This is a genomic window from Thermostichus sp. OS-CIW-30 (assembly GCF_054060215.1).
In genome coordinates, this window is sequence record NZ_JBSSCZ010000028.1 from 1 (window position 1) to 47772 (window position 47772).

Here is a 47772-nt window from a genome sequence, read left to right on the forward strand (position 1 = left end):
AGGACTTGGGTCATGGTTCTATCATAACTTCCGCATTCCTCCCGACACTGACCCTACGGGTACAGTGCGGGGCTCCTGCGATTTCTAGCTGAAAACAGGTGTTCGTAGATGTCCGTTGACAAGGGATCTCCTCTCGTAAAATGGGATCACCTCGAGATAACCCCTCTTTAGCTGGGCTAGACCTATGGACATCATCACCCTTGGCTGGATTGCCGTCCCCACCTTCTTCGTTCTTTCCATTGCCCTGGTGGTCTGGGGGCGCAACGGCATGTAGTTTGTCATGCCTGGATTGAGCCTCACATCCATCTTGCATTCATCTTGTTGTTCCTGCCGCCGATATTGACGGGGTTACCCCCGCTCACACCATGGAAACCGATCTTCCCTTGGTCGCCCGCATCGCCTACGGAAGCATCTTTTTGCTGTTGACAGCCGTAACCCTGGGCGTTGGCTACATTACCTTCATCGACTGGCGGGATCGGCGGCGACGCAACGAAGTTGAGCGCAAAGCCCGTCGCTCCAAGCGCTAGCGCCGCTGTTGGGCCTGCTCAGGTCAGTCTTCAACCCAACTCAGGGTGGGGATGGCCAGGTAAGGCAGGGGATCCTGGGGTTGCAGTTGAGAAAGATGCCGCAGGATGCCCTGGTTAGCCTGCCACAGGGCTTGCACATCCCATCCGGCGTAGGTGGGCAGAAAGTCCGCCAGCTTGCGGTTAGCTTCCCCCAGCAGGATCATGCAGCCGCGGCGGTTGCCGTTTTGCAGGTGATAGTAGGCCACGGCGGTTTGCAAAAGCCCCTGGTAGAAGCGCCGCTCTGGATCCACTGCCTCCATCCACAGGGCCTCTAGGGTGTCGTGGCAGGCGTAAAATTCCCCCCGGTTAAACTGCTCGGCGGCCAAACGCAACGCTTCTGAGTGGGCATTGCTCATGTGGCTAGGCACAGTTGTGGGCTAGGGGTGAGGTCTGCACAGGCAGGGATCCCTGCGGCAGCACCAGGGTAAAGCAGGTTTTGCCTTGAGAACTCTCCACCGAGACGCTGCCCCCCAGCCGCTGCATCCACTGCTTGACCAAAGCCAGGCCCAGGCCGGTGCCGCCCCGCTTCCAGGGATCCCCGCTGGGAATGCGGTAAAACTTCTCGAAGATGCGCTCCCACTCGCTGTGGGGAATTTCTACTCCCTCGTTGATCACCCGAATTTCCACCTGCTGCGGGCCAGAGCGCTGCGCTGTTACCCAGATGTTGCACCTTGGGGGAGTATACTTGCAGGCGTTGTTGACCAGCTCCTGCACCACCCGCTCCAGGCCGCCCCGATCGGTGAGCACCTTGCCCACATTTGGCGCAATCTGCCACTGCAACCGTTGCTGGTTGGCCTGGGCCCGCTGTAGAAACGGCTCCAGCACGCTGGGCAGCCAGGTTGCCAGCGGCACTTCTTCCAGATGGAGCGTTTTGGATCCCTGCTCCAGCCTCTGCAGATCCAAGAGATCGTTGACCAATTCCGCCTCCCGCTCACACTCCTGCTCCAAAATCTTGAGATATTGCTCTCGTTTTTGGGGGGCGCGGGCGGTTTTCAGCAGTTGGATGGCCATCTTCATGTTGGTGATGGGGGTGCGCAGCTCGTGGGAGACGGTGCTCAAAAAATCATCTTTGAGGCGGTTGAGGCGCTCCAGCTCACCAATTTGCTGCACAGAAGCCTGGTAGAGGCGGGCCTGGCGGATGGCAATGGCGCAGTGATCCGCCACCTGCTGCACCACCTGCACCTCCAGTTCATCAAAGCACTTGGCTGCCGGCTTCGCCAGCCAGAGATCCCCCAGCACCCCTTGGTCATCCCGCAGCGGGCACACCAGCAGGGTCAGCCCTTCCCGACGGGGGATCCAGCCCTGCCCAGGCAAGTGGCAGAATTGCACCGCTTGACCCCCTTGCAGGTGCCGGTAAAGATCGGGGTAGTCGGCCAAGGTCAGGGTGATCCCACCGGCAGGTGGTAGAGCAGAGGTGTATTCATAGCGCACCGTCGCCTGGCCAGATGCCCAATCGTAGAGACAGAGATCGCAACCTTGAATGGGCAACCCCAGAGCCAATTCTTGCACCACTGCCCGCAGGATCTGGGCTTCCTCCAAACTGCTGCGCACCTGGTCGGTGACCCGCTGCAAGAGGGCATCCATAGCCAGAGATCGCTGCAGGGCCGCCGTCCGCTCCTGCACCTCCTGCTCCAGACGGGCGTTGAGGGTTTGCAACTGCCGGTAGAGCTGATTTTGCGTAATGGACAGGGCCAAATGTACCCCGACCCGACTCATCAGCTCTTGCTCTGCAGCTGACCAAGCCTTAGGCTCGTCAATTTTCAGCTCCCGCCAGGCAGCAAAAGAGATCAAAGGCAGTTCTTGTCTGGGATCCCCCTGGGTAAACCAACGGTAGCCCGCCCAGTGGGTTTCTTGGTAAACGGCCCCGCGAAACACGCTCAGCCAGCCCACCGGCTGGTCATTCCAGGCGAGCTGGGCCACCAGCAGGCCACGAATGGGTGTCTGCTTCATCTGCTCTTGCAGCTCCGGCCATTTCTCCAAGTGGGAGAGCGACCACATCTTGACCCAGCCCCCCGCTCCTCCGGCCCTTCCGAGCTGCTCCTGTAGCCAGGTGTCGTAGCTGGCCGGGGGTTGCACGCCATGACAACAGAGGGTGTCTGCGCCCATAAAGTGGATCCGCAGCCGTGCCCCGATCCCCTGCAAACCGGCAGCAAGCTGCTCCAGCACCGTGGTCAAGGTCGTCTCCGGGTGTAGGGGCGAATAAACCAGGGCAGCAATTTGGTTGATTAGGCGTTCCTGCTGCGCCTTTTGCCGCGCTTGCTCCAGCAATTCCGCCTGAGCAATGGCAATGGAAACTTGATCCGCCAGCAACTGCACCACCTGCAGCTCTTCTTGGGAGTAGGGACGAGGCTCAGCATGATGGGAGACCAACAGCCCCCATAGCTCCTGGTGATGCATCAGGGGAACCACCAAGGAAGAGGCCACCCCCATGGATTTCAAATAGTGAACATGGCAGGGATCCACGGGCCGCTGCAGCGGCTCGCCCAGAGGAACCCTAGCAGACAACCCCCAAGACTCCGGCTGGCTGATGGAACGGCTCTGCGCCTCTACATCCACAATCACCCGCACCTGAGCTAGGCGAAACAACCGCCGCGCCTCCTCGGGAATGTCCCCTGCCGGAAAAGTCAGCCCCAAGAGCGAGGGCAGCCGCTCCCCGCCTCGTGCTTCCGCCACCACCGTCCCATGCCCTTCCGGGTCGAAGCGGTACACCTTCACCCGATCCGTACCCAAAAAGGCGCGCACCTCCTCCACCGTCGCCCTCAGGATCTGATCCAGCTCCAGGGATTGCCGAATCTGGTGGGTGATGCGGTTGATGAGGGCATCTCGGCTGGGTCGAGCTGCGGCAGCCCACGTTTCAGTATCCATAGTTGCAAGCCCCTAGCCCCTGGAATTAGCGGAAAGTACCTAAAAATACATCCCTTTTTTCCAGCATAGGATGCCCTTGAGAAGAGCAGTCGGAGTTCAAAAGAAAAGTTAAAGAAAAAGTTAAAAACGGTAACTCAGGGTTTCCCGGGTTGGAATCGCCTGAGATCTGGAGCCGGGAATGGCCTACGGCTCACCCGCGCCCTCGGAAAGCAGAGCTAGGGGAGAGGCAACCGAAACAGGCGAGCAGCGTTCTGGCTGGTTTCTTCTGCCAGTTTTTCCGGTGGGATCCCAAGCAGCTCCGCCAAGGTTTGGGCCACCCGCTGCACATAGGCCGGCTCATTGCGTTTGCCGCGGAAGGGGGTGGGAGCCAGAAAAGGGCAATCGGTTTCCACCAAAAGCTGGGATAGGGGCACCTCCAAGGCCGACCGGCGGACAGTCTCGGCATTTTTGAAAGTAACAATGCCGCTGAAGCTAATGAAGCAGCCCAGCTCGACAAACAGCCGCGTCTCCTCCGGGGATCCGCTCCAGCAATGCATCACCGCCCGCACTGGCCCCCCCGTGGCCATGGCCTCCTTGAGGATGGCGTAGGTGGCTGCTGCCGCCTCGCGGCAATGGACGATCAACGCCAGATCCTGCGCTTGGGCAATGGCAATCTGGGCCCAGAAGGATTCTTTTTGCCGCTCGATATCCGCCGGGTTGGACTTGTAGAAATCCAGGCCCGTCTCCCCGATAGCCACCACTCGCTCGTCGCTGGCGGCCAGGTGGGCGATCTTTTCGGCCAAATCGGGCTGCCACTGGCCCGCCTCCAAAGGGTGCAGCCCCACCGACAAAAATACTTCCGGATACTGGTCGGCAATGGCCTGCAACTGGGGGAATTCTGCCGGTGTTACACAAGAATGCACCAAACGCCGGATCCCCGTCTGACGCCAGCGCTCGGCCACTTGGGGCAGATCCGCGGCAAAATCGGGGTAGTTGAGGTGGACGTGAGTATCCACCAAAGGAGCAGCAGGTAAGACGGCGGTGCTCAAGGCTCAGCTCCCCAACAATCTTGTTGCCAACCTTATCCAATTGTAAAAGCTGTCCCCGGCCTGCTTGGGATCCCTTCCGGCGCTCCCGTTTGCCGGCAAGATCCCCTTGCGACGGCTCCTGTGGGAGCATGCCTCTAACCCCCAAAACCCTGAACTTTGCTGAATTTACTGAGCTTTAGGCGGTTTGGCAAAAGTCATTGAGAGGGATATAGTAGACCAAGTTTCCCCCTGATCCTTGAGTCCACCGCAACGGTTGCCGGGAAGTGAAGGGGGAAAGCGCTCGGGGGGTATTCCTCAGGGCTTTGCGGGATACCGCCTTCCTGCTCAGAGATAGGCAGGATGCGATCGCTTCTTTCCTGAACCATGTTCAGGAGAGTTCAGCGTGAATGTATCAGCAGGATGATCCACAATGATTGAGGAAACCTTACGCCGGAGGTTTGTTATGGCCCGTACCCCCTCAACCATGCTGCCTTTGGGCACCCCAGCCCCTGACTTCAGCCTGCCGGATGTGGTGAGCGGCCAAACCATCTCCCTCTCCACCTTTGCCGACAAGCCGGCCCTGCTGGTGATGTTCATCTGCCAGCACTGTCCCTATGTGAAGCACGTGCAAGAGGAGCTGGCCCGCCTTGGCAGAGATTACAAGGATCGCGGCGTTGGCATTGTAGCCATCAGCGCCAACGATGTGGAGAAATACCCGGATGACAGCCCAGAGAACTTGAAGAAGATGGCCGAGACCTTGGGCTTTACCTTCCCCTTCTGCTACGACGAAACCCAAGAGGTGGCCAAAGCCTTCACCGCCGCCTGCACCCCCGACTTTTTCTTGTTCGACGCGGATCGCAAGTTGGTCTATCGGGGTCAACTGGACGACAGCCGTCCCAGCCTGACCGATGTGCCGGTGACGGGCAAAGATTTGCGGGCGGCGCTGGATAACCTTCTGGCCGGCAAGCCCATCGATCCCGACCAAAAGCCCAGCCTGGGCTGCAACATCAAGTGGAAACCTGGCAATGAGCCTGCTTATTTCGCTGGGTAGATCCCGCTTTTTTGAATCGCGGCCAGGGCCTGTCGATGCAAGCTGGGGTTGGCTGCCGCCAACACTTCTCCCGTGGAGGTGCGGGTTAAGGGATCCCCTCGCCAATCGGTAATCACGCCACCGGATCCCTCAATCACCGGCACAAGGGCAGCAAAATCGTAGAGGGCAAGGCCACACTCCATCACCAGATCCACACAGCCGCTGGCCAGCAGGCCGTACTGGTAGCCATCGCCCCCATAGGAGGTAATGTGAACTGCTTGGCTGAGCCCCTGGAAGCACCGTTGTTGGTCGGGTTGGGTGAACAAATCAGGGGTGGTACAGCTCAAGTAGGCGCGGCTGAGGTCGGTATTGGCCTTGGTTTGAGCAGCCTGTCGGTGAGAGGGGGTCATCCATTGGGTGGGTTGTCCCCGCACCCCCAGCCAGCGTTCGCGCAACACCGGCTGATCGATGATGCCCAAAATGGGGCGGTCTTCTTCCAAGAGGGCAATCAGAGTAGCAAAGGTGGGCTTGCCGGTGGAAAAGGCGATGGTGCCATCCAAGGGATCCAAAACCCAAGTGTAGAGGGATCCCGTCTGGTGAAAACCAAACTCTTCGCCAAGGATGCTGTGTTCTGGCACTTGGGCCATCAGCAAAGCCCGCATAGCTCGCTCTGCCTCCCGGTCGGCCACCGTCACAATTGGGGAGCGGGCCTCTTTGTATTCGGCTTGCAGTTCTCCGCGAAACAGGGGGCGAATCACCGCTCCGGCAGCATCGGCCAGGGCCTGGGCCAGTTCAATCCACTCTGCCTTGACCACCTTTTGCCCACCCCATCTGCCCCTTCCCTTTCTTAGCATAGGGAAAAATTTCCTCTCGGTTTATGCGGTCTGGCTTGCTCTTAACTCCTCTGGAATGGCTTTGGACGGCGATTGGGGTCCTCCTGACCATTTTGGGCACCCTAACCCATTTGAGTTTTCCGCCCGGGCTGCCTGGGTTGGGGGGATACAGCTTCTCGCTGCAAATTGGGGGCGTGTTGCTGACGGCTTGTTTGGCGGGGCCGGTGGCGGCGGTGTGCGCCCAGATCGTCTACCTAGGGTTGGGGCTGGCAGGGCTACAGGTGTTTGCCCAAGGGGGAGGGTGGCAGTACCTATACCAGCCTGCCTTTGGCTACTTGCTGGGGTTTCTGCCAGGAGCCTGGGCCTGCGGGACAATTGCTTTTCCGCAACGGGATCCCTACCCTTCTCCCCCGGCCCGCCAACGCGCTGCCGATGCCAAGCGGTGGGCAGGAGGGATCCCTGACTCCCCGGTGGGCCTCCAAGAGTTGGGATCCGGCAGCTTGGTGGCTTTGGCCTTGGTTCACCTGACCGGGATTCTCTACCTTTTGGCCACACAACCCTGGAATGGGGAGTTGCTGAGGTTGATAGGGCTTTACTCCGGCTATACTCTGCCGGGACAGCTCATCGTGGCCAGCTTTGTTGCGGTGATAGCGTTGCTGTTGCGGCGCTTGCTGCTGCTCTGAAGCAAGGGAATCAACTGTGCGCAAAGGCCCATGCAGATTTGGGTCGGGGCGCCTCCTTTCTCAGGCTGCGGCGGCAGAAAGTAACTTAGAGCTGTGCCGCTCAAGCGGTGGTACAGATTCTGGTCAAGTCTTGCCAGGATGGATGGGTTTGCGTGAGGAACTGCGGGATGCAACGGACTGCTCTCACCCTTTTGGCCACTGGCCTTTTGGCCACTGGGCTGGCTGCTTGTGGAGATGGCGGCAGCTCAGGGGGCTCGATCCTGCCCCCACCCCAAGGCCCAACGGTTTCGTTTATCAATGCGCCCACCTCGGTGCGGGTGGGCACCTCCACGCCGGCCTTCACGGTGCAGGTGAGTGTGCCCGGCGGTGCTCGTCCAACGCAGTTCATCGAGCTGGAAACTTTCAACCCCAGTGGCGTGCGCGTGCAAAGGGAATTCTTCAGCCCACAGCAGGCCGGCTGTAACCCTGGGGCCACCTTTTGTAGCTTCAGTACCGATTTCCGCGTTGCCCTCGGGGATCCCATCGGCGTTTGGCAGTTCCGGATTACCGCGTTTGACCAACAGAATCGCTCCGGATCCCAGACATTGCTGATTACCGCCTTCCAGTGAGCCAGCCGAGTTGCCAGCTTTGAGGCGAGGCCATTCACTCCAGAGGGGAATGGCCGCCACAGGTCGTGCCAGCGGGACGGAGTTGCAACAAGACTGAATCTCGCTCACCGCTGCTGCAACCCATGACCAGCAGCAACTTTGTCGCTACCCCGCCAGCAGGAGCTCCCTGGGCATCCGTTCTCCCATAGCTAGGGCAACCAGCAAGTTTCGGCAAAAACAGGGCCAGAGGCATGCTCCCTCAAGCGATGAGCCAGTTATCACTGGAGTTCGCAAGCTGCCCAAGGCGGGATCCCCTACTCCAGGTCTCGACGGTTGGGGTTGCGGGAGGGGTCGTTGCTCAAAAAACCAAACACAAAAAGCCCCACAAAAAAGATGACAACCGCGTAAACAGAGATTTTCAGTAACAGCATAGTTTCAGCAACCCGTTTCCGACTGAGTGAACTGATGAAGCGATAAGGCAATCGTAAAACAAGGGTGAACCACCCCAGAGAGGGGATCCCGTTCAACCTGAGACCCCGCAAAACTTCTTCACAACATCATACCTCTCAGAGGGCCTTTTTCCCGCAAATGGCCCCAGTCTCCCCCCGAGAGATCCTTTCATCCCATCCTCAGAAAAGGCTGCAAAGCCCGGCATGTCGGGGATCCCCGGCAAGAGCAGAGATTGTTAAGAAATATGCTGGGCTGGAAACAAAGATTGCAACTCATCAGCGGCGGCAGCGCTCGCGGGCGACTGGGACATAGGAAGATAGGATTTGTGGCTTTGCCGGGTCTTGCCGGACGTGTGTTGGATTTGCCCATGCCTTTTGATCGGTTAGGCCACTTAGAGGTTCTGGATGGGCGGTCGGGAGCTCAGCCGCAACCTTCGTCGGGGATCTATCGGCCCCAGGAGTTGCTGCTTTCCGATGGGATCCCGGCTTTTCTGCACCACTGGCCCCAGGGATCCCCTTGTGGAAGGGTGTTGCTTTTGCACGGCAAAGGGGATCACGGCGGCGGGTTTTGCCCTTTGGCCGGCGAGTTGGCTGCTCAAGGGTGGGAGGTTTTGGCTCCCGACATGCGGGGATTTGGTCGCTCCGGCGGGATCCGCTGCTGGATCGACCGCTTCAGCCAATATCAAGCGGATCTGGAGAGGATCGCCCAGCAGGTCTGGCCGCAGAAAGGGATCCCGCAGATCTGGTGTGGGTATAGCGCGGGGGCCAACTGGGTTACGGAATATGCCCTTGCCCATCCCGGCCAGGTGCAGGGCCTGATCCTCATCTCTCCCGCTTTTCGCATCGACCACTATTTCACCCCTTTTACCCACGCCCTTCTGCAAGTTTTGGACAGGGTTGCTCCCCAGCTGGCCTTAACTGGCCTCTACGAGCCGGCGCGGGTGACTTCCCTACCCGAGCAGCAAGCCGCCTTTGCGGCGGATCCCTACATGTGCGGTGTAACGCGGGCCAGATTCACAGCCGAACTGGTGCGCAGTGGACAGCGCTGCCTCGACCAAGCCCATCGGCTCCGCCTGCCGGTTTTGCTGCTTTACACCTCTGCCGATATCGTCGTCAATCCTGCCGGAGCTGTGGATTTTGCCCGTCGGCTGCCCCAGGGAGAAATCCACGATTTTCCCCAGTCCCGCCACGATCTTTTACACGACTGCCAAGCGGAAGCGGTAAAAGAGACCCTTCGCCGCTGGCTGGCTCGGCATTTCCCCTCTGCCCCGGATGTCGCCTCTCGCCGGACGACCAGCTCAGCCCCTACCGACCTCATGGCAAAATAGAAACGCCCTCTTTCCTGCTGCTCCCATGAGCCAAGACCTGATCTACCGTCCCCGTCGGCTGCGGCGCACAGAGGCCTTCCGCCAGATGGTGCAGGAAACCCACCTGCGGGTGCAGGATCTGATCTATCCCCTGTTTGTCATGGAGGGGGAGAACCAGCGGCAGGAAGTGGAGTCGATGCCCGGCTGCTACCGCTACACCCTAGACCTGCTGCTAAAGGAGGTGGAAGAAGCCGCTCAACTGGGGATCCCGGCGGTGGCCCTGTTCCCGGTGGTGCCGGAAGAGAAAAAGGATCCCACCGGGCGGGAGTGCTTCAACCCGGAAGGCTTGATCCAGCGGGCGGTGCGGCGGATTAAACAGGAAATTCCCGAGATTTTGGTGGTAACCGATGTGGCCTTGGATCCTTACAACAGCGACGGCCACGACGGCATTGTGCGGGATGGGGTGATCCTCAACGACGAGACGGTGGAAGTTTTGGTCAAGCAAGCCCTCTCCCAAGCAGAGGCGGGAACCGACATTGTGGCCCCCTCGGACATGATGGATGGTCGCGTCGGCGCCATTCGGGAGGCCCTGGACGACCAAGGCTATACCGATGTGGCGATCCTGGCCTACTCTGCCAAATATGCCTCTGCCTTCTACGGTCCCTTCCGCGATGCCCTGGGATCCGCACCCAAATCGGGAGACAAGAAAAGCTATCAAATGGATCCCGCCAATGCTCGGGAAGCCATCAAGGAAGTGGAGCTGGACGAAGCCGAGGGGGCGGACATGGTGATGGTGAAGCCGGCCCTGGCCTACCTGGACATCATCTACCGAGTCAAGGAATCAACGGATCTGCCCGTGGCCGCTTACAACGTCAGCGGCGAGTACGCCATGATCAAAGCCGCCGAACAAAAGGGCTGGATCGACGGCAAAAAAGTGATGTTGGAATCCCTGCTGGCCATGAAGCGGGCTGGCGCCGATATCATCCTCACCTACTTTGCCAAAGAGGTGGCCCTGCTTCTCAAACAATCCTAGCTACGGCCTGGCAGGCGACTGGGTGGACTGCCCGATCCAGGAAGGGGGGCGTCCTTCTCATCGTCCGCCACCAGAGTACTGGGATCCACCAAACGCACCTGAATTTGATTGGGCGGCACCCGATTCAGCCGTTCCTTGATCAGGGCCTCTTGTTGCAAGGGATCCATACCCCGATCCACCCCCTCCTGCAGCCGAGAAATCCGAGTGGACAAGACCTCGATATGCCGCTCCAGAACCTGGAGCCGGTGATGCTGGGCCAACTGCACCGGCAAGAGGCGATACAAACCACTGAGGGCAGCCACCGTAAACAAGACATTCACCCCGATGTGACAGGCCATCTCCCAGACTTGAGGCTCGTGGCCAGGTTCTTGCCGTCCGCGCCGGCGGGAGCGCTGGACAGGGATCGTCCGCCGACTGGAAATTGGGGGAGAAGACGGAGATCCTTGCCTAGGGGGAAGGTTTGCTCGCACCAGGGATCCCTGCCCTTGGGAGCGATGCACTCGTGGAGCAACAGAGATGTCCAGCCGCGGCCCAGCAACCTGCTCTGCACGCATAGACACGTGGCGAGCCGGGGTACGGGAAGAAGACTTGGGTGTCACGGGTGAAGGGAAGAAAATAGGGGGACGATGAACCACCTCTGCTGCCAAGAAGCGCAGCTAGGGCCTATTGAAGCCGATTTTTCCAGGTGTGTCAGCTTACTAGCGCAGGAGCCCCGCACTGTACCCGTAGGGTCAGTGTCGGGAGGAATGCGCTTTGATGAAGTACAATGAACTTATGAGCCAAGTCCTGACCATCTCCTGCAAGCTCAAGGTGTCCCAGTCGCAAGCCGCTAAATTGGACGCGACGATGGATGTCTTTGTGCAGGCATTGAACTGGGTCAACCAGAACACGCCGGAGAAGATCGTCAACGCGGTCAAGTTGCAATCCCTTTGCTACTACGAGATTCGAGCTCGGTTCGGCTTGTCCAGTAATCTGGCCCAGCAGGTCTGCAGACGGGTGGCGGGCGCTCGCAAAGTGGCGAGACAGCGCAACCGTCCGGTTAAAGAGTTCAAGCGTAGGTTCGTTACCTACGATGCACGTATCTTCTCATTTCGCGAGAAAGACTGGACGGTGTCGCTGACCACGGTGGAAGGGCGAGAGCGCTTTGAACTAGCCATTGGCAACTACCAGCGTGGAATACTGGCTGGTTCCAACCCCAAAGCCGCCACCCTGGTCAAGCGGGAGGACGGCTCCTATTACATCCAGATTTGCGTAGAGGAGAAGCCACCCAAGCAACAAGATGCCGACAAGGTGATCGGGGTGGACTTTGGAAGGACGGATATCGCTCATACCTCAGAAGGGGACAACTGGAATGGACAGCAGTTGAGCCGAGTTCGAGACCACTACTCCCGATTGAGGGCGGCACTCCAACGTAAAGCCAGTAAGGGCACACGCAGTTCGCGGCGCAGATGCCGTCAACTGTTGCAACGGCTGTCTGGCAAGGAGAGACGCTTCCAAACGTGGGTCAATCATCGCATCTCCAAAGCTATTGTCTCTAGGGCAAAAGCTACCAACAGCGCTATTGCTCTGGAAGACCTGACAGGGATCCGTGAAAGAGTCAATCAACAGCCACGCAGCAAGACAGAGCGTAGGCAGGCCAACAGTTGGGCGTTCTACCAACTGAGGCAGTTTCTGGAATACAAGGCGAGAGTTGCGGGGGTGACTGTGGTGCTGGTGCCGCCCGCCTACACCAGCCAGACCTGCCACAAGTGCCTGCACATCCATCCCGACCCTGCGCAATCCTACCGCAGTGGTAAGTCGTTCAAGTGTGGACACTGTGGATGGGAAGGGGATGCGGACTTTAATGGTGCGAATGTGATTGCGCTTTTGGGGGCTGTCGTAAACCAGCCTAGAGGTTCGGGCCTGTTTTGTTCTCTGGTAGAGCAAAGCAGGCTCAGGGCTGCTGAAAGCCCGCTCCGTACCGCTTAGCGGTCGGAGTCGGGTAGTTTACGCTTTGCCGCAAAACATTTTTATTCTTGGGCTTTCTTGGGCTCTGCCACTTCGCCAAGCTCAGCAAACGGATGGCGGGATCCCAGGCAATGGCCAACGCGGGGCAGGAAACGCGCTAGGCTAGAGGTTCGAATAGCGGAAAGGCTCTGCACCGTTCAAAGGACAAGGGCGGCACAGGGCTTGTGCAGATGCAAGTCGGATCCACATCATGCGCATTGCCATCACGGGGGGGAGTGGTTTTATCGGGCGTCGCTTGGTGGCCCGTTTGCTGGAGCAAGGGGATCAGGTTTTGGTCTTGACCCGCCGCCTGGAGCAGGCCCGCCGCATTTTGGGGGAATCCCCCAACCTCAAGCTGCTGCCCTACGATCCCCACCAACCGCAAGCCTGGGCAGCCGCCCTGGAAGGGTACGAGGGGATTGTCAACTTGGCCGGAGAGCCTTTGGCTTCTTCTCGCTGGACAGAGACCAAGAAAAAAGAAATCCGTCGTAGCCGTGTGGAAACCACCCAGGCCCTTGTCCAAGCCCTCGCCTCCCTCAACCAAAAGCCCCAGGTGATGATCAGCAGCTCGGCGGTGGGTTACTACGGATCCCATCCGGCAGGAGAACCCTTAACAGAGACGGATCCCCCGGCCCAAGATTTTCTGGCAGAAGTCTGTCAAGCTTGGGAAGCTGCCGCCCGGCCGGTTGAGGAATTGGGGATCCGTTTGGCCATCGTGCGCACAGGGATTGTGTTGGGGCCGGATGGAGGAGCGCTGGGGCAGATGCTGGCCCCCTTTCAGTTCTTTATCGGCGGAACGATCGGCTCCGGCAAACAATGGCTGTCTTGGATCCACCGCGAGGATTGGGTGAGCTTGGTCTGCTTCCTGCTGGGGCAGGGATCCGGAGTGTTCAACGCCACCGCTCCCAACCCGGTGCAGATGGAAGAGTTTTGCCGAACCTTAGGCCAGGTCTTGGGTCGCCCCTCTTGGTTGCCTGTGCCGGAGCTGGCGTTGGAACTGCTGTTGGGCGAGGCAGCTCAAGTGGTTTTGACGGGGCAGAAAGTGATCCCGCAAGCGGCTTTGCAGATGGGCTTTACCTTCCAGTACCCACAACTGAAAGAGGCATTACGACAGATCCTCCTGATACATTTACGCTGAACACTGCTGAACATCACTGTTCAACTATGCAGCGATAGCATTCTGTTTGTTTCCAACCAGAATGGCGGTATCCCGCAAAGCTTTGAGTAGAATACCCAAAGCGCAGTTTCCGTGTCGTCTTACTACCAATTTTCTGCTTTGCTTTGGCTACCATGTTGGCAGACTCGAAAGTAAACAGAAAGATCAACTGGTAGTAATCCGTACTGAACATATTATACATTATTTTCAGTATAGTTGAGCTTATCATTGACTAGAGTCATGCTCCCCCGCTGACTTCTCTCTACGCCAATTATTCTTCCGTGAAATCGGCTTCCATCACCCCTGAAGCAGAGCTGGGATCAGGGCTGGCAGCCGCAGTGGGTGCCGGAGCCGGTCGCGCCGCCTGGGGCACTTGCACAATCTGGGGCGTAAAGATGAATAGGTTGTACACCGTGTTGCGGCGGATGTTGTCCATCATCTCCAGGAACAGCTCGTAGCCCTCGTTCTTGTACTCGATCAGGGGATCCTTCTGACCGTAGCCTCGCAGGCCCACAGCTTCCCGCAGCGCCTCCATCTGCTGCAGGTGTTCCCGCCAGAGGGTGTCCACCTGTTGCAACAGGAAAAAGCGCTCTGCCTTGCGCATCAAACCGGGCTCAAAGGTATCCAGAAAAGCCTCTTTGGCCTCATAGGCCAGTTCTGCCTGCTTGATCAGGTAGTCCAAGATCTGCTCGTAGGAGAGATCCCGCAGATCCTCAACCTTGAGGTTCTGCTTCAGGAGCGGCACAAACTCCTGCATCTTGGCAGTCAGCTTGTCGATTTCCCACTCTTCCGGGGGCAGCTCTGGGTTGACATGCGCTCGCACGATCTCGCCAACGGTTTTGCGCACATAGTCAAGGATCTTGGTCTTGAGGTTTTCCCCCTCCAAGATGCGCCGCCGCTCTGAGTAGATGGCCCGCCGCTGGTTGTTCATCACCTCGTCATACTCGAACACCTGCTTGCGCATGTCGAAGTAGTACACTTCCACTTTTCTCTGCGCGTTCTCCAGGATGCTGCTGGGCAGCTCGATGGGCATATCCTCCTCCACCCGGAACGTGTCCATGAGCTTGGCTACCCGCTCGCCACCGAAAATCTTGAGCAGGTTGTCTTCCAAGCTGAGGAAAAACCGCGAGGAGCCGGGATCCCCTTGTCGCCCGGCGCGGCCCCGCAGCTGGTTGTCGATACGGCGGGATTCATGGCGCTCCGTACCGATCACATGCAGGCCCCCCAGCCTCACCACCTCTTCGTGCTCAGCCTCAGTAATTTTTTCGTACTCGGCTTTGATGCTGTTGTAAACCTCCCGCAGTTGCAAAATTAGCGGATCCTGCACCGGCGCTTTCTCGGAAGCTACTGCGATGAGATCCTCCACCACCAGCTCTGGCAGACGGTTCAGCCCATACTTGGTCACGGCTGCTGCCACCACTTCGTCTAAAGCTTGGTTGGTGCGGGCCGACAGCTCACAGGGGTAAAAATTGGGGGAGACCACCGTCCAGGATTTTTTCGGCTTGGGTGCTGTCCCACCAAATCCCTGGCCACCCCCCCGTCCCACCATCTGAACGGATCCCAAGGGGTTGTCGGCGTCCAATTGAGCCAGCTTGGGCATCAGCCGTTCCCGCAGCTTGAGGCGGGCCATGTACTCCGCATTGCCTCCCAAGATGATGTCCGTGCCTCGACCGGCCATGTTGGTAGCAATGGTTACAGCGCCTTTTCGCCCCGCCTGGGCAATGATCTCCGCCTCCCGCTCCACGTTTTCTGGCTTGGCGTTGAGGAGGTTGTGGGGGATCCCCATTTCCTTGAGCATGGCCGAGAGGCGTTCGGATTTTTCCACGCTGGTGGTGCCCACAAGGACGGGGCGCCCCTGGGCGTGCATGTGGGCAATTTCCTCGGCAACCGCCTGCCACTTGCCCCTTTCGGTCTTGTACACCAAGTCGGGGGCATCTTTGCGGCGGATGGGTCGGTTGGTGGGGATCACCGTAACTTCCAGGTTGTAGGTTTTGCCGAACTCGGCCTCCTCAGTGCGAGCCGTGCCCGTCATGCCGGAAAGCTTGGGATAGAGCAGAAAAAGGTTTTGGTAGGTGATGGTGGCCAGGGTTTGGCTCTCGCTTTGAATCGGCACCCCCTCTTTGGCCTCCACCGCCTGGTGCAGCCCATCAGACCAGCGGCGGCCGGGGAGCACCCGCCCGGTGAACTCGTCCACGATCACCACCTCTTGATTGCGGACGATGTAGTGGACATCCTTGATGAAGAGCTCTTTGGCCTTCACCGCGTTAAAGACAAAGTGCGCCCAGGGATCCTTGGGATCAAACAGGTCAGAGACCCCCAGCAACCGCTCGGCGGCTTCAAACCCCTCGTCGGTAAGGATGACGTTGCGGGCTTTTTCATCCACCTCATAGTGTTCATCTCGGATCAGCTCCCGCGCCACCTGGGCTGCCCGCAGGTATTTTTCGGAGGGGCGAGCCACCTGACCGGAGATGATCAGGGGAGTGCGGGCCTCGTCGATAAGGATTGAGTCCACCTCGTCGATGATGCAGTAGTTAAAGGGCCGTTGCATCACCTCTTTGATATCGGTGGCCATGTTGTCCCGCAGGTAGTCGAAGCCCAGCTCGCTGTTGGTGCAGTAGGTAATGTCGCAGTTGTAGCTGCGGCGCTTTTCTTCGGGTGACATGCCCTCTTGCACTAGACCGACCGTCAGGCCCAAGAAACGGTGCACCTGCCCCATCCACTCCGAGTCCCGACGGGCCAAGTAGCCGTTGACGGTAACAATGTGAACCCCCTTCCCAGTCAGGCCGTTCAAGTAGGCAGGCAGGGTGGCGACCAGGGTTTTCCCCTCGCCGGTTTTCATTTCGGCAATCTGGCCTTCGTGCAGCACCATGCCGCCGATGAGCTGTACGTCGTAATGGCGCAAGTTCAAGACCCGCTTGGCGGCCTCCCGCACCACGGCAAACGCCTCCGGCAAGAGATCGTCCAGAGATTCTCCTCTGTCCAAGCGCTGGCGAAACTCTGTGGTCTTGGCCTTGAGCTCCGCATCCGAAAGAGAGGCGATCTCGATCTCCAGCGAGTTGATCAACTTGACGACAGGACGGTACTGCCGGATCTTCCGATCGTTAGGATCCCCGAGGAGCTTTTGTAGGGTTTGGAGCATGGGCAAGCCTAGGCCAATGAAGGACATTGATTGATTAACGATGCAATTCTACCATTTTGACTTGGCCGGCCAGGGAGAGGTTGGCCTGGATGAGCTGAGAGCAAAACACCAGAGCCATCGGATAGATGAGGAGAGCCGGCAGTTACTTGCAGTCCGCGGCGAGAAAATGTCAGTCTAGGGAAGGGATCCCGACCAAACCGTACTCTGCCGAGGCTCATGAATTTTTTGGGTGTTGGACTGCCGGAAATGTTGGTCATCTTTGCGGTGGCTCTCTTGGTTTTTGGGCCCCGCAAACTGCCGGAGATTGGTCGCACGCTGGCCAAAACCCTGCGCAGCCTGCAGGATGCTTCCAGAGAGTTCGAGGCGCAACTGAACAAAGAGGCCCAAGAGCTGGAGAAAGCCACCCGCGGGACAACGGCTGCTGCCACTCCCAAGGCTTCCCGAACAGCAGCCGCGGCTGAGCCCAAAGCCGAGTCGGTCGCCACAGCCGATACACCCACCTCAGAGATGGCTCCCCCCCCATCCGCAGCCGACGACGCTCAAACAGCAGACGCTGCCTAACCTATGGCCCGCTTCAACCCCCTTTGCTTCGGCCTGGAAATCACGCGCCTGTTCGAGCAAGGGCAGTCCTACTTTGCTCCTGCTAAGGTGGAGACCTGGCTGCGGCAGCATGGCCAAAACCCGTCTGACTATGAGATCTCGTTTCACCAGGAACTGCCCCCTGCCGGCTCTTCTGCGGCGATGTGGATTCGCATCGACTTGAAGCGTTGGGATGGCCAGCCGGTGGATCCCTGGCTGTTGGAAGCGATCAACCGGGTAGATTGAGAATGGATTGCTCTTGGGGAGAGCCAGTCCCCACAAAGTTGAGGCTGTTGTCTACCGATGCCCAGTGCCACCCTGTTGGTATCTTGCCGTAAACTACCCGACACCAACCGTCTAAGCGGTACGGAGCGGGCTTTTAGTAGCCCTGCAGTTAGCAAGCCAACCGCGAGCCTCTGGGCTGGTTTACAGCAGCCCCAATCGACCGTTACCAGTGCCTTGAACAACCGTTTCTGGTGTCCGCAGAATGATTATAGCATTCCTCCCGACACTGAGTCTACGGGTACAGTGCGGGGCTCCTGCAATTTCTAGCTGATCAAAAAGGTCTGGTAGCCAAGCTCTCCAGCTTCATCTACAGCTACGGCGGCAACATCATTCACGCCGATCACCATACGGATCCCGAGGCAGGACTGTTCTTGAGCCGCATCGAGTGGGACTTGGAGGGCTTCCAACTGGAGCGAGGGGAAATTGTCCCCGCCTTTTCGGGTATTGCCCGTGGGATCCAAGCCAACTGGGAACTGCATTTTTCCGACACTCGCCGTCGCATTGCGTTGTGGGCCAGCAAGCAAAGCCACTGCCTTTTGGATCTGATCTGGCGGCAAAGGGCGGGAGAACTGCCCGCCGAGATCCCCTTGATCATCAGCAATCACCCCGACCTGGAATCGGTGGCCCGCTCCTTCGGTATCGATTACTACCACATCCCCGTTTCTCCAGAGGGCAAAGCCGCAGCCGAAGCCCGTCAGCTCGCTCTCCTGCAGGAATATCGAATTGACCTGGTGGTGTTGGCCAAGTACATGCAGGTCTTGAGTGGGTGGCTGCTCCGCCAAGCCCCGCCGGTCATCAACATTCACCATTCCACCCTGCCCGCCTTTGCCGGAGCCAACCCCTACCACCGCGCCCATCAACGGGGGGTGAAGATCATCGGCGCGACTGCCCACTATGCCACCGAAGATCTGGACGAAGGGCCGATCATCGAGCAAGACGTGGTGCGGGTCAGTCACCGCGATACCGTTGCCGACCTCGTCCGCAAAGGCCGCGACATGGAACGCCTAGTCCTGGCACGGGCAGTGCGGTATCACCTGGAGAATCGGGTGCTGGTGTACCACAACAAAACGGTGGTGTTTGCCTGATCAGCCCGCGGGCGCAGCGTCGCTCAACGGGATCCCTTTCTGGTTTCGTAGGAGAGCATGACTCTAGTCAATGATATGCTGGACTATACTGAAAATAATGTACAGTATGTTCAGTATGGCTGCTTGGTATGGCTAGGTATGTAAAACCGAGAGAAGCGGCGGATTATTTTGGGGTGTGTCTCCACACTTTGAGGCGATGGGAACAGAAAGGCTGGATCAATGCAATACGTACACCATCCGGTAGGGCGAGAAGGTATGACCTCGACAGCTACATTGGCCTCCGGCCCGCTGACGCGAACAGAGCGCCCAAGAAGGACAAACGAGTCGTTTTGTACGCCCGAGTCAGCAGCCGAAGACAGAAACCAGACTTGGAGAGACAGATTGCAAGACTGGTTAACCTCTATCCTGGAGCCGAAGTGGTCGGAGAGGTTGGCGGCGGTCTCGACTTCAAAAGACCAAAGTTCCTTGCCTTATTGGAACGAGTTCGTGCGGGAGATATCGGAACGATTGTGGTCGCTCACAGGGATCGACTCTGCCGGTTTGGATTTGAGTTCGTTGAGTGGTACTGCCGTCAATACGGATGCGAAATCTTGGTTCTCGATGACGATCACCTTTCTCCCCAACAGGAACTGGTTGAGGATATCCTCACCATCCTGCACTGCTTCAGCAGTCGGCTCTACGGACTCAGAAAATATCGGGCTGCAATCGAGAAAGATACGGATTTATCCGGAGCCAGCGCTGGCTAAAGTCTGGAAGCGATGGCAAGCGGCGTGCCGGTACTGCTACAACCAAGCGATTGCCTATCAGCGTCAGCATGGTGCCCCAAAAACGGCCAGAAAGCTGCGGGACATCATCCTGCGCTCCGACCTGCCCGGGTGGGTGAAGGACGCCCCCTGCCACATCAAGCAGAACGCGGTCGTCGAGGCGTGGTTGGCGTTTCGCCGAAGCAAAGACGCGAGGTTTCGCAGTGTGCGGGACAGGTCGCATACGCTGCAGTTCAACGCCGGCAACTTTTGCGATGGGACGTGGTATCCGAAACTCACCCGAGGTTTGGCGTTTCGTGCATCCGAGGAGATGCCCAGAGAATGGGCACGCGGAACTGAGCTAATGCGGGTGAAAGACAGATGGTATGCCATCTTTCCTGAGCCTGTGAACGAGCAGTGTTCGCTAGCAAAGGGGGTGATTGCGCTTGACCCTGGAGTAAGAAGCTTCTTCACAGGGTTTGATGGAGCAGGTTTTGTAGATATCGCCAAGGGGGACTTTGGTAGAATCGCTCGGCTGTGCTACCACCTAGACGATCTGCAATCTAGGCTGAGTAAAGCACCGAGACTCAAGCGTAGGCGAATGCGGCAAGCGGCGTTTCGTCTGCGGGAGAGAATCAGGAACTTGGTGGACGAGTGCCATCGCAAGGTAGCGGCGTTCCTAACGGATAACTACCGATTGATATTCCTCCCCACTTTCGAGTCAGCCAAGATGGTTGCCAAGGCAGGGAGGAAGTTTGGTAGCAAGACAGCAAGGGCGATGCTCACCTGGGCGCACTATCGGTTCAAGCAGTTCCTGAAGTTTCAAGCCCAAAAGAAAAACGTGGTCGTCGTGGAAGTATCGGAAGCGTACACCAGCAAAACCTGTACCAAGTGCGGGCACATCCACACTAAGTTGGGTGGCGCAAAGGTGTTTAGATGCCCAAAGTGCAACCATAGGCTACCACGAGATTGGCAAGGCGCTCTGGGTGTTATGCTCAGAGCTTTGCGGGATACCGCCTTTCTGTTTGGACTCCGTCCCGCTGACGCGGTCGCGTTAGCGTCGCGTAGCGACAACGGAAACGGACAGAATGCTGTCGCTTCACCGTTGAGCAGTAATGGTCAGCAGTGTTCAGCGTAAATGTATCAGCCAAGATCTCGTCCTTCACCTCTTGGAAGGAAGAAGTGCGCTTGAGACTGTAGTCGCGCCGACTGGGGAAATCAACCCGGAGCTCCCGTTTCACCCGCCCAGGATGGGACGTGAGTACATAGATGCGCTGGGCCAGAAAGACGGCCTCTTCCACATCGTGGGTAATCATCAAAATTGAGGTGCGCGTGCGCTGCCAGAGATCCAGCAAAAACTCCTGCATCGTCTCCTTGGTTTGCACGTCCAAAGCGCCAAAAGGCTCATCCATGAGCAAAATCTTCGGCTGGGCCGCCAGAGCTCGGGCAATGGCCACCCGCTGCTGCATACCGCCCGAAAGTTGCCTGGGCAGGGCCTTAGCAAAACGCTCTAGACCGACGATATCTGACGATATCTGGGGAGAAGAAGTCATAAGCCCTGAAGTTCAGGTAACTGTGCAGCCAGCTTGAGAACAGCTGTTCGCTGGCCCAGATTCTGGAGTCGGGTTGAGATAAGCAGCAAATAGTTAAGTTGGCTACAGAATCCCCTGACTTGTTGCTTAGGTCTGCTTTGAATCTTGGGTCTTCTTTGAGATTTATAGGATCCCTCAATACTCGAAGGTCATGGGCGGGAAGCGGGAAGGGCGGGATCTGAGCTGGGCGGGTTCAGAGGCAGGAGCGGGATCCCGGAAGGCTTTTGCCTCCTGCTGAAGGTGCTGCATGGCCTGCTCGATTTCCTGGAGTCGCGCGTGGATTTGCCCTTGCCGCTCTCGAATAAACTCTAGCTCTTGGTTGAGCCGCTGCTTTTCGACAGTGAGCTGCTGCATTTCGGCATAGAGGGCGGATTCGGTTTGGCGGCGAGGGATCGAGCGCAGCTTGGGGCGAGGTCGAGTTCGGGGCACACGGGGCAAGCTCATAAGGGGGGATCCCGGAAAACGGCTTGCGCCTATCCTAGCGTGCTCTTGGCGGCCCTTCTATTCCTAGGTAGGATCCATTCGTCCGGTGTGGAAAACAGCGATGGTGGAAACTGGAGCAGACCTATTGCAACGCTACGGCAGCGGTGAGCGGGACTTCAGCAACAGCCAACTGGCCGGAGCTGATCTGGCCGGGGCCGACTTGGCCGGGATCGACTTGGGGGGATCCATTCTCCGCCAGGCAAAGCTGGCCTCTGCCAACCTGGAGCGGGCCTACCTGAGCGGCGCCGACCTCAGCCAAGCGGATCTGCAGGGATCCAACCTGCGGCTGGCCAACCTAGAAAAAGCTAAACTGCAGGGATCCCGATTGCAAGGAGCCAACTTGCGTGGGGCCAACCTGGCCGAAGCGGACTTGAGCGAAGCCGATCTCAGCCAAGCGGACCTGGCAGGGGCCAATCTCACCGGGGCCAACTTGAGAGGAGCCCTTCTTGCCCAGTGCAAACTCAAGCTGGCCAACCTGCGAGGGGCTTGCTACGACGCCACCACTCAGATGGAAGCGGGTGTTACACCGGTGGAGCTGGGCATGGTTCAAGCCTAGAGGGGGAAATGGGGCTAGTCCTCCGGCTCCAAGTCCAGGATCTCCTGAATTTCGGCATCGGTATAGCCCACCGCCCGCAACTTCTCCGATACCGTCTGAATCTCCCCTGGAGACAAATCCTGCTGCCGTACCCGATCCCAGAGATTGGCCACAATCTGCAGCAGCAAACCGCTGCTCTCCGCCTCAAACAGCTCAAAAGCCGTGGCTAGCTCGATCGCCTGTAGCACCTCTTCGGCACTGCCAACCGGCTGATCGAGGGATCGTTCCTCCAGCTCCACCAGCAACTGGCGCAGTTGGTTCAGGCCATCCCCAAGAGCAGACATACAGCAGGCTCCACAACGGCACTCGAACCCTCACCCTAGCAGACCCCTATCATTCCGCAAAAGGAATCCCGCCAATTCTGCGGCAGCTACAGCTATTCTGATTAAGAGAGCGATTCAACTGCAATCGAGGCGATTGTCGAGTCAGCATAGACAATCAACAACACCCAAACAACACCGAGAGGAGATGCATGAGTATGGCCCCAGTGAACGTCCTGCCCAATACCCCCCAGCCTTTAGCCGATGAGGGTGGCACCACCTTGGACTATGGCAGCGCGGTTTACCGGCAGGCCTACTCTCGCATCAACGGCATTGTGATCGAAGGGGAACAAGAAGCCCACGACAACTACCTCAAGCTGGCCGAGATGTTGCCGGAAGGGGCAGAGGAGCTGCACAAGCTGGCCAAGATGGAATTGCGGCACATGAAAGGCTTTCAATCCTGCGGCAAAAACCTGCAGGTAGAGCCGGATAGGGAGTTTGCCCGCACTTTCTTCGCCCCTTTGCGCAACAATTTCCAAAAAGCGGCAGCAGCCGGAGACCTAGTTACCTGCTTGGTCATTCAGTCGCTGATCATCGAATGCTTTGCCATTGCCGCCTACAACATCTACATCCCCGTCGCCGATGAGTTTGCCCGCAAGATCACCGAGGGGGTGGTCAAGGATGAATATCTGCACCTCAATTTTGGAGAGCGCTGGCTAGGGGAGCATTTTGGCGAGGTCAAAGGGCAGATCGAAGCGGCCAACGCCCAGAACCTGCCCTTGGTCTGGCAGATGCTGCAGCAGGTGGACCAGGATGTAGAAGCCATCTATATGGATCGCGAGGCCATCGTCGAGGATTTTATGATTGCCTATGGAGAGGCGCTGGCCAACATCGGCTTCAGCACCCGCGAGGTGATGCGCCTCTCAGCCCAGGGTTTGCGGGCAGCATGACCCACCTCAGCATTCATCCTCTGCCGGCGGACTGCAGTTCTAGGCTGGCTACAGGCGGGTATGGACATGTTTTGATGGGATCCATCAGTTATCCAAGCGGGTAAACCTTTATGTTCGGCCTGATTGGGCACTTGACCAGCCTGGCCCATGCGAAGCGGGTGGCAGACAAGCTGGGTTATTCCGAATATGCGGAGAGCGACCTGGAGTTCTGGTGCATGGCTCCCCCTCAGGTGGTGGACGAGATCACGGTAACCAGCATCACCGGCCAAAAGATTTATGGGCAGTACGTCGAATCCTGTTTCTTGCCGGAGATGTTGGCGGGGGGACGGGTGAAGGCAGCTTGTCGGAAAGTGTTGAATGCCATGGCCCTAGCCCAGCGGCGCGGCTTGAACATTACGGCTTTGGGGGGATTTAGCAGCATCATTTTTGAGACTTTTCGCCTCGACAGTCTCCGGCGAGTCCGCAACATCGACTTGGAGATCCAACGCTTTACCACCGGCAATACCCACACGGCCTACATCATCTGTCAGCAACTGCAGTTGGCGGCCCAGCGCTACGCCATGGACTTGGCAGCCGCTACGGTTGCGGTGGTGGGGGCGACCGGAGATATCGGCAGCGCCATTTGTCAATGGTTGGTGGCCCACACTCACTTGGGCAAATTGTTGCTCATCGCCCGAGAGCGACGGCGTCTGGAGGAATTGCAGGCCAAGCTCAAGCAGGGGGAGATCTCTTCGCTGGAAGAGGCCCTGCCCCGCGCTGACTTTATCGTTTGGGTGGCCAGCATGAGCCAGGGCATGGCCCTCGATCCCCAAGTTTTGCCGGATCCCTGTGTCATCATCGACGGTGGCTACCCAAAGAACATCGCCTCCAGCTTGCAGCGAAAGGGACTCTACGTCATTGACGGGGGGATGGTGGAGCACTCTTTGGATATTGAATGGAACATCATGCAGTTTTTGAATGTGGCCAACCCGGCCCGTCAGCTTTTTGCCTGCTTTGCTGAATCCATGCTGCTGGAGTTTGAGGGGCTGTACACCAATTTCAGTTGGGGCCGTAATTTGATCACCCTTGAGAAATTGGATCTGATCGGGCAGCTTTCCCGCAAGCATGGGTTTCGCCCCCTCATGCCCGAAGCCTAATTGAGATTCAAAATGAAGAAAGCCTCAGCCCCAGCAGAGGTGCTGGCCCTGGTCAGGCCAATCACCAATCGAGTAAACTACCCGACACCAACCGCTAGGCGGTACGGAGCGGGCTTTTAGTAGCCCTGCAGTTAGCAAGCCAACCACGAGCCTCTGGGGTGGTTTACTGCACCCCCAATCGACCGTTACCAGTGCCTTAAAAAGACCGTTTCTGGTGCCCGCAGTATTATTATAGCATTCCTCCCAACACTGACTTTATAGGTACAGTGCGGGGCTCCTGCAATTTCTAGCTGAAGACCAAACGCCGAGAGACGGTCGCCATGCCCCAGTCCTTTACAGCCCACCTTTGGCAAGCCATTCAGCCCATCTACAAGCAAATCCTCGATCACCCCTTCAACCGAGAGTTGGCAGCGGGCAGCCTATCGCGGCAGCGGTTCCAGTTTTACTTGCAGCAGGATGCTCTTTATCTCACCGACTTTGCCCGCGCCCTGGCCTTGATTGGAGCTCGTTCCGAAGGGGCTGAGCAGGTGGTGAGTTTCTTGAACTTTGCCCTGGGAGCCATTGTGGCCGAACGCAGCCTGCACGAAAGCTATTTTCGCCTCTACGACATTCAACCCGAAACAGCCTATGCCCCTGCCTGCTTCGCCTATACCCGTTTTTTGTTGGCTGCGGCGGCTGTGGATCCCTATGAGGTGGCCATTGCCGCTGTGCTGCCCTGCTTTTGGATCTACCGAGAGGTGGGATCCACCATCTATCGCACCGCGCAGCCTGACAATCCCTACCAACAGTGGATCGACACCTACGCCGGGGAAGAATTTGCCCAAGTGGTGCAGCAGGCTTTGGACATCACCGACTCCGTCGCTCAGCAGGCTACAGAACCGCTGCGGGAAAAGATGAGGGCAGCTTTTGTCACTGCCTCCCGGTTGGAATGGCTGTTTTGGGACAGTGCCTATCGCCTCGAATCTTGGCAACCCGCCTAATCCTCAGCCGGTCGGGCTGGCTTACCAGACAGCAACTGCTGGGCTTGCGCGAAAACGGCATCCAACATCGGCTCCGTCAGCAGCCGTGTGGCCGTGTTGCGCCGGCTGGGATGGTAAGACGCCAGCAAATAGCGACCCTCTGCCAAAGGAATAACGCAATTGTGGCCAAAGCGGGGGCGGGGCCTGAGAGGCGACAAGAGCATCAGAGCGTGTTGGAAGGCAAAATGCCCCAACGTCAGGATCACCCGCACCTGGGTTAGCAGCTCCAGCTCTTGCTTCAGGTAGCCCAGGCAGGTCTTGGCTTCTATGGCGGTGGGGCGGTTCTCCGGGGGCACACAGCGCACCACTGCCGAGATGTAGCAATCCTGCAATTGCAGGCCATCCTCTCGGTGGGTAGAGGTGGGCTGATTGGCAAACCCGGCTCGGTACAGGGCGCGAAACAGCCAGTCCCCGCTGGGATCCCCGGTAAACACGCGCCCGGTGCGGTTGCCCCCATGGGCTGCCGGCGCCAACCCGATCACCCACAGCCGCGCCTGCGGATCCCCGAACCCTGGCACCGGTCGGCCCCAGTAGAGCTGGTCGCGAAAACGGGCCACCTTCTGAAGGGCGACTGACTCTCGCCAGGCCACCAAGCGGGGGCAGCGGCAGCAACTGACGATTTCAGTTTGCAAAGTGGCCCAATCCTGGAGACCCAGCGCCTCACTCCTCCTCGTCGTCATCCTCCTCTAGCTCGTCGAAGGCAGGGGTGGAATCGTCGATCAATTGATCATCTTCCAAGATCAAACGAGGCGGCAGCTCCGGCAACACCGCAGGCTCTTCCTCCTCTTCGTCAGGCTCCGGCTCGGCGGCAATCTCCTCGTAGGTGGTGAAGCCCGTGCCTGCCGGGATCAAGCGCCCGATGATTACGTTTTCCTTCAAGCCGCGCAGCCAGTCGGATTTGCCCTCAATGGCCGCCTCAGTCAGCACGCGGGTGGTTTCCTGGAAGCTGGCCGCTGAGATGAAGCTGTCGGTATTCAAGCTGGCCTTGGTGATCCCCAGCAGGACGGGCGTGTATTTGGCCGGCGCTCCTCCAGTAATGGCCATGGTGGCATTGATCTGCTGGATTTCCCGCAACTCCACCAGCTCCCCCGGCAACAGGATGGTGTCGCCACCATCATCCACCCGCACCTTGGAGGTCATCTGGCGCACCACGATCTCAATGTGTTTGTCGGAGATCTCCACCCCCTGGGAGCGGTAGACGTTCTGCACTTCGTTGACAAAGAAGCGCTGCACCTCCCGCAGAGCCAACCGTGCGGCTTGGTCATCTCCCAAGGTTTGGCGATGGTACTCGTAGTAGATCTCCAAGAGGTCGTGGGGGTTGGCAGGGCCATCGGTTAGGGGATCCCCCACCCCCACCGGCTGTCCATCTACCACGATCAAGCTCTGCCCCGGCAGCACAGGATAGTCTCTAACGGTGCCATCGGCTTCGATGACCTTCAAATCCGGCTCCTCTCCCCGCCAGCTCAGTTGAACGGTGCCGGGCCGCTTGGCCAGAACACACATTTCCTTGGGCTTGCGGGCCTCCAGCAGCTCCTCAATCCGCGGCAGACCCTGGATGATGTCCCCCGTCTTGGCCCGCTCAAACACCAGGAGGGCCAGGGAATCCCCCCGCTGCACCAGATCGCCATCTCGTACCTGCAGAATGGCACCCGCAGAAACCAAGTAGGGCCGCGCTATCCGCAACACCACTTGGCCGTCCGTTATCTGCATTACCTGTCCCGACTGTGGAGAAGGGATCCCAGGCGCCAGCTCATCTCCGGCCCGCACCAGCGCCCCTACCGTCACGCTGGCTGAACCTGTCAGGGGCACCTGCACCAGATCGTCGTCGGTAATCACCAGCACCCGCCGTACCACCTCCGCTCCCTCGCGGATCCCTTGGACGATCCCGGCCTTTTTGGCTTGGATTTCGGTGCGGGCGATAACATCTCCGCTGGCGATGGAGTCTCCTTCCTTCACCAACAGCCGCGTGTGGGTACTCCCCTGCGTCAGATCCGCTTCCACGTCGCGGCGCAGCAACAGAGTTTCCAGAATCACCAGTTGCAGGCGGCGAATATCTGGATCCTTCTCATCTTGGATCAGCTCGATATCGGCCTTCAGTTGTGGGGCGTCGGTATCGATTTCCAGCACCAGTTGGGTGCGCAGGAGCTCTACAGGGCCTACCGACTTCACCCGCTCCCCATCTTTGAAGGGAACCCGCTGCACCGCCCGCAGACGAATGGAGCGACCGGACTCGCTGGTGGACTCTTGAGTGGGCACCAAGGGCCGGTCGGGGATCTCGTACTCCTGCACCGGACGCAGCAGCAAGCCTGGGCCTTCGGGAGTTTCCACGTGTTCCAGGTAGACCAGTCGGTCGGGAACGATGCTGCTGAGCACCGGTTGCCCTGGCTGGATTAGGGTGCCACTTTTCACTTCCAAGTCGGCGGGGTTGTCCACCAGATGCAGGGATCCCGGCTTGATGACAATCTCCCGCAGAATGTCGTTCTTCTGGATGACTTCGACAACACCGGCATTCTGGCAAAAGATGTCTTTCACCACCTCAGTGCCTGCTTCCACATACTGGCCATCGTCCACGTTCAGCAGGGAGATGTCCTTGTTCACCTCGTGGGTCTCTTCTGGGATCCACAGCAGGGTGCCGCCCTGGATGACTTCGTAACCTTGCTTGGCCTTGCCGCGCCGTGCCACCTCAATGCCGGCGAACTTCACCAAGCCTCCCGTCTGACTGCGGAAGTGGTTGTCGATCAGCTCCGCCACCACCTCATCGTTGCCCACTTTGGTGCCCGGAGTGGCCTTGAGAACAAAGGTCTGCCCACTGGAAGTGTCCAGCAAAAATTGTTCCCGCCCCTGGTGGGATTCCACCCGTACCCGTGCTTCCCGCAACACCACCGAAGCGTTGATGATCTCCACCTCGCGCCCACTTCTGGTGTCGCTGCGCTCCGGTAGCCGCACAATGCCGCCATGCTCCGTCACCAGCGAGGTTTCGGCGATCACATCCCCCGCCTGCACCCGATCCCCGTTTTTCACCACCGGCTCGGCCCCCGGAGGCAGGTTGTACACCTGTCCAGACATCACCCAGATCAATCCCTGCCGCTGGGCAGTGTAGGTGGTGTTACCCTGGCGGTCAGTCTTCTCCTCGATGGGCAGATCGGCAAAGCGAATTTCTCCAGCCAGGTCGGCCACCACCTCTTTCTGGGCTTTCTCGGTGCTCTTACGGCTGGCCTTGGCCAGGGACACCTCTGCAATCAACTGATCCCGCTGCACCTGGGCTCCGTCCCGCACCAGCAGGGTGGATCCCTGAGTCATGTCGAAGGACTCCCGTTGACCGTCTGGGCCTTCCAAGATGATTTGGTTGTTTACCTCCACTTGTAGAGCATCGTCGCCGTGGCGGGTACGGAAGGGGCGGGTGCGCAGATTTTTCGGGAACCGCACCACACCCGCAAAGGGGGCGCGAATTTGGCGGGCCACCTCCCCTGTAAACACGCCTCCCGTGTGGAAGGTGCGCATGGTCAACTGGGTGCCCGGCTCCCCAATCGATTGGGCGGCGATGATCCCGACCGCTTCCCCCAGATCCACCAGGCGGGAGTGGGCCAAGCTCCAGCCATAACACATCCGGCACACGGAGCGGTTGGCTTCACAGGTGAGGGGAGAACGCACCATCACCTGGCGGATGCCGGCCTCCACAATCGTCTTGGCCAGGTCGTGATCCACCTCTTGGTTGCGACGGGCAAGCACCACCTGGGTTTCTGGGTGCACCACGTCGCGCGCCAGCACTCGGCCCACCAAGCGCTCCTCCAAAGACACCACCACCTTGTCCCCATCCATCAGGTATTCCAGGAGAATGCCCTGGTCGGTGCCGCAGTCGGATTCCCGCACGATCACATCCTGAGACACGTCCACCAAACGGCGGGTGAGGTAGCCGGAGTCGGCGGTGCGCAGAGCCGTATCCACTAAACCCTTGCGGGCCCCATAGGAAGAGATGATGTATTCGGTAACGGTCAGGCCCTCGCGGAAATTGGTTTTGATGGGCAAATCGATGATCCTCCCCTGGGGGTTGGCCATCAGGCCGCGCATGCCCACCAACTGCCGTACCTGGGAGACATTCCCCCTCGCCCCCGAGTTGGCCATCATGTAGACGGAGTTAAGGGGATCGTTCTGCCGGAAGTTGTTGAGCATCTCCTCTTTGATCTGGTCGTTGATCTGGTTCCAGGTGTCGATCACCTTTTGGTAGCGCTCCACCTCTGTGATTTCTCCACGGGTATAGCGCTCGGTGGCCGCCTCGATCTCGGCTTCCGCTTGCGCCAACAACTGCCGCTTGCTGGGGGGAACGCGCAGGTCTTCGACGCTGATGGAGACGGCTGCCTGGGTGGCGTATTTGAAGCCCAGGGTCTTCAGAGCATCCGCCATCTGAGCAGTGCGGGCTGTGCCGTAGCGGGCAAAGGACCAGGCAATCAGGTTACGCAGCTCTTTTTTGCCAATTTGATAGTTGCGAAAGGGCACAGGGGGCAAGGGGGTGTCGGCTTTGTTGTCGTCGGCAGCCTGCCGCGACAGGCCAGCGGAAAATCGTCCTTTTTCGCTCATGATGCCTCGCTAGAGAGAAGGGGAGAGAAGAGCCGTCCTACGGCAGAGGGTAACTACGCAGACAAAATATCTTGCACGGTCTTGTTAAAAATGATCCGGCCCGGCGTGGTGCGAATGTACTGGCTGATCACGTTGCCGTTTTGATCTTCGCGGATACGGCGGTAGTTGGTGATCTTGAGGCGGATGCCGCCCGCTTCTTCGATAATTTGCGGCTCGGACTCTTTTTCGCCCTTGCCCAACTCCATCGGGCCGTGGTAGCGCACCCAGACCTTGCTGTGCAGGCCGATGGCGCCGCGGTCGTAGGCGATGAGAGCATCTTCCAAGCTGGCGAAGAAGCGATCGCCAAGATCGGGCTGGTGGGGGTTATCTGCCGTCAGGTAGTAGCATCCCAGCACCATATCTTGGCTGGGGGTGATGATGGGAGCGCCGGTGGCCGGGGAGAGGATGTTGTTGGTGGCCAGCATCAGCAGGCGCGCTTCCGCCTGGGCTTCCAACGACAGGGGCACATGCACCGCCATCTGGTCGCCGTCGAAGTCGGCGTTGAAAGCAGGGCAGACCAAGGGGTGAAGTTGAATCGCCCTTCCCTCCACCAGGATTGGCTCAAAAGCTTGGATCCCCAGGCGGTGCAGGGTGGGGGCACGGTTGAGCAAGACGGGGTGGCCGTCGATCACCTCTTCCAGCACATCCCAAATCTGTGGGTCATTGCTCTGGATCATCTTTTTGGCAGCCTTGATGTTGTTGACAATGCCCCGCTTGATCAATTTGTGGATGACAAAGGGCTGGAACAGCTCGATGGCCATCTCTTTGGGCAGGCCACACTGGTGCATGCGCAGGTTGGGCCCCACCACGATCACCGAACGTCCGGAGTAGTCCACCCGTTTGCCCAACAGGTTTTGCCGGAAGCGCCCCTGTTTGCCTTCGATGATGTCGGAGAGGGACTTGAGGGGACGGTTGTTGGCCCCCGCCACCACGCGCCCCCGCCGACCGTTGTCGATCAGCGCGTCCACCGCCTCCTGGAGCATGCGCTTTTCGTTGCGCACAATGATCTCCGGCGCCATGATCTCCTGCAGCCGGGCCAGGCGGTTGTTGCGGTTGATCACACGACGGTAGAGATCGTTGAGGTCGCTGGTGGCAAAGCGGCCCCCATCCAACTGCACCATGGGGCGCAGATCCGGCGGGATCACCGGCAGCACCCGCAACACCATCCACTCCGGACGGGATCCGGTGGCGATGAAGTTGTCGATTACCCGCAGCCGCTTGATCAGGCGCGCCCGCTTTTGGCCGCGAGCACTGGTGATCTCCTCCCGCAGTTGCTCCGCCTCTTTTTCCAGGTCGATATCCTTGAGCAGGCGCTCGATGGCCTCCGCCCCGATCATCGCCCAGTTCTCCGGCAGTTGCAGTTCGGATCCCTCCTCGTACATCTGATCTTCGATCTCGAGGAATTGATCCTCCGTCAACAGTTGTTTGTAGGAGAGATTCTGGGCATTGCCCGGATCCACCACTACGTAGGCGTTGAAGTACACCACTTGCTCCACATCCCGCAGCGGCATGTCCAACAGGGTGGCGATGTGGCTGGGGATCCCTTTCAAATACCAAACGTGGGTGACCGGAGCGGCCAACTTGATGTAGCCCATGCGGTGGCGGCGCACCCGCGACTCGGTCACCTCCACCCCACAGCGCTCGCAGACGATCCCCCGATGCCGTACTCGCTTGTACTTACCGCAGTGGCATTCCCAGTCTTTGGCCGGCCCAAAGATGCGCTCACAGAAAAGACCATCCATCTCCGGCTTGAGGGTGCGGTAATTGATGGTCTCGGGCTTGGTGACTTCCCCCACCACTTGACCATTCGGCAGGGTGCGCTGGCCCCACTCCATGATCCGTTCTGGAGAAGCCAAGCCGATTTTGACATAGTCAAAGCGTTGCTCTGTTTTGGCCATCGCCGTTTTCCTCCTGGCTTGCTGAACCCAAAGGAGAGGGAAGCCCCACCCTCCTTCGTGGGTTGAATGGGATCCCCGTCACGTTCGCGTCAGGGGTGGGGAGCGCTCTCAACCCTCAAAAGTCCTCTTCCTCCTCCTCGTCCTCATCTTCCTCAAGGCTGCGGCTGGCATTCGCGTCAGCGGTGCGGAGCACTCTGGTAAAGGCTGGTGATGGCGAGAGATCCTCAGACGTAACCGATTCATAAGTGGGTCGAGAGGGAGTATGACGGTTGGAGGTATCGGCCATCAGATCCACTTCCACATCGTGGGTTTGCCCTTCGCTGTCCACCTCCACCTTGTGTACCGACACATCCAGGCAGAGGGACTGCAGCTCCCGCACCAGCACCTTGAAGGACTCCGGCGTGCCGGGTCGAGGGATGGGCTTGCCCTTGACGATGGCGTTGAGAGCCTCGTTGCGCCCCACCATGTCGTCGGACTTGACGGTGAGCAACTCCTGCAGGATGTAGGCTGCCCCAAACGCCTCCAAAGCCCACACCTCCATCTCCCCAAAGCGCTGGCCGCCCTGCTGCGCCTTGCCCCCCAGCGGTTGCTGGGTCACCAAAGAATAGGGGCCGGTGGAGCGGGCATGGATCTTGTCATCCACCAAGTGCACCAGCTTCAACATGTAGGCGCGGCCCACCGTAACAGGCTGGTCAAAGGGTTCTCCGGTGCGACCGTCAAACACCTGGATTTTGCCGCAGTACTTGCCTTCCGGGTTAAAAATCCAGTCCTTGCCGGTCTTCTCTCGGGCTTCCCTCAGCTTGGCCTCCACCGTCAGACGGGAGGCTTCCAAACCGTGCATCTCGTCGAAGGGCATCAGCTTGAAGCGCACCCCCAGATGTTCTGCTGCCCAGCCCAGCAGGCACTCGTACACTTGGCCCACGTTCATGCGAGAGGGCACCCCCAAGGGGTTGAGCACCACATCCACCGGTGTGCCGTCCGCCAGGTAGGGCATGTCCTCAATCGGCAAGATGCGGGAGATGATACCCTTGTTGCCGTGACGGCCCGCGATCTTGTCCCCCACCTGGATTTTGCGCTTGAGGGCAATGTAGACCCGCACCACCATGTTGGCGCCGGGAGGCAGCTCATCCCCCTGTTCGCGGGTAAAGATGCGTACATCCACCACCCGACCGCGCTCGCCGTTGGGCACCCGCAGCGAGTTGTCCCGCACATCCCGAGCCTTTTCCCCGAAAATGGCCCGCAATAGCCGCTCTTCTGGGGGCTGATCCGACTCCCCTTTGGGGGTGACTTTGCCCACCAAAATGTCGCCGGCCTCCACCCAAGCCCCAATGCGCACAATGCCGTTCTCATCCAGGTCCCGCAGGGCATCTTCCCCCACGTTGGGGATCTCGCGGGTGATCTCTTCCGGGCCTAGCTTGGTTTGCCGGGCCTCGATCTCGTGCTTCTCGATGTGTACCGAGGTAAAGACATCGTCGTAGACCAGCCGCTCGCTGATCAAGATGGCATCTTCGTAGTTGTAGCCCTCCCAGGGCATGTAGGCCACCAACACGTTTTGGCCCAAAGCCAACTCGCCCCCTTCGGTCGCCGGGCCATCCGCCAGCACCTGGCCAGCCACCACCCGATCCCCCGTATAGACAAGGGGACGCTGGTTGAGGCAGGTGTCTTGGTTGGAGCGCTGGTATTTCTGCAGGCGATAGACAATTGGATCCCCGCCGTCGTCTGGCCGCACCACGATTTCGTCGGCAGAGACATAGGTCACCACGCCATTGGTGCGCGACACCACCACCATGCCGGAGTCGCGTGCCGCCTGGGCTTCCAGGCCAGTGCCCACATAGGGCCGATCCGGCTTAAGCAGGGGTACCGCCTGCCGCTGCATGTTTGCTCCCATCAAGGCACGGTTGGCGTCATCGTGCTCCAGGAAGGGGATCAAGGAGGTGGCCACCGAGATGACCTGCACCGGCGCCACTTGGACGTAGTGCACTTCTGTGGGGTGGGCGGTGGTGAACTCTTGGCGGTAGCGCACCGGCACCAAGTCGGCAGTGATGCGGCCCTCGGCATCCACCGGCACATCCCCCGGGGCCACGCGGTACTCGTCCTCTTCGTCAGCGGTGAGGTAGACCATGCCCAGATCTTTGCGCACCACGCCGTTCTCGACCCGGTAATAGGGGCTTTCGATAAAGCCGTACTGGTTGACGCGGGCGTGGGTGGCCAGGGATCCAATCAACCCGGCGTTGGGGCCTTCTGGAGTTTCGATGGGGCAGATGCGGCCGTAGTGGCTGGGGTGGATATCCCGCACCGCAAAGCCGGCCCGTTCCCGACTTAGGCCGCCGGGGCCCAGGGCAGATAACCGGCGCTTGTGGGTCAGCTCCGCCAGGGGATTGGTCTGATCCATGAACTGGGAGAGCTGGCTGGAGCCGAAGAACTCCTTAATGGCCGCCACCAAGGGTTTGGGGTTGACCAAAGAGGCCGGGGTGAGGTTTTCCGACTCGGAGACTGTCATCCGTTCTCGGATGATCCGCTCCAGGCGATTCAGGCCCACCCGCACCTGGTTTTGCAGCAGCTCGCCCACGGAGCGCACGCGGCGGTTGCCCAGGTGGTCGATGTCGTCCACATGGCCGATGTCGTACTCCAAATTGATCAGGTAGTCGATGACGGCCAAAATGTCGGTGACGGTAAGCACCCGCACACTTTCGGCTACGTTCAAATTTAACTTTTTGTTCAGCTTGTAGCGCCCTACCCGGCCCAAATCGTAGCGTTTGGGGTCGAAGAAGCGGGATTCCAGCAACTGCTGGCCACCCGATACAGTGGGGGGTTCCCCGGGCCGCAACTTGCGGTACAGCTCCATTAGGGCTTCTTCTTCGGTGTAGGGCCCCTCTTTCTCCATGGTTTTCTGGAAGAATTCGGGGTGGCGCAGGTTGTCGTAAATCTCGGAGTCGCTCAGGCCCAAGGCTTTCAGCAGAACTGCCGCCGAGAGCTTGCGGGTTTTGTCGATGCGCACCCACACCAGGCCGTTTTTGTCGGTCTCGAACTTCAGCCAGGCGCCGCGGTTGGGGATGAGGCTGGCGCTGTAGGTGCGACGCCCGTTTTTGTCCAGCTCCGATTTGTAATAGACGCCGGGGCTGCGCACAATTTGGTTGACGATCACCCGCTCGGCGCCGTTGATGATGAAGGTGCCCCGATCCGTCATCAAGGGTAGTTCGCCGATGAAGACGTCCATGTCTTTAATCTCGCCGGTCTCTTTGTTGATCAGGCGAGTGGGCACCCGGATCTGCGCTTGATAGGTGGCATCCCGCCGCTTGGCCTCCTCAGGGTCGTAGCGGGGGCGGTTGATCTTGTACCCTTTGGAGGGATCCCCAGGGCGATATTCAGGCAGGAAGTGCAGCTCTAGCTTACCAGTGTAATCGATGATGGGGGAAAAGCTGAGAAGCTCCTCTTCAAACCCTTCTCGCAAAAACCACAAGAAACTCTCCCGCTGAATCTCCACCAGGTCAGGAAAGGTAGGAGCGACAGGGGATGGCACTGCTAATTGTGTCATGCGTTGCTCGGGAGGGGTCGCGCTGCAGTCAGGCCTTCCATTATAGAAACCCCGCCAACGATCGTCAACGAACGTTACAAAGGTCGAGGGGCTGTCCGGATCCCTTGAGGGCTCACTTGGAAAATCTCGGCAAAACCGCTGGGGATCCCCTTTTGGCTGCCGGAGCAGGGACGATTCCCACCGTGCCTTAAGGATTGTTCACATCCATTCACACTCAGGCAGATTATTCTAATCTTTGACCGTTTTTACGGATCATCCGCTGCTCCAGCTCGGATTTCCGGTCGACCGTGGGGATCGGAGGGGTGGCTCTGACAGGCTCAGCCGGTCGCCAGGGTGGACGCGGCGCCGGTCTTTGTCGCTTTTGAGATGCACGCTGTTGATGCAGGCTAGGGGGCAAGACGCGGAGCCATCAATCATGAGAAAGGATCGGGAATGGGTTTACAAAGCTTCTCAGGCTGGGGGAACCTCGGGATGGCTTGCGGGTGATCTGCGGGTGATCTAATGAAGCACAGTTTGTTGGCGAGGAGGGTTTTGTGAGTCAAAGTCAGAACAATCAGAATAAAAAAAGTGATCTGTATAACCGGGACCACAGCTTGTCGGCCCAGTTGCGAGAGAGCACCAAGCAGTCCCACACCATGGCCGAGAACATGGCCTTTATCAAGTGTTTCCTGAAGGGAGTGGTGGATAAACGGGCCTACAGCCGCTACCTGGGCAATTTCTACTTTGTCTACAGTGCTCTGGAAGAGGGCTTTGCCCAACTGCGAGAGCACCCCCTGGTGGGCCGGCTCTACTACCCAGAGCTGTGGCGCAAGGCCAGCCTGGAGAAGGATTTAAATTATTTTGTTGGCCCCAACTGGCGCTCTTTGGTCAAGCCCTCCCCTGCCTGCCAGGTCTATGTCAACCGCATTCGGGAAGTGGTGGAAAAAGATCCGCTTCTGCTGATCGCTCACGCCTACACCCGCTACATCGGTGACTTGTCGGGTGGCCAAATCCTCAAAAACATCGCCCGCCGGGCCATGGGCTTGCCGCCAGGGGAAGGAACAGCTTTTTACGATTTCGAGCAGATCCCCCACGAGGGCAAGTTCAAGCAGCGCTACCGTGCCCAGATGGATGCATTGGGGCTGGATCAAGCCACCATCGACCGCATTGTGGCAGAGGCCAATTATGCCTTCAAGCTGAACATGGACTTGTTTAGGGAGTTGGAGGGGAATTGGCTGTTGTCGATGGCCCGCTTGGCCTGGAATTCGCTGCTCAGCCAGTTTCAACGCAAGCCCACCCGTTCTGAGGCAGCCGCTCCCAGCTCCTAAAATCCGGATTCCAGAGGGCAGTGAGGCGATGGGTTCTGCTGCCTATCTCCCCTCTCCCTCTGGGAGAAGAGCCGGGGGTGAGGATCAGTCACATTCAAGAGTGTCGCGGGTGGCCCGACCGGTTACAGGGTTAACGCCGGTGGCCCGTTCGCAAAGGATGGAGAGGGCGTCTTGCCGTATCAACGCATTGGTGAAATCCGCCCCATCAATTTGGATCCCTTCGACTCGGGCCAGCCACATCATGCTGTCCTGCAGTTGCGCTTCTCGCAGATCCGCACCCTGTAGGTTGGCCATGTCCAAAGTGGCCCCGCGCAAGTCGGCTCCGCGCAAGTTGGCTTTGCTGAGATTGGCCCCGAACAGGTTCGCCCCTGCCGCCTTCACATGGCTGAGATCGCTTTGGCGCAGGTTGGCCTTGAGAAACTTCCAGCCGCTCAGGTCTTGCCCTGCAAAGCTCACCCCCTGTAGATCTCGTTTGGTGTAGTCTTCGGCGTGGGCCGGGGATCCCAGCGGAGTAACCCCCAGGCAGAGTATCAGCCCGCAAAGCACCATCCCCCGCAGGAAACGGCTCAGCCAAGACCGCCTCGCCAGAACCGAAGCCAGCCAAGCAACAGACATCGTGGATCCCTCCCTCAAGGAAACCTCCATGGCTTGGGAATTGCTTCTGGTTTTATCTTACCGGATAGGGATCCCGCCGGCAGGTTGGGCTATCTTAAAGTCTTCTACTAAAGTCTTCTACAGACCAGATCCGCGATTGGCGAGGGGGCGACAGGGATCCATGTCCGAGATCGAGGTCTTCGATGCGGAGCAGTTGGCCGGGCTGATCGAGGGTCTGGCAGAGGCGATCGGCAGGGATCACCCCCACCCCCAAAAGTTGACGTTGATCGGCATTCGCACCCGGGGAGTTCCCCTGGCCTACCGCCTGCGGGATCGGATTGCCACTCTGCTGGGGATCCCGCCCCAAGTGGGGGAGCTGGACATCACTTTTTTCCGCGACGATTTGAGCGCCGGCGGGTTGCGCACCCCCGATCGCAGCGAAATGCCGCGTGACCTGACCGGCCAAGAGGTGGTGCTGGTAGATGATGTGATCTTTCGCGGTCGCACCGTGCGAGCAGCTTTGGAGGCTCTAAACCACTTTGGGCGACCGGAACGGGTGCGATTGGCGGTGTTGATCGACCGGGGTCACCGGCAGTTCCCCATCCAGCCCGATTACTGCGGTTGTCAGCTTTCCACAGAACCGGAGCAAACGGTGAGAGTCCATCTGCGGGAAACCGATGCAGAAGAGCGGGTGCTGTTGATAGACAAAACGGCAAAGATCAAGTCCTGAGCCAGCGCTGGGGTGCGGTATTTTAGGGATGACCTGCCGAAACTCACTGCCATGTCTTGGTTGCCGGAAACTCGCCGCTACGCTGTTTTGGGCACGGGCGCTTTGGGAGGATTTTATGGGGCGAAATTGCAACAGGCGGGCTTTTCGGTGCATTTTCTGCTGCACAGCGACTATGACCATGTTCGCCAAAGCGGCCTCTGGGTGCAGTCCTGCTGGGGGGATTTTCATTTGCCCCAGGTGAATGCCTACGCAGCCGTGGAGGACATGCCGGCTTGCGAAGGCGTGATCGTGGCTTTGAAAGCCACCCAAAATGCGCTTCTGCCGCACTTGATCCCGCCTGTGTTGGCCGAGAATGGCGTGGTGATCTTGTTGCAAAACGGGCTGGGGGTGGAACCCGAGATTGCCGATTGCGTTGGCCCAGAGCGGGTCATGGGGGGCCTCTGCTTCATCAGCTCCAATAAGGTTGGCCCCGGCCACATTCACCATCTGGATTACGGTTCGGTGCTGCTGGCAGAGTACGGCCCTGGCTATGCCCCCCAAGGGATCACGCCCCGCCTTCAACAAGTTCAAGCCGATTTTCAACGGGCAGGGATCCCGACTTCGCTCTCACCAGATTTGATGTTGGCCCGCTGGCAGAAACTGGTCTGGAATATTCCCTTCAACGGCCTCTCGGTGGTGTTCAATGCCGATACTCAGCAAATGATTCGAGACCCTGAGGCCCGTGCTTTGGCGGAAACGCTGATGCAGGAGGTGATACAGGGAGCTGCAGCTTGTGATCGCCTGCTTCCCGACTCCCTGATCCAAGAAATGCTCACCAATACCGAGAAAATGGCCCCCTACCGCACCAGCATGAAAATCGACTATGAGCGCAAACGTCCTCTGGAACTGCAGGTGATCTTCGGCAACCCACTGCAGTACGCTCGACAAGCTGGGATCCATCTGCCACGGGTTGAAATGCTCTACCGACAGTTGCAGGTGTTGGATCGCCTGAATCGAGGGATCCCTGGGGAGCAGCAGGCTTAAGTTTTTCAAGATCCGGCGGAGCGATCCCAGGGCTGGAGCAGGCTTTCTCCTTTGCTTGCGGGTAGACTGAGCCGCAGTCGTGTACTGTTGCTCTGGCTTTATGCCGCTGGGATCCACCCACGATCGCATTACCCTCTGGACGGCCCCCGGCATCACCCTAGCCGCCGGTGTGTTGGGGAACAGCACCACAGTTGCCCTGGCTGTGGGATCCGCCTATCTGTTCAGCGGCCTGATGTTTTCTGGAGATCTGGACACCTGTTCCCGACAGTATCAACGCTGGCTGTTCTTGCGCTGGATTTGGCTGCCCTACCGCAAGTGGATGCGGCATCGCTCCTTTTGGTCTCATGGGCCGATTGTGGGCACCGCCGTGCGGGTACTGTACTTGAGCCTATGGGCAGGAGGAGCTGGCCTGCTGGGGGCTTGGCTGGGATCCCGGTTGGGCTGGTGGATGTGGCAACCCTGGGTGTGGGGCAGCGATCTCTGGCAATTGCTGCAAGTTCACGCCGAGATGCTCTTTTGGATTGGGATGGGGTTGGAACTGGGATCGGTGAACCACAGCCTAAGCGACTGGATGGTCTCCCGCTGGAAACGCTGGCGCAGAAAACGCCGTCAGGTTCGATCTCCTGCCAGGCGACTCAGCTATCGTGGCTAGGGATCCATTGGGCCAAAAGCTGATTCTTGCCTGCCCCGGCATTTGAATGGCGGTGAGATTGCCTACTGTTCCGCAACGCGTAGTCATTTATCTCACCGTCAAGGTGAAACAAACGACCGGTTGCTTCCTGCTAAGGCCTCCGGCCCGCTACGCGAGCAGTTGAAATAGAGGGTAATAAGAACCACGACTGCTATCAGCCCCTCACCCCCCCTTGAACCTGTGCTGTGCCCACAACTCCGCGACCTATCCTCTCAAGAGGGCTGAAACTGCAAATCTTGGCCAATTACCCTTTAGCCCAGGTACTCTGCTTGTGGCCATTTCGATTCAAACTGGGACACTGCACCCATACCTAAAGCCTTGAATACAGGGAATCAGAAGGCTCTCCTCAGTAGCCCAAGCGTCTCACCCTAACTTGAAACGACTACTTGAAGCAGTTTTGTCAAGAACATTTCCTCTTACGTTGGCTAGGTATTGCGATTTAATCTCAATAAAGCTATGCTGTTACTCAGTTGAGTGGTGGAGTCATATCCATCAGTCTTCCTCTCTTGTCTTGGATGCGGCAGGGATCCTGTGCTGGCAGAGCTGGCCATCTGCGTCAGCAGGGATCCCTTTTTCTCCTCTCCAAGGCTAAGCAAGGTTCTGTGCTAATGAGAGTCAGAATCAGTTGATAGAGAGATTTTTTGCTTGCTCATGTCAATCTGTGGAGGTGGCAGTGTAAAGGAGCAACAGCGGCTGAGGGTTATGGCTTTGGAAGGGGGCAATCTGGCTTCGGGAACCGGAAGACAAGACCGAATACAAAGATTGCTGCTCTAGTTTCCTTTGCAAACTTGTCAGAAGCTAAGGAAAAAGACCAACCTTTTGGGACAAACTGTCTGTCCTATGTCTTGTTTTGTCGTTCAAAAATTTATGTTGGGCTCAAGAGAAACTCTAGAAAAAAAGTTGAATCAGGTGGAAGAATCAGTTAGAATCTAGCTGGCGTTAACGCTAACCGCGACGAAGAGACTGGAGGGAGGAAAGCCTAACAGCCTCTCTCCTTTTTTCTGTAGGGGTTACCCTCACTCTCAAACCCCATCTCATGAGAAGGGAGGAAGACCAAATACCCTATGACTTGAAATAGCAGCATTTTCATTAACTTTTGTTTTACTCTCTATGCCAAACTTGATACTAAGCTAAAGAGTTGCTCCTCGATCTTGTAACCATTGAGCAGCCAGCCTGTGTTGGCGTTTTTGTGCATAGGCTAAGGGGGTATGCCCATCTTCATTGCGAGGGTTTAGTTCGGCTCCATTTTCCAGCAAAAGCTCCAGGATTTCGATGTGTCCTTCCCAAGCAGCCCAGTGCATCGGTGTCGCCCCGAATCGGTTGCGCGCATTGGCATTGGCCCCGTACAAGAGCAGAAAGCGAGCGATGCCCAAATCCCCTCGGGTGGCGGCTTCATGCAGAGGGGTTCGGCCTGTTTCGTCAGTGGCATCCACCGGCGCTCCCTTGGATAGTAGGCGGGCCAGAATGCTTTTTCGACCGGTGGCTGTGGCCCAGTGGAGAACACGACCAGTGTTGGCTCCCTTTTGGATGAGCAGACCGATTACTTCTACCTGATCGGTTAAAGCAGCCCGATGGAGAGGGGTATAGCCATAGTTATCTGGGAGATCGATATCGCTGCCTGCCCTCAAGAGACGCTCCACCAGCTTGACCTGACCGCTGGCGGCAGCCAAATGGAGAGGGGTAGCACCTGTGGGATCTAAGGCATTGGGGGAGGCGCCATATACTAAGAGCAAGTCCAGCAGTCCCAGATGGCCAAGGAGTGTCGCTTTGTGAAGCAAGGTCATTCCCTGAGCATCGACAGCATTTACATCTTCCCCTTGCTGCAAATAGGCCAATAGTTGTTTTAGATCTCGATTGGCAAGAGCTTGATGAAGCGCTTCACTCATAACAGATAGAAATAAAAAAGCCAAGTTGCAATGAAGTTGGGCAACAGGAAGGGATCCTCGATAGGCCGGAATGGAGGCTCCAAACAACTTGGGCAAAGTCTAACACTGGATCCCTGCTGCTGAGGGAAGCGGGAGAACCAAGCGCTTGGTGGGATCCCTTGGTCAAGCCGGGGCCGCAGCGATAGACTAGAGCTGGTTTTTGGCCAGGTCTTTTCCCGATCCCTTAGTTGCGCCACCGTTTATGGATTACTACGCGATCCTGAACCTATCTCCTGCAGCGGACATTGAAGAGATTAAACAGGCGTTTCGACGGTTGGCGCGGCAGTTTCACCCTGATGTGGCAGGGGAGGGATCCCGAGAGCGTTTCCAACAAATCCACCAAGCCTACCAAGTGCTGAGCGACCCTGAGCAGCGGCGGCGCTACGATGCACAACGTCAATCTGCACAACGTCAATCTCCACCCAGCTCTCCTGCTGCCGGCAAAAGGCGGGTGGTCATTCGCAGCATAGACCCCTCATCGGCAGAGCAGCCCAATCCGGAAGGGCTCAAGGAGGGGATTGCCCGCGTCAAGGCAGCCTGGCGGGAGCGGAAGTTGCCCACGGCGGTGGCCCAGGCGGAGGCGCTGCTGAAACGGTTTCCCAACTCCAGCGAGGCCATCCACATCTTGGCGTTGGCCTACCAGCGCTTCGGCAACCATTTGATCTACGAGGGGCGCTATCAGCAGGCGGAAGCCTACTTGAGAAAAGCTTTGGCCACGGAGCCGCACAACCGAGAATTGGCCTTTGAAATCAAGCGAGATTTAGCCCGTCTGGGCATTCGGGAGGGATCCCGCTAACTTGCCTGCGTTGGGATCCCCAACGTCTGAGCTGCCCACTGCCGGAGTTGTTGGCGGTTGACTTTGCCCTGAGGGTTGCGCGGGATCCCCGTACACCACAGCCAGTGCTTGGGGTGCTTGAAGGGACTCAGTTGGCGGCTTAGGTGTTGCTTCAGGTGCATCTCCAGCTCTTTGGGGATTGCCGGGATCCCTGTTTTGGGGACGACCACCGCCACCACCTGCTGCCCCCATTCGGCATCCGGTAGGCCCAACACGCACACATCTTCCACCCAGCCGCTGGCTCGGATCTCCCCTTCCACTTCTGCAGCCATCACCTTTTCCCCGCCGGTTAGGATCAGGTCATCGGCTCGACCTAACCAATAGAGGGATCCCTGTCGGTCTAGATAGCCCAAATCGCCGGGGGTAAAGCCTTGCTGTTGCCCTTCGCGTAAGCGGTGCGTAGCACTTAGGTGCGGGTAGTAGCCCAGTGCCAGCGACTCTGCCTGAATGTGAATGTAGCCCACAGCATGGCTGGGCAGGGGATCCCCTTTTTCGCTGCGGATCTGGAGCGTGGCGTGGGGCAGAGGCCGACCCAGACTGTCGCTCCCTTGCCAAAAGGCTTTTGGCAGTAACGTACACACCTGGGAGGCGGTCTCGGTCATACCGTAGGTGAGGGCAAGGGGAAGGTGAAGTTGCCGGGCCTGTTGCCGCAAGCTGGGCCAGGTGGGGCCACCGCCGACCAAAATGGCCCGAAATTGGCGCAGGCTCTCCAAAACTCCCGGATGGGCGCTGAGCAACAGCCGTTGCAACTGAGTGGGCACCAGCGATAGAAAGCTCCCCGGCAAAGGGGGATCCCAAGCCTTGGCCTGCTGTTGCCGTTTCCAATCCCAGACAACCCACTGCCCACCGCTCAGCCAGGAGCGGACTGCCTGCATCAAGCCGCTGACGTGGTACAGGGGCAGAACGCAATAGCTGTGTACAGGCCCAACGGCAAAGTGCTGTTGGTGGGCTTTGGCCGAGGCGCTGAGGGTCAGCCAAGAGTGCAGGGCCCATTTTATCTGGCCGCCGGAGCCACCGGTGGGGATGCCGATCAACGGCCAATGGGAGCTGGGCACAGCTTCCCGCAACTCTCGCAGGCGCAGATTCAAGGGGGCGGGATCCCCTTCCAGTCGGCCCTGGCGCCAGCACCAGCCGGATCCCATATCCGCCAAAGCCTGTCCCCATTCCCGTTCTCCCCAGTGGGGATTACCCAGGAACAGCGGGATCCCCAAGCGTTGGCAGGTCAAAACTGCCGCCCACACCTGCACTGGACGCGAGTCCGCCACCAGCAGGGGAACGGCCTTGTCTGCCAAAGGGCGCAGTTGCTCTTCCAGTTTGGACAGGCACTCCTTCAAGTCTCCGCCATCCCCGGACAAGACAATTGACCTCATGGGCTATGGGTATGCCATCTCAACGGCTTCGCGGATCCCCTGCATTTTATTAGGGGATCCCCCCTCGATTTCCTTGGCAAGGAACGGTGAGGATAGGTTTGGGCTTGGCTTATCATGATCTAGGTTTGAACTGGGAGGTCTGTGTTGTGATCGAGCCGATTTTGTTGGGGATCGTCTTGGGCATGGTGGTGGTCACCTTGGCGGGCTTATTCGTGGCAGCCTACAGGCAATATCAACGCAGCAACAAGATCGGCCTGTAGGAGCAGCCTTTGGGGGGGTTGGAGAAAACCCATAGGGGAGAGAGAGATTGAGGTGGCATGGCGATGCACTGGCTGCGCACAGTTGCTGCTTTGCGGGAGCAGGTAGCCGATTGGCGGGGATCCACAGTTGGCTTGGTGCCCACGATGGGATCCCTGCATGAGGGCCATCTCAGCCTAATCCGCCGCTGCCGGCAAGAGTGTGACCACACGGTGGTCAGCATTTTCGTCAATCCGCTGCAATTTGGCCCCAACGAAGACTGGGATCGCTATCCCCGCGACGAGGAGGGGGACCGAGCTTTGTGCGAGGCAGCAGGTGTGGATGTGGTCTTTGCCCCTGACCCGCAAGAGATGGGAGCCGACCCCGCAACCGGAAGCGACCGCACCTGGGTCATGCCCCCCGAATCCCTTCTGCAGACCCTCTGCGCCCCCCACCGACCTGGCCACTTTCGCGGTGTAGCCACCATTGTGCTGCAACTGCTGAACCTGGTGCAGCCGCAGCGGGCCTACTTCGGCCAAAAAGACGCCCAGCAACTGGCGATCATTCAGCGTTTGGTTCGGGATCTGCAAATACCCACCACGATTGTTCCCTGCTCCACGGTGCGAGAAGCCGATGGCCTCGCCTGTAGCTCCCGCAACCGCTACCTTTCTGCTGCTGAACGACAGGTGGCTGCCGGGCTGTACCGGGCCTTGCGTCGGGGATATGACCATTGGCAGGCCGGGGATCCCTCAGCAGAAGGGATCCTTGCCGCCGCCCGTGCTGAGCTGGAGCATACCCCAGAGCTGCAACTGCAATACCTGGAATTGGTGGATCCCCAAACGCTACAGCCGCTGCCGCGGGTGGAAGACAAGGGCCTGCTGGCCATTGCTGCCTATGTGGGGCAGACTCGCCTGATCGACAACCTGCTCCTTTCCCCAGAGCAAGGGGATCCCTTGCCGGAGAGAGTCCAGCATGCGGCACCCCCTTCTTCCGGCACGACTTCTCCCCCGCGTCGCCCGCTGATTGCCATTGACGGCCCGGCTGGAGCCGGAAAATCCACCGTGGCGCGGGCAGTAGCCGCCCAGCTGCAGCTTTTGTACTTGGACACGGGGGCCATGTATCGAGCCATCACCTGGCTGGCACTGCAACGGGGGATCCCTTTGGACGATGCCGAGCAACTCACCCAACTGGCCGCCCAAACCCAGCTCACCCTGCAAAGTGGCACCTCTTCGACAGAGCCGACCCGCATCTGGGCCGATGGCGAAGAAATTACCCAGGCCATTCGCTCTCCGGAAGTGACCCGCTGGGTCTCTCACGTGGCGGCAGTGCCGGGAGTACGCCAGGAGCTGGTGAAGCGGCAACGCAGCATTGGCCGGGATGGCGGTGCTGTCTTGGAGGGGCGGGATATCGGCACCCACGTCTTTCCTGATGCAGAGCTGAAGGTTTTCTTGACCGCTTCTGTTGGGGAGCGGGCGCAGCGTCGGCAACACCAACTCCAAGCCCAAGGGCAAATGGTGCCTCTCGAAGAATTGAAAGCGCAAATCGAGCAGCGGGATCGCCGCGACAGCGAACGGCTCATCTCTCCCTTGCGGCCTGCCCCCGATGCCATCTTGATCGACACAGATCACCTGAGCCAATCCGAGGTGCAAGACAAGATTGTCATGTTGTACCGGCAACTTTTGGAGCGATCCGGCTCCGCCCATTTCGATCAGTAGCCTTAACTCAATCAAGAACAAATCAACGGGATGAATAAGATCTTCGAGGAGCGGACTGGCTTGAGCAGCTTGGGTTTAGTCCTTTGACGCCACCCATATCCCGTAACGGAGCGCTATGGTTAATGTCTTCCTCTTGGCCTTTTTGCTGCTCCTCTCAGGAGCTTGCTCTGGGGCCGAAACCGCCATCACGGCCATGGACAACCTGCGCCTGGAATCTCTGATCGAAGAACAAGGGGATCCACAGGGCTTGTATCGACTGGCCCAACAACAGCGCTCGCGGCTGATCACCACCCTGTTGCTGGTGAACAACTTTGTCAACATCGGCATTGCCGCTTTGGCCACAACCCTCTCCATTGAACTGTTGGGAACCCAGATTGGAGCTTTGGCCGCCACCGTGCCCACCACAATTGTGGTGCTCCTCTTTGGAGAAGTAGCCCCAAAGTCTTTAGCGGTGAGCCATCCACTTGGGGTGTTCCGCTGGGTGGTGCGGCCTGTTCATGTCCTATCGGTGCTGCTGCGCCCTTTTAGCGACGCTTTTGAGTGGGTTGTCAGCAGGCTCTTCAATCTATTGGAATTCTCCCCGCTGACGGCTACTGCTTCTCTCAAGGATTTGGAGCTGTTGATCGATGTGTTGGGGCAGCGGGGGCTGCTGGATTGGCAAAAACGGCGGCTGTTCCGTGGGGCCTTGGCTTTGGACTTACTCCAAGCGCGGGACGTGGCCAAGCCCAGAGTTAAAATGGAGACCATCTCCCACGACAAAACACTGCAGGATGTGGTGAAGCTCTGTTTGGAAACGGGCTACTCGCGCATCCCCGTGCAGGGAGAATCCAAGGACGAGATCGTCGGCATTATCCACCTCAAGCAAGCCTTGCGCTATCTCGATCAAAAAGGCAATGCCGAAGTAACCCAGGCGATGGCACCGCCTTTTTTTGTGCCGGACACCAAGCGGGTCAGCCTGTTGCTCAAGGAAATGCTGCGCTCTCGCCAACACCTGGGGATCGTGGTGGATGAGTTTGGCGGCACCACCGGCCTCATCACGCTGGAAGACATTTTGGAGGAGCTGGTGGGGGATATTTACGACGAGAGCGACCTCTCCCCCCTGCTGCTGCAGCGACAACGACGACAAGGTGGCTCTTCTGCCCCCTCCGGTTGAGCACCATGAGCAATCGGGTTGTCCACCCTCTGAGTCTTAGCTGGCCCCTGAGGGATCCGTCTCGGCGGCTGTTGGATTCTCGTGCGCATCGCCGTTGGGAGTGAACTCTATCAAGCCAGCATCGACAGGGTAGCGGGCCACAAAAAAGATCCAGAAGCTGTGGATCCCCAACCCCAAAGCCCACCAGCCCAACAGGGGCACCAGCCACGGCCAATCCGCGCGGTACAGTTGCTGAAAAAACACCAGCCCAGACCCGCTACAGAGGAAAACAGACAGGTGGGCGGCATAGGTATAGCGATCATCCAGCTTGCGAAATTCGGGATCCCGACGGGAGGGCTTCCGGGGCCAGCGAGGCGGCATGGCAAAACCATCCAGTTAAAACCTTCTCCAGTGTAGAACAGCCGTCGGCGGGGATCCCTGAGACTTGGGAGCGGCATTTCTGCTGCGGAACCCCAGTTTCAACGCCCGTTTGCCCAGCCAGCGCACGAGCCAACCCATCAACAGCACTGCCGCCACCGCCAGCAGCAGAGAAGTGACGTTTTCGCCGGTGGCCAACAGCGGGTTGCCCAGCCCCCCTGTGGTGGTGGTAGAGGTCACCAGTGTGGCACAAAAATGCGAAACTGAGGCCCAACCCCCAAAAAATGGCCGGTATGCCCTTCATATCCTCAGCGTTGATGGGAGTGCTGATACATTCACGCTGAACTCTCCTGAACATGGTTCAGGAAAGAAGCGATCGCATCCTGCCTATCTCTGTTCGCGTCAGCGGGACGGAGTCCA

44 protein-coding genes and 2 pseudogenes are annotated in these 47772 nt (G+C 58.6%); 26 read left to right on the plus strand and 20 right to left on the minus strand.

Translation table 11 applies throughout. The annotated features are described in order from the left end of the window. The first annotated feature begins 184 nt into the window (after positions 1 to 184). Entirely contained in the window at positions 185 to 274 is a 90-nt protein-coding gene (locus ACVWZF_RS11690; protein WP_244349857.1) for a cytochrome b6-f complex subunit PetN, read from the plus strand. Between the two features lie 91 nt (positions 275 to 365). Then, positions 366 to 527 (plus strand): hypothetical protein, encoded by a 162-nt coding sequence (locus ACVWZF_RS11695; RefSeq protein WP_011434030.1) that lies wholly within the window; start codon positions 366 to 368, stop codon positions 525 to 527. 23 nt (positions 528 to 550) lie between these two features. Here the strand turns inward: ACVWZF_RS11695 and ACVWZF_RS11700 are convergent, their stop codons facing one another. The 3 genes from ACVWZF_RS11700 to ACVWZF_RS11710 all read right to left on the minus strand — a co-directional run bounded on the left by ACVWZF_RS11700 (position 551) and on the right by ACVWZF_RS11710 (position 4426). After that, positions 551 to 922, minus strand: a complete 372-nt coding sequence (locus ACVWZF_RS11700; RefSeq protein ID WP_011434029.1) for a DUF309 domain-containing protein — start codon at positions 920 to 922, stop codon at positions 551 to 553. A gap of 4 nt (positions 923 to 926) precedes the next feature. Then, complete coding sequence (locus tag ACVWZF_RS11705; protein ID WP_457411525.1) at positions 927 to 3431, minus strand: sensor histidine kinase; 2505 nt, start codon at positions 3429 to 3431, stop codon at positions 927 to 929. Positions 3432 to 3646: 215 nt separating this feature from the next. After that, positions 3647 to 4426: a TatD family hydrolase gene (locus ACVWZF_RS11710; protein WP_457411546.1), complete on the minus strand. Its 780-nt coding sequence runs from the start codon at positions 4424 to 4426 to the stop codon at positions 3647 to 3649. Between the two features lie 475 nt (positions 4427 to 4901). Between ACVWZF_RS11710 and ACVWZF_RS11715 the strand changes: the two genes are divergently transcribed. Beyond that, entirely contained in the window at positions 4902 to 5489 is a 588-nt protein-coding gene (locus ACVWZF_RS11715) for a thioredoxin family protein (RefSeq protein WP_041437584.1), read from the plus strand. Here the strand turns inward: ACVWZF_RS11715 and hisN are convergent. Then, entirely contained in the window at positions 5474 to 6322 is an 849-nt protein-coding gene (hisN, locus tag ACVWZF_RS11720) for a histidinol-phosphatase (RefSeq protein WP_457411526.1), read from the minus strand. The two genes, ACVWZF_RS11715 and hisN, sit on opposite strands and share 16 nt — an antisense overlap. Before the next feature lie 35 nt (positions 6323 to 6357). On the opposite strand from hisN, the gene ACVWZF_RS11725 reads away from it, so the two are divergent. Together ACVWZF_RS11725 and ACVWZF_RS11730 are read left to right on the plus strand one after the other, a co-directional pair. Beyond that, complete coding sequence (locus ACVWZF_RS11725; protein ID WP_457411528.1) at positions 6358 to 6984, plus strand: biotin transporter BioY; 627 nt, start codon at positions 6358 to 6360, stop codon at positions 6982 to 6984. Between the two features lie 167 nt (positions 6985 to 7151). Beyond that, positions 7152 to 7592: a hypothetical protein gene (locus ACVWZF_RS11730; RefSeq protein ID WP_457411529.1), complete on the plus strand. Its 441-nt coding sequence runs from the start codon at positions 7152 to 7154 to the stop codon at positions 7590 to 7592. Between the two features lie 293 nt (positions 7593 to 7885). On the opposite strand, the gene ACVWZF_RS11735 is transcribed toward ACVWZF_RS11730, so the two are convergent. After that, positions 7886 to 8002: a photosystem II reaction center protein I gene (locus ACVWZF_RS11735; protein WP_011434021.1), complete on the minus strand. Its 117-nt coding sequence runs from the start codon at positions 8000 to 8002 to the stop codon at positions 7886 to 7888. Between the two features lie 386 nt (positions 8003 to 8388). On the opposite strand from ACVWZF_RS11735, the gene ACVWZF_RS11740 reads away from it, so the two are divergent. Both ACVWZF_RS11740 and hemB read left to right on the plus strand, forming a co-directional pair. Continuing rightward, positions 8389 to 9348 carry an alpha/beta hydrolase gene (locus tag ACVWZF_RS11740; protein ID WP_457411531.1) on the plus strand — a complete coding sequence of 320 codons (960 nt, stop codon included), beginning with the start codon at positions 8389 to 8391 and terminating at the stop codon, positions 9346 to 9348. A 25-nt stretch (positions 9349 to 9373) separates the two neighbouring features. Next, the gene (gene hemB / locus ACVWZF_RS11745) at positions 9374 to 10360 is read left to right on the plus strand and encodes a porphobilinogen synthase (protein ID WP_457411533.1); all 987 of its coding nucleotides are present in this window, start codon (positions 9374 to 9376) and stop codon (positions 10358 to 10360) included. Here hemB and ACVWZF_RS11750 read toward each other — a convergent pair. Continuing rightward, entirely contained in the window at positions 10357 to 10914 is a 558-nt protein-coding gene (locus ACVWZF_RS11750) for a slr1601 family putative cell division protein (protein WP_457411547.1), read from the minus strand. The two genes, hemB and ACVWZF_RS11750, sit on opposite strands and share 4 nt — an antisense overlap. A 220-nt stretch (positions 10915 to 11134) precedes the next feature. Between ACVWZF_RS11750 and ACVWZF_RS11755 the strand changes: the two genes are divergently transcribed. After that, positions 11135 to 12328: an RNA-guided endonuclease InsQ/TnpB family protein gene (locus tag ACVWZF_RS11755; RefSeq protein WP_457411549.1), complete on the plus strand. Its 1194-nt coding sequence runs from the start codon at positions 11135 to 11137 to the stop codon at positions 12326 to 12328. Positions 12329 to 12557: 229 nt separating this feature from the next. Next, entirely contained in the window at positions 12558 to 13484 is a 927-nt protein-coding gene (gene thyD, locus ACVWZF_RS11760; RefSeq protein ID WP_457411535.1) for a thylakoid membrane protein ThyD, read from the plus strand. Positions 13485 to 13508: 24 nt separating this feature from the next. Here the strand turns inward: thyD and ACVWZF_RS11765 are convergent. Further along, positions 13509 to 13692, minus strand: a pseudogene (locus tag ACVWZF_RS11765) (hypothetical protein); the annotation flags it as partial. Positions 13693 to 13773: 81 nt separating this feature from the next. Then, positions 13774 to 16641: a preprotein translocase subunit SecA gene (gene secA, locus ACVWZF_RS11770; RefSeq protein ID WP_457411537.1), complete on the minus strand. Its 2868-nt coding sequence runs from the start codon at positions 16639 to 16641 to the stop codon at positions 13774 to 13776. Positions 16642 to 16887: 246 nt separating this feature from the next. Here secA and ACVWZF_RS11775 point away from each other — a divergent pair, with 246 nt between their 5' ends. The 5 genes from ACVWZF_RS11775 (at position 16888) to ACVWZF_RS11795 (ending at position 20471) form a co-directional block, all read left to right on the plus strand. Next, complete coding sequence (locus ACVWZF_RS11775) at positions 16888 to 17202, plus strand: TatA/E family twin arginine-targeting protein translocase (protein WP_457394579.1); 315 nt, start codon at positions 16888 to 16890, stop codon at positions 17200 to 17202. A 3-nt stretch (positions 17203 to 17205) separates the two neighbouring features. Then, positions 17206 to 17466 carry a hypothetical protein gene (locus ACVWZF_RS11780; RefSeq protein ID WP_414413462.1) on the plus strand — a complete coding sequence of 87 codons (261 nt, stop codon included), beginning with the start codon at positions 17206 to 17208 and terminating at the stop codon, positions 17464 to 17466. 293 nt (positions 17467 to 17759) lie between these two features. Further along, positions 17760 to 18590 carry a formyltetrahydrofolate deformylase gene (purU, locus tag ACVWZF_RS11785; RefSeq protein ID WP_457411550.1) on the plus strand — a complete coding sequence of 277 codons (831 nt, stop codon included), beginning with the start codon at positions 17760 to 17762 and terminating at the stop codon, positions 18588 to 18590. A gap of 128 nt (positions 18591 to 18718) precedes the next feature. Then, positions 18719 to 19336: an IS607-like element ISSoc2 family transposase gene (locus ACVWZF_RS11790; protein ID WP_457411538.1), complete on the plus strand. Its 618-nt coding sequence runs from the start codon at positions 18719 to 18721 to the stop codon at positions 19334 to 19336. Beyond that, positions 19224 to 20471, plus strand: coding sequence for an RNA-guided endonuclease InsQ/TnpB family protein (locus ACVWZF_RS11795; protein WP_457411551.1), 1248 nt, complete (start codon positions 19224 to 19226; stop codon positions 20469 to 20471). The genes ACVWZF_RS11790 and ACVWZF_RS11795 overlap by 113 nt, the downstream gene beginning before the upstream one ends. 10 nt (positions 20472 to 20481) lie before the next feature. On the opposite strand, the pseudogene ACVWZF_RS11800 reads toward ACVWZF_RS11795, so the two are convergent. Continuing rightward, positions 20482 to 20859 (minus strand): annotated as a pseudogene (locus ACVWZF_RS11800) (ABC transporter ATP-binding protein); the annotation flags it as partial. A 201-nt stretch (positions 20860 to 21060) separates the two neighbouring features. Beyond that, on the minus strand, positions 21061 to 21369 hold the full coding sequence (locus tag ACVWZF_RS11805) for a gas vesicle protein GvpV (RefSeq protein ID WP_238376787.1): 309 nt from the start codon (positions 21367 to 21369) through the stop codon (positions 21061 to 21063). A gap of 100 nt (positions 21370 to 21469) precedes the next feature. Between ACVWZF_RS11805 and ACVWZF_RS11810 the strand changes: the two genes are divergently transcribed. Continuing rightward, positions 21470 to 21964 carry a pentapeptide repeat-containing protein gene (locus tag ACVWZF_RS11810; RefSeq protein ID WP_041436747.1) on the plus strand — a complete coding sequence of 165 codons (495 nt, stop codon included), beginning with the start codon at positions 21470 to 21472 and terminating at the stop codon, positions 21962 to 21964. Positions 21965 to 21978: 14 nt separating this feature from the next. Here ACVWZF_RS11810 and ACVWZF_RS11815 read toward each other — a convergent pair whose 3' ends face one another. Beyond that, positions 21979 to 22287, minus strand: a complete 309-nt coding sequence (locus ACVWZF_RS11815; protein ID WP_011434006.1) for a hypothetical protein — start codon at positions 22285 to 22287, stop codon at positions 21979 to 21981. A gap of 194 nt (positions 22288 to 22481) precedes the next feature. Between ACVWZF_RS11815 and ACVWZF_RS11820 the strand changes: the two genes are divergently transcribed. From ACVWZF_RS11820 to tenA, 3 genes are all read left to right on the plus strand, one after another. Next, positions 22482 to 23213 (plus strand): aldehyde oxygenase (deformylating), encoded by a 732-nt coding sequence (locus ACVWZF_RS11820; protein WP_041436745.1) that lies wholly within the window; start codon positions 22482 to 22484, stop codon positions 23211 to 23213. 110 nt (positions 23214 to 23323) lie between these two features. Next, positions 23324 to 24349 carry a long-chain acyl-[acyl-carrier-protein] reductase gene (locus ACVWZF_RS11825; protein WP_011434004.1) on the plus strand — a complete coding sequence of 342 codons (1026 nt, stop codon included), beginning with the start codon at positions 23324 to 23326 and terminating at the stop codon, positions 24347 to 24349. Between the two features lie 320 nt (positions 24350 to 24669). Further along, a complete protein-coding gene (gene tenA / locus ACVWZF_RS11830; protein WP_414416477.1) occupies positions 24670 to 25329 on the plus strand; it encodes a thiaminase II in 660 nt (219 codons plus the stop codon). Here the strand turns inward: tenA and ACVWZF_RS11835 are convergent. From ACVWZF_RS11835 to rpoB, 4 genes are all read right to left on the minus strand, one after another. Beyond that, the gene (locus ACVWZF_RS11835) at positions 25326 to 26048 is read right to left on the minus strand and encodes a uracil-DNA glycosylase (protein ID WP_457394574.1); all 723 of its coding nucleotides are present in this window, start codon (positions 26046 to 26048) and stop codon (positions 25326 to 25328) included. The two genes, tenA and ACVWZF_RS11835, sit on opposite strands and share 4 nt — an antisense overlap. Next, on the minus strand, positions 26029 to 29943 hold the full coding sequence (locus tag ACVWZF_RS11840; protein ID WP_457394571.1) for a DNA-directed RNA polymerase subunit beta': 3915 nt from the start codon (positions 29941 to 29943) through the stop codon (positions 26029 to 26031). The genes ACVWZF_RS11835 and ACVWZF_RS11840 overlap by 20 nt, the downstream gene beginning before the upstream one ends. A 53-nt stretch (positions 29944 to 29996) precedes the next feature. After that, positions 29997 to 31880: a DNA-directed RNA polymerase subunit gamma gene (locus ACVWZF_RS11845; protein ID WP_457394568.1), complete on the minus strand. Its 1884-nt coding sequence runs from the start codon at positions 31878 to 31880 to the stop codon at positions 29997 to 29999. Between the two features lie 115 nt (positions 31881 to 31995). Then, positions 31996 to 35415, minus strand: a complete 3420-nt coding sequence (rpoB, locus tag ACVWZF_RS11850) for a DNA-directed RNA polymerase subunit beta (RefSeq protein WP_011433999.1) — start codon at positions 35413 to 35415, stop codon at positions 31996 to 31998. Between the two features lie 593 nt (positions 35416 to 36008). On the opposite strand from rpoB, the gene ACVWZF_RS11855 reads away from it, so the two are divergent. Next, entirely contained in the window at positions 36009 to 36722 is a 714-nt protein-coding gene (locus ACVWZF_RS11855; protein ID WP_011433998.1) for a biliverdin-producing heme oxygenase, read from the plus strand. 84 nt (positions 36723 to 36806) lie between these two features. On the opposite strand, the gene ACVWZF_RS11860 is transcribed toward ACVWZF_RS11855, so the two are convergent. Beyond that, positions 36807 to 37337, minus strand: coding sequence for a pentapeptide repeat-containing protein (locus tag ACVWZF_RS11860; RefSeq protein WP_011433997.1), 531 nt, complete (start codon positions 37335 to 37337; stop codon positions 36807 to 36809). Between the two features lie 160 nt (positions 37338 to 37497). On the opposite strand from ACVWZF_RS11860, the gene pyrR reads away from it, so the two are divergent. From pyrR to ACVWZF_RS11875, 3 genes are all read left to right on the plus strand, one after another. After that, the gene (gene pyrR, locus ACVWZF_RS11865) at positions 37498 to 38046 is read left to right on the plus strand and encodes a bifunctional pyr operon transcriptional regulator/uracil phosphoribosyltransferase PyrR (protein ID WP_457387907.1); all 549 of its coding nucleotides are present in this window, start codon (positions 37498 to 37500) and stop codon (positions 38044 to 38046) included. A gap of 51 nt (positions 38047 to 38097) precedes the next feature. Then, on the plus strand, positions 38098 to 39069 hold the full coding sequence (locus ACVWZF_RS11870; protein WP_414341611.1) for a putative 2-dehydropantoate 2-reductase: 972 nt from the start codon (positions 38098 to 38100) through the stop codon (positions 39067 to 39069). 79 nt (positions 39070 to 39148) lie between these two features. Then, positions 39149 to 39721, plus strand: coding sequence for a metal-binding protein (locus ACVWZF_RS11875; protein WP_414341609.1), 573 nt, complete (start codon positions 39149 to 39151; stop codon positions 39719 to 39721). A 1169-nt stretch (positions 39722 to 40890) separates the two neighbouring features. Here the strand turns inward: ACVWZF_RS11875 and ACVWZF_RS11880 are convergent. Next, entirely contained in the window at positions 40891 to 41646 is a 756-nt protein-coding gene (locus tag ACVWZF_RS11880; protein ID WP_414399992.1) for an ankyrin repeat domain-containing protein, read from the minus strand. A gap of 241 nt (positions 41647 to 41887) precedes the next feature. Between ACVWZF_RS11880 and ACVWZF_RS11885 the strand changes: the two genes are divergently transcribed. Continuing rightward, positions 41888 to 42481, plus strand: coding sequence for a DnaJ domain-containing protein (locus tag ACVWZF_RS11885; RefSeq protein ID WP_457411541.1), 594 nt, complete (start codon positions 41888 to 41890; stop codon positions 42479 to 42481). Here the strand turns inward: ACVWZF_RS11885 and ACVWZF_RS11890 are convergent. Next, positions 42478 to 43890 carry a 2-succinylbenzoate--CoA ligase gene (locus ACVWZF_RS11890; RefSeq protein WP_457411543.1) on the minus strand — a complete coding sequence of 471 codons (1413 nt, stop codon included), beginning with the start codon at positions 43888 to 43890 and terminating at the stop codon, positions 42478 to 42480. The two genes, ACVWZF_RS11885 and ACVWZF_RS11890, sit on opposite strands and share 4 nt — an antisense overlap. A 146-nt stretch (positions 43891 to 44036) precedes the next feature. Here ACVWZF_RS11890 and petG point away from each other — a divergent pair, with 146 nt between their 5' ends. The 3 genes from petG (at position 44037) to ACVWZF_RS11905 (ending at position 46995) form a co-directional block, all read left to right on the plus strand. Further along, positions 44037 to 44150, plus strand: a complete 114-nt coding sequence (petG, locus tag ACVWZF_RS11895) for a cytochrome b6-f complex subunit V (protein WP_011433989.1) — start codon at positions 44037 to 44039, stop codon at positions 44148 to 44150. A 63-nt stretch (positions 44151 to 44213) separates the two neighbouring features. Continuing rightward, complete coding sequence (locus ACVWZF_RS11900) at positions 44214 to 45842, plus strand: bifunctional pantoate--beta-alanine ligase/(d)CMP kinase (protein ID WP_457411553.1); 1629 nt, start codon at positions 44214 to 44216, stop codon at positions 45840 to 45842. 115 nt (positions 45843 to 45957) lie between these two features. Beyond that, complete coding sequence (locus ACVWZF_RS11905; protein ID WP_414373590.1) at positions 45958 to 46995, plus strand: hemolysin family protein; 1038 nt, start codon at positions 45958 to 45960, stop codon at positions 46993 to 46995. Positions 46996 to 47031: 36 nt separating this feature from the next. On the opposite strand, the gene ACVWZF_RS11910 is transcribed toward ACVWZF_RS11905, so the two are convergent. Next, positions 47032 to 47355, minus strand: coding sequence for a hypothetical protein (locus tag ACVWZF_RS11910; RefSeq protein WP_457392883.1), 324 nt, complete (start codon positions 47353 to 47355; stop codon positions 47032 to 47034). 15 nt (positions 47356 to 47370) lie between these two features. After that, entirely contained in the window at positions 47371 to 47592 is a 222-nt protein-coding gene (locus tag ACVWZF_RS11915; RefSeq protein ID WP_457411545.1) for a hypothetical protein, read from the minus strand. Positions 47593 to 47772: the final 180 nt, after the last annotated feature.

Bases quoted from the DNA above. Each gene is read 5' to 3' on its own strand.
- ACVWZF_RS11690 (WP_244349857.1), top strand. From the start codon at position 185: ATGGACATCATCACCCTTGGCTGGATTGCCGTCCCCACCTTCTTCGTT.
- ACVWZF_RS11695 (WP_011434030.1), top strand. From the start codon at position 366: ATGGAAACCGATCTTCCCTTGGTCGCCCGCATCGCCTACGGAAGCATC.
- ACVWZF_RS11700 (WP_011434029.1), bottom strand. From the start codon at position 922: ATGAGCAATGCCCACTCAGAAGCGTTGCGTTTGGCCGCCGAGCAGTTT.
- ACVWZF_RS11705 (WP_457411525.1), bottom strand. From the start codon at position 3,431: ATGGATACTGAAACGTGGGCTGCCGCAGCTCGACCCAGCCGAGATGCC.
- ACVWZF_RS11715 (WP_041437584.1), top strand. From the start codon at position 4,902: ATGGCCCGTACCCCCTCAACCATGCTGCCTTTGGGCACCCCAGCCCCT.
- hisN (WP_457411526.1), bottom strand. From the start codon at position 6,322: ATGCTAAGAAAGGGAAGGGGCAGATGGGGTGGGCAAAAGGTGGTCAAG.
- ACVWZF_RS11730 (WP_457411529.1), top strand. From the start codon at position 7,152: ATGCAACGGACTGCTCTCACCCTTTTGGCCACTGGCCTTTTGGCCACT.
- ACVWZF_RS11735 (WP_011434021.1), bottom strand. From the start codon at position 8,002: ATGCTGTTACTGAAAATCTCTGTTTACGCGGTTGTCATCTTTTTTGTG.
- ACVWZF_RS11740 (WP_457411531.1), top strand. From the start codon at position 8,389: ATGCCTTTTGATCGGTTAGGCCACTTAGAGGTTCTGGATGGGCGGTCG.
- hemB (WP_457411533.1), top strand. From the start codon at position 9,374: ATGAGCCAAGACCTGATCTACCGTCCCCGTCGGCTGCGGCGCACAGAG.
- ACVWZF_RS11750 (WP_457411547.1), bottom strand. From the start codon at position 10,914: ATGCGTGCAGAGCAGGTTGCTGGGCCGCGGCTGGACATCTCTGTTGCT.
- ACVWZF_RS11755 (WP_457411549.1), top strand. From the start codon at position 11,135: ATGAGCCAAGTCCTGACCATCTCCTGCAAGCTCAAGGTGTCCCAGTCG.
- thyD (WP_457411535.1), top strand. From the start codon at position 12,558: ATGCGCATTGCCATCACGGGGGGGAGTGGTTTTATCGGGCGTCGCTTG.
- secA (WP_457411537.1), bottom strand. From the start codon at position 16,641: ATGCTCCAAACCCTACAAAAGCTCCTCGGGGATCCTAACGATCGGAAG.
- ACVWZF_RS11775 (WP_457394579.1), top strand. From the start codon at position 16,888: ATGTTGGTCATCTTTGCGGTGGCTCTCTTGGTTTTTGGGCCCCGCAAA.
- ACVWZF_RS11780 (WP_414413462.1), top strand. From the start codon at position 17,206: ATGGCCCGCTTCAACCCCCTTTGCTTCGGCCTGGAAATCACGCGCCTG.
- ACVWZF_RS11790 (WP_457411538.1), top strand. From the start codon at position 18,719: ATGGCTAGGTATGTAAAACCGAGAGAAGCGGCGGATTATTTTGGGGTG.
- ACVWZF_RS11805 (WP_238376787.1), bottom strand. From the start codon at position 21,369: ATGAGCTTGCCCCGTGTGCCCCGAACTCGACCTCGCCCCAAGCTGCGC.
- ACVWZF_RS11810 (WP_041436747.1), top strand. From the start codon at position 21,470: ATGGTGGAAACTGGAGCAGACCTATTGCAACGCTACGGCAGCGGTGAG.
- ACVWZF_RS11815 (WP_011434006.1), bottom strand. From the start codon at position 22,287: ATGTCTGCTCTTGGGGATGGCCTGAACCAACTGCGCCAGTTGCTGGTG.
- ACVWZF_RS11820 (WP_041436745.1), top strand. From the start codon at position 22,482: ATGGCCCCAGTGAACGTCCTGCCCAATACCCCCCAGCCTTTAGCCGAT.
- ACVWZF_RS11825 (WP_011434004.1), top strand. From the start codon at position 23,324: ATGTTCGGCCTGATTGGGCACTTGACCAGCCTGGCCCATGCGAAGCGG.
- tenA (WP_414416477.1), top strand. From the start codon at position 24,670: ATGCCCCAGTCCTTTACAGCCCACCTTTGGCAAGCCATTCAGCCCATC.
- ACVWZF_RS11835 (WP_457394574.1), bottom strand. From the start codon at position 26,048: ATGACGACGAGGAGGAGTGAGGCGCTGGGTCTCCAGGATTGGGCCACT.
- ACVWZF_RS11840 (WP_457394571.1), bottom strand. From the start codon at position 29,943: ATGAGCGAAAAAGGACGATTTTCCGCTGGCCTGTCGCGGCAGGCTGCC.
- ACVWZF_RS11845 (WP_457394568.1), bottom strand. From the start codon at position 31,880: ATGGCCAAAACAGAGCAACGCTTTGACTATGTCAAAATCGGCTTGGCT.
- rpoB (WP_011433999.1), bottom strand. From the start codon at position 35,415: ATGACACAATTAGCAGTGCCATCCCCTGTCGCTCCTACCTTTCCTGAC.
- ACVWZF_RS11860 (WP_011433997.1), bottom strand. From the start codon at position 37,337: ATGTCTGTTGCTTGGCTGGCTTCGGTTCTGGCGAGGCGGTCTTGGCTG.
- pyrR (WP_457387907.1), top strand. From the start codon at position 37,498: ATGTCCGAGATCGAGGTCTTCGATGCGGAGCAGTTGGCCGGGCTGATC.
- ACVWZF_RS11870 (WP_414341611.1), top strand. From the start codon at position 38,098: ATGTCTTGGTTGCCGGAAACTCGCCGCTACGCTGTTTTGGGCACGGGC.
- ACVWZF_RS11880 (WP_414399992.1), bottom strand. From the start codon at position 41,646: ATGAGTGAAGCGCTTCATCAAGCTCTTGCCAATCGAGATCTAAAACAA.
- ACVWZF_RS11885 (WP_457411541.1), top strand. From the start codon at position 41,888: ATGGATTACTACGCGATCCTGAACCTATCTCCTGCAGCGGACATTGAA.
- ACVWZF_RS11890 (WP_457411543.1), bottom strand. From the start codon at position 43,890: ATGAGGTCAATTGTCTTGTCCGGGGATGGCGGAGACTTGAAGGAGTGC.
- ACVWZF_RS11900 (WP_457411553.1), top strand. From the start codon at position 44,214: ATGCACTGGCTGCGCACAGTTGCTGCTTTGCGGGAGCAGGTAGCCGAT.
- ACVWZF_RS11905 (WP_414373590.1), top strand. From the start codon at position 45,958: ATGGTTAATGTCTTCCTCTTGGCCTTTTTGCTGCTCCTCTCAGGAGCT.
- ACVWZF_RS11910 (WP_457392883.1), bottom strand. From the start codon at position 47,355: ATGCCGCCTCGCTGGCCCCGGAAGCCCTCCCGTCGGGATCCCGAATTT.